The sequence below is a fragment of the Roseomonas elaeocarpi genome, from assembly GCF_042433915.1.
In the GTDB taxonomy this organism is placed as follows: domain Bacteria; phylum Pseudomonadota; class Alphaproteobacteria; order Acetobacterales; family Acetobacteraceae; genus Roseomonas; species Roseomonas elaeocarpi.
Genome location: NZ_JBHLUN010000006.1, coordinates 278,281 through 335,695, shown reverse-complemented (window position 1 = coordinate 335,695; position 57,415 = coordinate 278,281). Strand labels below are relative to the sequence as shown.

Sequence of the window (57,415 nt, the reverse complement as noted above, 5' to 3'; positions counted from 1 at the left end):
GACCGTTGGCGCCCCGCCCGACATCTTCTCGCCGCTGGGCCAGAGCTGGGGCATCACCGCCTTCTCGCCGCTGGGGCTGAAGGGCGGCGGCTACGGCGCCTTCCTGGAAATGCTGCGCGCCTCCATGCGCCACGCCGGCGGCATCCGCATCGACCACGCCATGGGCCTCCAGCGCCTCTGGGTCGTGCCCGACGGGGCGGAGGCCAAGGACGGCGCCTACGTGCAGTTCCCCTCCGACGACATGTTCCGCCTCGTGGCGCTGGAATCCCAGCGGCACGAGGCCGTGGTGGTGGGCGAGGACCTCGGCACCGTGCCGGAAGGCTTCCGCGACCGGCTGGACAACATCAGCATGCTGGGCATGCGCGTCCTCTGGTTCGAGCAGGACGAGGACAAGAACTTCACCCCGCCCGCCAGCTGGTCCGCCAACGCCGCCGCGATGACCACGACGCACGACCTTCCCACCGCCGCCGGCTGGTGGTGCGGCAACGACATCGACTGGCGCGCCAAGCTGCACCTGCTGGGCAAAGGCAACGACGGCTCCGAGCAGCGCGAGGAGCGCGAGCACGACCGCGAGAACCTGTGGCGGAGCCTCCTGTCGAGCGGCGCGGCCGACGGTCCGATGCCGGCACCCGACGACGCCGCCACCATCGCCGACGCCGCGGTGGCGCATGTGGGCCTCGCCGCCTGCGACCTGGCGCTGCTGCCGATGGAGGACGCGCTGGGGCTGGTGGAACAGCCCAACCTGCCCGGCACCACCGACGAACACCCCAACTGGCGCCGCCGCCTGCCCGCCGTGGCGGCCGAAGTGCTCGACCTTCCCGATTGTGACCGACGCCTGGGCCGCTTCGCCGCCGGGCGCCATGGAGAAAACCGGACGTGATCCCCGAGACCCCCCGCGCCACGGCCCGGCTGCAGTTCCACAAGGACTTCACGCTCGACCACGCGGTGCCGCTCGTGCCCTACTACAAGGCGCTCGGCATCAGCCATCTCTACGCCTCGCCGCTGCTCAAGGCCCGTCCCGGCTCGACGCACGGCTACGACATCGTCGATCCCACCGTGATCAATCCGGAACTCGGTGGCGAGGAAGCGCTGAACCGGCTGGTGGAAGCCCTCCATGCCGAGGATATGGGCCTGATCCTGGACATCGTGCCCAACCACATGGGCGTCGGCGGCGCCGACAACCGCTGGTGGCTCGATGTCCTTGAGTGGGGCCGGCAGTCGCCCTACGCCGCCTTCTTCGACATCGACTGGAACCCGTCCGACAACACACTGCACAACAAGCTGCTGGCGCCCTTCCTTGGCGCGCCCTACGGCACGGTGCTGGATTCCGGCGACCTGACCCTGAAGTTCGAGCCCGAGACGGGCAAGTTCTTTGCCCACTACTTCGAGCACCGCTTCCCCATCGCGCCGCCGACCTACGACAACGTGCTGCGCGTCACCGGCGAGGATTCGCTTTCCGGCCTGGCGCAGCTCTTCGCCGGCGTCGGCACGCCCGGTCGCCAGGAAGCGGTGCGCGCCGCGGCCGACCTCGCCTGGGGCGCCCTGGCCCGCCACGCCGCGACGCCGGAAGGTCAGCGCAGCATCGAGGCCGTTCTCGCCGCCTTCGACCCCAAGACGCCCGCGGGACACGAGCGCCTGCACCGGTTGTTCGAGGCGCAGAACTACCGCCTCGCCTGGTGGCGCGCCGCGACGGATGAGATCAACTGGCGCCGCTTCTTCGACGTCACCAGCCTCGGCGGGCTCCGCCAGGAAGTGCCCGAGGTCTTCGACGCCACCCACGCGCTGATCCTCAAGCTTTATCGTGAGGGCAAGATCGACGGCGTGCGCGTGGACCACGTGGACGGCATGGCCGACCCGCGCGCCTATTGCCGCAAGCTGCGCCGCCGCCTGCGCAACGAAACGCCGCACCGCCCCGATGGCGCGCCCAAGGGCGAGCCGCTGCTGGTGATCGAAAAGATCCTGGCCCCGCGCGAGCACCTGCGCGGCGACTGGATGGTGGACGGCACCACCGGCTACAACTTCATGGACCAGGTGGCCGGCCTCCTCCACGACCCGGCCGGCGAGAAGCCGCTGACGGAGCTCTGGCACGACCTCACCGGCCGCCCCGCCCATTTCGAGGACGAGGCGCACGAGGCCCGCCGCCAGATCCTGCGCGAGAACCTGGCCAGCGAGCTGAACGGCACCGCCATCGCGCTGCATCGCGTGGGCGCGCGCGACCTCGCCACCCGCGACTTCACGCTGACCGCGCTGCGGCGCGCCGTCGCCGAGGTGCTGGTTCATTTCCCGGTGTACCGCCTCTACGTGAACTCGGCCGGCCGCAGCGAGGAAGACCGCCGCATCCTGGACCGCGCGCTGAGTGGCGCGCGCCGCACCATCGGCCGCGCCCAGCGCCCGCTGCTCGATCTGCTCGACAGCTGGCTGGGGGGTGAGCTGCCGCGCTCGCTGCCGATTGACCAGCGGCGCGAACGCTGGCGCGCCGCGGTGCGCTTCCAGCAGCTTTCCGCCCCGGTGGCGGCGAAGTCGGTGGAGGACACCTCCTTCTACCGCTATGGCCGGCTGATCTCGCGCAACGAGGTCGGCTCCGAGCCCAGCCACTTCACCGAGAGTCCCGCCGCCTTCCACGCCGCCTGCCGCGAGCGCCAGAAGCACTTCCCGCGCGAGATGATCACCACCGCCACGCACGACCACAAGCGCGGCGAGGACAACCGCATCCGCCTGGCCGTGATCTCGGAACTGCCCGAGGAATGGGCGGCGGCACTCGCCCGCTGGACCCGCCTGAACAACAGCCTCAAGCGCGAGGTCGAGGGCGGCCCGGCGCCGGACGCGACGGATGAGCTGATGCTCTACCAGACGCTTGTGGGCGCCTGGCCGCTGGACCTCGACCCGTCCGACGAGAAGGGCGTGGAGGCACTCATCACCCGCGTCGCCGCCTGGCAGGAAAAGGCGTTGCGCGAGGGCAAGCGCCGCTCCGAATGGGCCGTGCCGAACGAGGCCTACGAGAGTGCCTGCCAAGAGTTCCTGCGCAACATCCTGGCCCCAGGCCGCGCCAGCCGCATGCGCGAGGAGATCGCGGGCTTCGCCATGCGCCTCAGCCCCGCCGGCGCGCTGAACGGCCTGGCGCAGACGATCCTGCGCTGCACGACGCCGGGCATTCCCGACCTCTACCAGGGCACGGAGTTCTGGGACTTCTCGCTGGTGGACCCGGACAACCGCCGCCCGGTCGATTTCGAGGCCCGCCAGGCGGCCGAGCGCGAACATGCCGAGCCCGCCGCCCTTCTGGCGCACTGGCGCGACGGGCGGGTGAAGCAGGCGATCGTGTCGCGCGCCCTGAACCTGCGCGCCCGCCTGCCGGCACTCTTCGGCGAGGGCGAGTACATCCCCCTCGAGGTCACCGGCGCCCAGGCGGAGCACGTCCTCGCTTTCGCCCGGCGCCATGATGGCCAGACCGTGGTGGTGGCCGTCACCCGCCTCGCGGCCGGGCTGCTGGGGCCGGCGGAAACGCCGCTGGTGCCGGCCGACCGCTGGGGCGACACGGCGGTGCAGCTGCCGGATGAGCTGGGCGCCTCCTCGCTGAGCAGCACGCTGGGCGGCGAAACGGTGGAGGCGGGGCCCGCCATCCCGGCCGCGACCCTGTTCGCAACGCTGCCGGTGGCGCTGCTGGAAGCCGCCCGCTGACGCCGCGCGCCTGACGGGCCCGGGGCGCGCGCACCCTCCGCGCGCCCCGGAAACCGCCTGGCTAGCCCTTCCCGACCGGTCCTCCCCGCCTGGGTTCTTCCCGAGCAGGTTCTTCCCCCGGCAGGTTTTCTCCCTCAGGGCCGCAGGCGCAGCCCCTGCGGCCGGATCAGCCCGTCGATGTTGGGCACGAAGCCGTCCACCCGGTCGCTCATCCCCCACAGCCAGGTGTAGTGGTACAGGGTGATCTGCGGCATGTCGGTGCGGGCGAGTTCCGCCACCTGCCGGTACAGCGCCGCGCGCGCATCCGGCTCCGACAGGGCACGCGCCTCGGACAGCAGCGACTCCATGCGCGGATTGCAGTAGCGCCCGAAGTTGAACGGCCCGGCGCAGTTCAGCCAGATCGAGGCATTGGCATCCGGGTCCGCCCGGCCGCTCCAGGTCAGCAGCGCCGCATCGAATTCGCCCGCGAGGTTCTGCTGGTTGCCGGCATTGCTTTCGATCTGCTGCAGCGTGATGTCGAAGCCGGCCTCGCGCCCCATGGCCTGGATCACCTCGCCGATCTGCGCGTCGATCGGGCTCGTGCTCAGCGACAACGTGAAGCGCACCCGGTCCACCCCGGCCTCGCGCAGCAGCGCCTTGGCGGCCGCCAGGTCGGCACCCTTCACCGGCAGCGCCGGGTTCCAGTAGCGGCTGCCGGGCGCCTCGGTCTGGTTGCTCGGCACGAAGAGCCCGTCGAACACCACCTGGTTGATCGCTGCCCGGTCGATCGCGAGGTCCAGCGCCCTCCGCACCCGCGGATCGCGCCCGAGCGGCGTGTCGGCACGCGGCCCGTGCGCGGTGTTGAACTGCATGATCCGGTAGGCGGCCGCCACGTGCCTGGCCACGCGCAGGCGCGGATTCGCCTGCACCGCGGCCACGTCGTTGGGCGCCAGCTGGTCCGCGATCTGCAGCTGCCCGGACTGGAGGTTCAGCAGCCGCACGGTGGTGTCGGGGATCGGGCGGTACACGATGCGCCCGATCGTCACGGCGGCGGCGTTCCAGTAGCCGGGGAAGCGGTCCACCACGATGCGATCCTGCGCCACACGCTCCGTCAGCGTGTAAGGCCCGGCGCAGACCGGGCGCTGCGCCATGGCCTCGCCCTGCTCCTCGATGGCCTTGGGCGAGAGCATCATGCCCGAGCGGTCCGCCAGCACCGCCAGCAGCGGCGCGTAGGGCGCCGAAAGCCGCACCCGCACCGTCAGCGGGTCCACCACCTCGACCGCCGTGATCGGCGCCAGCTCCGCCCGGCGCAGGCTCTTGGGCATGGTGCGGGACCGTTCGAGGTTGCGGCGCACCGCCTCGGCATCCAGGCGCGTGCCATCCTGGAACTGCACGCCGTCGCGCAGGTGGATCGTCAGCGCCAGGCGGTCTTCCGACCATTCCCAGGAGGTCGCGAGCTGCGGCACCAGGTTCATCTCGGCATCGGTGTCGATCAGCTTGTCGCAGAGGGAGGCGAAGACGTTGCGGTCCACGTAGTTGCCGCTCTGCGCCGGGTCGAGCAGCCCGGGATCGCCGGCCAGCGCGATCGTGAGCACCGAGGCGCCCGCCGGGGCCGGCGTTCCACCCTGGACACCCTGGGCCGCGGCGGCCCCCAGCAGCGCGGCGGTGACCGCGAAGGTGGCGCCGAGGAGGCTCGAGGGGGATCGCACTGGCATTCTCCGTTCATCACGCACCGGCGCGCCCGGCGCCTCGCGGCGAGTGTTCCGCCAGCGATCCGGCTTGGCAATGGAGCGCGCGCCCTCCCGGGCCCCTTCTCCGCCACACCGATGCAGCGCCGCGGCGACTGGCGCGTTGTTGCGGTGATCCCCCACCCCCACTCCAGCGGTCGCACCCCATGGGCGCGCCGCCCGGTGGTTCAGGAAAGACCTGCGGCATGAGCATCCTCTCCACCCTCGGCATCACCTCCGGCCGGAAGGTCCGCTACGGCTTCGTGGCGCTGGGCGACATCGCGCAGGAAGCGATGCTGCCCGGCGTGTCCCATACCGGGAATTCCGAGATCACGGCGCTCGTCACCAGTGACCCGGAAAAGGCGCAGGGCGTCGGCAAGCAGTACGGCGTGGATCGCCACTACAGCTACGAGCAGTTCGACGAGATGCTCCGCTCCGGCACGGTGGACGCGATCTACCTGGCCACGCCGAACTGGCGCCACGCCGAGTTCGCGGTGCGCGCGCTCAAGGCCGGCATCCACGTGCTGCTCGAGAAGCCGATGGAGATCTCCACCGCCAAGTGCCGCGAGATCCTGGAGGCGCAGAAGGGTTCGAAGGCGAAGCTGATGATCGCCTACCGCCTGCACTTCGAGCCCGCGACGCTGAACCTGATCGAGAAGATCCGTGGCGGCGAACTGGGCGAGGTGACGACCTTCACCTCCACCTTCATCCAGATGGTGGACCCGCAGAACCACCGCGCGAAGAACGGCGTGGAAGCGGGCCCGATCTTCGACATGGGCCCCTACCCGGTGAACGCCGCGCGCTACGTCTTCGGGGCGGAACCGACCGAGGTCGTCTCGGCCGTCGGCACGCGCCATCCCGATGCGGGTCTGGGCGCCTTCGACGACACCGTGGCGGTGACGCTGCGCTTCCCCGGCAACCGCCTGGCGCAGTTCGTGCTCAGCTACTACGGCAACACGCTCGACAGCTACACGGTGGTCGGCACCAAGGGCAGCGTGCAGATGAACCCCGGCTACATGTACGGCAAGCCGCTGGAACAGAGCATCACCATCGGCCAGACCAAGTCGACCGAGAGCTTCAAGAACACCGACCATTTCGGCGGGGAGCTGAAGTACTTCTCCGACTGCATCCTGAACGACCGCGACCCCGAGCCCGATGGCGAGGAAGGCTACGCCGACGTGCGGGTGCTGGAGGGCATCGTGCGCGCCCTCGAGACCGGTGAGCGGCAGGTGCTGGAACCCTTCGCGCGAGAGCGGCGCATCGACACCGAGGCGCAGCTGGAAACGCTGCGGGCGCAGAGCTCGCCGGAGCTGGTGAACACCTCCAATCCCGGCAAGGGGCAGGAAAAGGTGCCGAAGAACTAGCACCCGCCGGGCCGCGTGATCCGGGTGTGGGCCGGGTCACGCGGGCGGGGCATGAACGGCGCCGCGCGCCGACGACCCGCCTGGCCCGCGCCGGACGCCGCGCCGCCTCGCCGGGGTTTCCGCCCCGGCCTGGAACCATCCGCGCGGCGGGCCGATATGCACTCGTCCCACCGCCCCCGGACCCGCCCGTGAACCAACCCCTCGCTCCCATGGCCAGGCTGTCGGCGGCGCCGCTCCCTCCGCTGGCGCTGCTGCGGGCGATCCTGCGCAATCCCATGGAGGCCATCCCGGCCGCCACGCTGCGCGAACCCATCCTGCTCCAGCCCTTTCTCGGCCGCGGCCGCGTCTTCGTCATGGCGCCCGACCTCGTGGGGCAGGTCCTCAACGCCGAGGCCGAAAGCTTCCACAAGGCCGAGGCGATGCAGCGCGCCCTCAAGCCCGCGCTGGGCGAGGGCCTCCTCACCGCCGAGGACGAGCACTGGCGCCGGCAGCGGCGCGCCGCCGCGCCGATCTTCCGGCACGACCGCCTCCTGGGCTTCCTGCCCGCCATGATCGCCGCGGCCGGGCGCACCCGCGCGCGCTGGGCGGCCCAGCCCAATGAGCAGCCGCTCGACCTCGGGCACGAGATGATGCGCACCACCTTCGATATCATCGTGGAAACCATGCTGTCGGGCCACAACGACATCGACGTGGACCGGGTGGAGCGCAGCATCACCGACTATCTCGGCGCCACCTCCTGGGCGATCGCGCTGGCGATGCTGCGCGCCCCGCTGGGCACCCCGCATCCCGGCCGCGGTCGTGCGGACCGGGCCCGGCACTACCTGCGGGGGGAGTTGCTGCGCCTGGTGGCCGCGCGGCGCGGCGCGGCGGAGCGCGACGACCTGATCTCCCTGCTGCTGCGCGCCGCCGACCCCGAGAGCGGCGAGGCAATGGACGACCGCGCGATCGCCGACAACCTGCTGACCTTCGTCACCGCCGGCCACGAGACCACGGCGCTGGCGCTGTGCTGGAGCCTCTACCTCCTCGCCACCCATCCCGAGGCCGAGGCGCGCGTGCTGGGCGAAATCGCCGCGGTCACCGGCGGCGCCCCCCTCGAGCCCGGGCACGTGCCGAAGCTGCACTACACCCGGCAGGTGTTCCAGGAAGCGCTGCGCCTTTACCCGCCCGCCCCCATCGTGGCCCGCAGCGCGCGGCGCGACGTCCAACTCGGCGGCCTCGCGGTGCGGGCCGGCACGCCGGTCTATATCCCGGTCTACTCGGTGCACCGCCACCGGAGCCTGTGGGAGGAGCCGGACCGCTTCGACCCCGACCGCTTCGCGCCGGAGGCGGTGAAGGCGCGCCACCGCTACAGCTTCCTGCCCTTCGGCGCGGGGCCGCGGATCTGCATCGGCGCCGCCTTCGCCACGCTGGAGGCCGTGGCCATCCTGGCCACGCTGCTGCCGGCCTTCCGCCTCGCCCCCGCCGGGAACGAGCGGCCGGAACTGCTGATGCGCATCACCCTGCGCCCGAGCCCGGCCATGCGGATGCTGGCCAGCCCGCGCGCGGCCTAGCCCCGCCGCGCCCGGATCGGCCGGGTGCCCTTACCCCTTCTTGCGCAGCGGCCGTTCCCGGTCACCGCGCAAGGTGCAGGCGGCGTGCACCAGTGCCAGGTGGCTCAGCCCCTGCGGCGTGTTGCCGAGGTAGTCGCCGCTCACCGGGTCCACCATTTCGCTCAGGATGCCGACCTCGCCGCGCAGGGCGCCCAGCGCGTCGGTGAACAGCGCTTCCGCCTCCTTCTGCCGGTTCAGGGTGGCCAGGGCCTCCACCAGCCAGAAGGTGCAGGCCAGGAAGGCGCCTTCCTCCTCCTGCGCGCCGGAATAGCGATACAGGAAGGGGCCGCGCCCCAGCTCGCTGCGGATCGCGTCCAGCGTGGAGGAGAGCCGCGCCTTGCCGTCGAAGCCGAAGCGCACCGCCAGCGCCAGCGAGGCGTCGAGGCGATCGGTGCCGGCGAAGAAGGTGTAGGCCTGCCGCGCCTCGCTCCAGCAGTTCTCGTTCACCCACTGCTCGATGCGGTCGCGCTCGCGCCGCCAGCGCGGCACGCAGGTGGAGGGCAGGTGGTCGTGCTCGGCCAGTTCCACCGCGCGGGCCAGCGCCTGCCAGGCGCTGATCTTGGACATGGTGTAGTGCTGCGGCTTCTCCAGCTCCCAGATGCCGGCATCCTTCTGGCGCCAGCGGTCGGCGCACTCGTCCGCCAGTTCCGAGAGCACCTTGGCGCTGCGCTGGTCCAGCACGTTGCCCAGGCCCACGAACAACGCCGCCGTTTCGAAGATGTCGCCGTAGATGCCGTGCTGGTGCTGCCGGGTGGCGACGTTGCCCACCACCACGGGGCGGGAGCCGCGATAGCCCGGCAGGTCCAGCTCGCACACGTCGGGCGCGTCCTGCCCCGACAGGGTGTAGAGGACGCTCGGCCCCCGCTCCGCCATGCGGTGCATCAGCCAGGTGAAGGCGGCCTTGCTTTCCGGCATGGCGCCGACGCGCAGGAAGGCGTTCACGGCATAGGCCGCGTCGCGGATCCAGGCGAAGCGGTAGTCGTAGTTCTTGCCGCCGCCGACCCGCTCCGGCAGCGACGTGGTCGCGGCCGCGGCGATGGCGCCGCTCGGCGAGTACAGCAGCAGCTTCAGCACCAGCGCGGAACGGCGCACCGCCTCGCGGTGCGGCCCGTCGAAGTGCAGCCCGTCCGCCCAGGCGCGCCAGGCCTCGTCGCTGGTGTCGATGCGCGCGTCGATCTCCTCGATCGGCGGGACGCCCAGCGGCTCGTCCTGCCCGGCCAGGATCGCCACCGTGGCGCGCTCGCCCTCACCCAGCACGACCTCGGCCGAGATGGTGCGGTCCTCCTCCTCGGTGATGCGGAGGTTGTCGGTGTAGCGGACCATCCCCAGCACCGGGCCGACGTGGAAGATGCAGCCGTTGGGATTGGGCTGCAGCCAGGGCGAGGCCGTGTCGCCGCGCGTGCCGAACACCACCCGCACCAGCATCCGCACGCGGCCCGAGACGCCCTCGATCCGCCGCGCCAGCTCCGACCACGGGAGGCGCCCGGCGAAGCTGCTGTTCAGCGCCTCGGTCATCCGCACCTCGCCGCCCTCGGCGTGGAACACCGTTTCCAGCACGTTGCTGTCGGCGCGGTAGCGTCGCGTCAGCGTGAACTCGCCCTCTGGCCGGACCTGGAAGAAGCCGCCCGCCTCCGGGCTCAGCAGCCGGTCGAACAGCGGCGGGCAATCCATGGCCGGCACGCACCACCAGGCGATGGCCCCGTCGGGCGCCACCAGCGCCACCGAGCGGCCGTCGCCCAGCGCGGCGTAGTCCTGGATGGGGAACTCGGCCCCTTCCGGCCCCGGACCCGGTTCCTGCCTGGACCCGGTCCGGGCCGTGGTGTGCTGCGAGAGTTCCATGGTGCTCCTGCGGTGTGTTGCCGCAGAGATAGCGGCGCGATCCGTGCTGGGAACCCCCCCGGGGATTCCTCCGAAAATCCCCAGGAAAGCCGCCTGCACACGATGTTGCGCGCCGCGGACGATGCCGCGACGACCGGCTTCCCGGGCGGAATGGACCGGGGCGGGCCGGGAAAGCCGTGGCTGAGCCCGACCTCGTGATCGCGTCGCCCGCTGGCATCCCGCCCGCGCCGACCGACATGGGGGTGGTGAATGATCTTCTCGACCTGCTGACTGCCCAGGCGCCCGGCGCGCCCTCAGCCGTTGGCGCGACCAGCGGCGGCGCGACCAGCGGCGGCACGACCAGCGGCGGGGCTGCCAATGGGACGGCAGCCCGCGGGTCGGCAACCATCGGCCCGGCACCCGCTGCGCCTGCGGCCGGTGCCGCCGCGGACGATGCCCCAGCCTCCGGTGCCGCCGCCCCGCGCCCCTGGGCGCCGTGGGTGCCGCGCCGCGTGCTGGTCACGCCCTCGGCGCTGGGCTGGGCGCACGGCGCCGCGGTCGTGGAGCGTGCGGCGGCGCTGGGCGCGGAGATCGTGCGGCTGAAGGCCGACCGCCTGACCGGCCTGCCCGACAGCTACCGCGACGCCAAGACCACCATGGCCGTGGTGGTGGCCTCGCCCTCGCGGCGGCGACCGCAGCCCATCCCGCCCTCGGCCGACTGGCGCTTCGACCTGGCCGAGGGCTGCCCGGCGCATTGCCAGTACTGCTACCTCGCGGGTTCACTCGCCGGGCCGCCGATCATCCGCACCTACGCCAACCTGCCCGAGATCCTGGCGGAGCTGCCGCCGCTGATCGGCCAGGGCAGCGTGACCTCGCGCGACCCGGCCCGCGCGGCGGAAGGCACGACCTTCGAGGCCTCCTGCTACACCGACCCGCTGGGAATCGAGCACCTCACCGGCGCCCTGGCCGAGGCCATCCGCTTCTTCGGCCGGACGGAAGCCTTCGGCGGCGCCCCGGCGCAGCTGCGCTTCACCACCAAGTTCGACGCCGTGGCGCCGCTGCTGACCTTGCCGCACGGGCGGCGGACCCGCATCCGCTTCTCGGTCAACGCCCGCGCGGCCGAGCGCTTCGAGGGCGGCGCGCCCCGCATGCCCGCCCGCCTCGCCGCGCTGCGCGCCGTGGCGCTGGCCGGCTACCGTGTCGGGCTGACCGTGGCGCCGATCATGCCGCTGCCGGACTGGCGGGCGGAATACGACGCCCTCCTGCGCGACGCCGCCGCGGCGCTGCAGGGCGTGCCCGACCCAGACCTGACGGTGGAACTGATCACCCACCGCTTCACGCCCGGCTCCAGGGAGGTGCTGCAGGGCTGGTACCCCGGCACGAAGCTGGAAATGGACGAAGCGCAGCGGGTGCGGAAGACCACCAAGTTCGGCTCCACCAAGTGGGTCTACCCGAAGCCGGTGATGGTGCAGATGCGCGAGGCGCTGGAAGACGGCGTGGCCCGGCACCTGCCCGGCGCGCGCATCCTGTACTGGACCTGACTGTCGCACCCTGGCGACCCCCGTGGCACACCCCCGGCGCCCCGGGGCACCCCGCCGGCGCCGCCCCGCCACCGCCTGCCCCGCGTTGCGCCGCCCCCGCGTTGCGCCGCGCGGCCGGAGCGGCGAAGAAGCCCGCCACCGAGCGCGAGACCCATCCATGACCGATGACGACGAGGCCCGCACGCCCCGCCTGCCGCAGGGCCGCTTCTACATGACCCCCGCCGGCCACGCCGCCCTGCGCGCCGAGCGCGAAGCCTTCCGGGCCGAGCGTCACCGCGTGGTGGAGATCGTGAGCTGGGCTGCCGGCAACGGCGACCGCAGCGAGAACGCCGACTACAAGGAAGGCAAGCGCCGCCTGCGCGAGATCGACCGCCGCCTGCGCTACCTGACGCAGCGCCTCGACGCGGCGGAGGTGGTGGACCCCGCCCGGCAGGCACGCCGCGACCAGGTCTTCTTCGGCGCCACCGTCACCTGCCTGAACGAGCGCGACGAGGAAGTCACCGTCACGGTCGTCGGCGTGGACGAGGCCGACATGGCGGCCGGCAAGATCAGCGTGGGCTCGCCCATGGCGCTGGCCCTGCTCGGCAAGCGCGTGGGCGACGAGGCAACGGTCCGCACGCCTGCCGGCCCGAGCACGGTCGAGGTCACCGCCATCCGCTATCCCGACGCCCCCGCGAACTGAGCTGCCGTCCCGCCCGGCCGCCGGCGAAAGCCGGCCTCGCAACGAAGTTCATCCTTAATTCACTACCATAGGTTGCAATTGCCGGCGCGCCGGGTGACCGTTCCGTTCGCTTCGCAAAGCCGCCATCATCGGCCGCGAGGATTGGTTCGCCGACTGACCACGAGGAATGTCCCAGCCATGACCACCGACGCAGCGACCGCCGGCCCGATGGCCGCAGACACCGCCGGGGCGGAGCTTCATCCGGGCGGCGCGACATCGCCGGAGGCGCACGGCTCCGCTCCCCACAGTGACCCTGCCGTGGAAGCCCTGCGGCAGCAGATCCTCGACCGGCTGATCTACGACGTCGGCGGCACCCCCAAGCGCGCCAGCCCGCGCGACTGGTTCGTGGCGCTCGCACTCGCGGTGCGCGACCGGGTGGTGGACCGCTGGCGCGCCGCCAACGCCGAAACCCAGCAGCGCGGCGACAAGTCCGTCTGCTACATGTCGCTCGAATTCCTGGTGGGCCGCCTGCTCGCCGACTCGCTCGGCAACATGGGGCTGCGGGACACGGCGCGCGACGCGCTGGCCGCACTCGGCGTGGACCTGGGCGAGATCCTGGAAGAAGAACCCGACGCCGCGCTGGGCAATGGCGGCCTGGGAAGGCTGGCGGCCTGCTTCATGGAAAGCATGGCCAGCATCGGCGTGCCCGCCTACGGCTACGGCATCCGCTACGAGAACGGGCTGTTCCGCCAGGTCATCACCGACGGTACCCAGCACGAGCTGCCCGAGGACTGGCTCCAGCTCGGCAACCCCTGGGAGTTCGAGCGCGCCAACCTCGTGTACCACGTGGGCTTCGGCGGCCACGTCGTGGCGGAAAACGGCGCGCTGGTCTGGCGCCCGGGCGAAACGGTGCGCGCCATCGCCTACGACACGCCCGCCGTCGGCTGGCAGGGCCACCGCGTCAACACGCTGCGCCTGTGGTCCGCGCGCGCCAGCGACCCGCTGCGTCTCGACGCCTTCAACCACGGCGACCACCTGGGTGCCCAGGCCGACCGCATGAAGGCCGAGGCCATCTCGCGCGTGCTCTACCCCGGCGACGAGACGGCGGCTGGCCAGGAGCTGCGGCTGCGGCAGGAATACTTCTTCGCCTCCGCCTCGCTGCAGGACATCCTGCGCCGCCACCTCAGCCAGTACGACGGCGTCGCCAACCTGCCCGAGAAGGTGGCCGTCCAGCTCAACGACACCCATCCCGCGATCGCGGTGTCGGAGCTGATGCGCCTGCTGATCGACCGTCACGGGCTGGAGTGGGATGAGGCCTGGCGCATCACCCGCGGCTGCTTCTCCTACACCAACCACACGCTGATGCCCGAGGCGCTGGAAAGCTGGGCGGTGCCGCTGATGGAGCGCCTGCTGCCGCGCAACATGCAGATCATCTACCTGATCAACGCGGCGCATCTCGACGCAGTGCGGCAGATGGGCGGCGACGACGCGCTGCTGCGCTCGGTGTCGCTGATCGACGAGGGCAACGGCCGCCGCGTGCGCATGGGTCACCTGGCCTTCGTCGGCTCGCACCACGTCAACGGCGTGTCGGCGCTGCACACCGGGCTGATGCGCGACACCGTCTTCGCCGACCTCAACCGCGTTTGCCCGAACCGCATCGTCAACAAGACCAACGGCATCACCTTCCGCCGCTGGCTGCTGCGCGCCAACCCGGCGCTGACCTCGCTGCTGGTGGACACGCTGGGCGAGGGCGTGCAGAGCGATCCGGAGCTGCTGCAGGGCCTCGTGCGCTTCGCCGACGACGCGGGCTTCCGCGACCGCTTCGCCGCCCAGCGCCGCACCGCCAAGGAGCGCCTGTCCCACGTGATCGCCGACCGCCTCGGCCTCGCGGTCAACCCGGCCGCGATGTTCGACGTGCAGGTCAAGCGCATCCACGAATACAAGCGCCAGCTGCTCAACATCCTGCAGACGGTGGCGCTCTACAACGACATGCGCGCCCAGCCGACCCGCGACTGGGCGCCGCGCGTCAAGATCTTCGCCGGCAAGGCCGCGGCCAGCTACCACGAGGCCAAGCTGATCATCCGCCTCGCGCATGACGTGGCGCGGGTGGTGAACAACGACCCCTCGCTGCGCGGGCAGCTGAAGGTGGCGTTCCTGCCCAACTACAACGTGTCGCTGGCCGAGGTCATCATGCCCGCGGCCGACCTGTCGGAGCAGATCTCCACCGCCGGCCTCGAGGCCTCGGGCACCGGCAACATGAAGCTGGCGCTCAACGGCGCGCTGACCATCGGCACGCTGGACGGCGCCAACGTCGAGATCCGCGAGCGCGTGGGCGACGAGAACATCTTCATCTTCGGCCTGACCGCGGCCGAGGTCGCGTCGCAGAAGCGCGACGGCTGGGACCCGCGCGCGGTGGTGGCGGCCTCGCCGGCACTGAGCCAGGTGCTCGACGCCGTGGCGAACGGCGTCTTCTCGCCGGAAGAGCCCGGACGCTACCGCGGCCTCGTGGACCGGCTGCTCAACCACGACAACTTCCTGGTGACCGCCGACTTCGACAGCTACTGCCGCAAGCAGGAAGAAGTCTCGGCCCGCTGGCACCAGCCCGACCGCTGGTGGCGCTCGGCGGTGCTCAACACCGCCAACGTCGCCTGGTTCTCCTCGGATCGCACGATCCGCGAATACGCCGAGGAAATCTGGAACGTCGCGCCGCGCTGAGAGTCGGCACCGCGTTTTGGGGGAGAGAAAGTATTCTCTCCCCCAAGCCCCCACTCATCTTTTTCTGAAACGCTGCCGCGGGGCGGTGGCGATGGGCGCCACGCGGGAGGATGCGGCGCAAGGGCGGCACCTCGCGGCTCAAAAAAATCAAGCTTGTTATCAGCCCTGGCTGAACCGTCCCTCGCTCCGGCTCCGTGAGCCGGAGCGCACGACGGCAACCACCCTCCCGCGGCAGCGTCCCGAAAAAAGATGAGGGTGGAGGGGTCCGGGGAGGAGGGAGAATTCCTTCTCCCTCCTCCCCGCGCGACGCCGGCCGGAACTAAGCCGCGATGGCCCGATACAGCGCGGCGTAGCGGCGCGCCGGGCGTTCCCAGCCGAGCGAGGCGGTCATGCCGTTACGCTGCGTTTGCGCCCAGGCCTGCCGGTCGTCCCACAGGCGCGCCAGGCGGTCGATCGCCGCTTCCAGAGCCGCGCGCGTGGTGGGGGCGAAGACCACGCCCGTGGCGGCGCTGCTGCTCAGCGCGATCTCGTTGGCATCCACCACCGTATCCGCGAGGCCGCCCACGCGCGACACGATCGGCACCGCGCCGTAGCGCTGGGCGCAGAGCTGCGTCAGGCCGCAGGGCTCGAAGCGCGACGGCACGATCAGCGCGTCGGAGCCGCCCTGCACGAGATGCGCCAGACCTTCGTCGTAGCCCAGGAATAACCCGACCTGCCCCGGGAACTGCCGTGCGGCCGCCTGAAACCCCTCCTCCAGCCCGCGGTCGCCGGCACCGAGCACCGCCAGCTGCATCCCGTGCGCCACGAAGCGCGGCAGCGCTTCCAGCACGAGGTCCATGCCCTTCTGCCAGGTCAGGCGGCTGACGATGCCCACCACCGGCGCGCCGTTCTGCGGCCGCAGCCCCAGGCGCGACTGCAGCGCCACCTTGTTCTCGCCCCGCGCGCCGATGCGGTCGGCGTCGAACGGCACCGGCAGATGCGGATCATTGGCCGGGTTCCACACCGCGGTGTCGATGCCGTTGAGGATGCCTTCCAGCGCCGCGCCGCGCCGGCGCAGCAGCCCGTCCATCCCCATGCCGCCCTCGGGCGTGCAGATCTCGGCGGCGTAGGAGGGCGACACGGTGGTCACCCGGTCCGCCAGCTGCAGCCCCGCCTTCAGGAAGCCGAGCGAGCCGTAATATTCCACCCCCTCCACCGACCAGGCCTGCGGCGGCAGTTCCAGTTCGCTCAGCAGCGAGGGCGGGAACTGACCCTGGAAGGCGAGGTTGTGGATCGTCATCACCGTGCCGGGGCGGCGGCCTTCGCCGTAGTGGAGGTAGGCCGGCATCAGCCCCGCCTGCCAGTCGTGGCCGTGCACGACCTCGGGCGCCCAGTTCGGCAGCGCGCCGCGCCCGATCCGCTCCGCCACCCGGGCCAGTGCCGCGAAGCGCTGGGCGTTGTCGCCCCAGTCCCCGTCCGGCCCGGCATAGGGGCCCCCGGCGCGGTCGTAGAGGTGCGGCGCCTCGATCACCAGCAGCCGCAGCCCGGCCATCTCGGCCGCCAGCAGCCTCGCCGGCCCGCCGAAGAGGTCAGGCGTTTCCCACACCACCTCGGTCGCGGTGTCCTGCAGCTTGCGCAGCACCGCCGGGTAGCCCGGCAGCAGCGTGCGCGTGTCCCAGCCCTCGGCCGCCAGCGCCGCCGGCAGGGCGCCGGCCACGTCCGCCAGCCCCCCGGTCTTGATCAGCGGATAGACCTCGGAGGCGACGGCCAGAACAGGACGCAAAGCTTACAGCTCCAAACGCTCGATCATCGGCTGGGTGATCAGGGTGACGCCGCGCGCGGTGCGACGGAAGCGTTTGGCGTCGAGCACCGGATCCTCGCCCACCACCAGTCCTTGCGGCAGGTGCACGCCGCTGTCCACCACCACGTTGCTGAGGCGAACGTCACGCGCGACATCCACGCCCGGCAGCAGCACCGCGTTCTCCACCGTGCAGAAGGAATGCACCCGCACGTTGGTGAACAGCACCGATCGCCGCACCAGCGAGCCCGACACGATGCAGCCGCCCGACACCATGGAGTCCATGGCCTGCCCGCGCCTGCCGTCGTCGTCATGGACGAACTTCGCCGGCGGCGTCAGCTCGCTATAGGTCCAGATCGGCCAGTCGCGGTCGTAAAGGTCGAGCGCCGGCACCACGTCGGTCAGGTCGATATTGGCCTGCCAATAGGCATCCACCGTGCCGACGTCGCGCCAGTAGGCCTCGGCCTCGCCGGCGGTGCGGACGCAGGACTGCGCGAAGCGGTGCGCCACCGCGGTGCCGCGCTCCACGATGCGCGGGATGATGTCCTTGCCGAAATCGTGCTCCGACGCCTCGTCCGCCGCGTCGCGGCGCAGTTCCTTGGCCAGGAACACCGTGTCGAAGACGTAGATGCCCATGCTGGCCAGCGCCACGTCCGGGTTGCCGGGCATGGCCGGCGGGTCCTTGGGCTTTTCCAGGAAGGACAGGATGCGGTCGCTCTCGTCGATATGCATCACCCCGAAGGCCGAGGCCTCCTCGAGCGGCACCTCGATGCAGCCCACCGTCACCTCGGCGCCGCTCTCGACGTGCTGGCGCAGCATCTTCTCGTAGTCCATCTTGTAGATGTGGTCGCCCGCCAGGATCACCATGAAGCGGGGGCCGTAGCTCTCGATGATGTCGAGGTTCTGGTACACCGCGTCCGCCGTGCCGGCGTACCAGGAATGCTCCGAGATGCGCTGGCTGGCGGGAAGGATGTCGAAGGTTTCGTTGCGCTCGGGGCGCATGAAGTTCCAGCCGCGCTGGAGGTGGCGGATCAGCGAGTGCGCCTTGTACTGCGTGGCCACGCCGATGCGGCGGATGCCGGAGTTGATGGCGTTGCTGAGCGCGAAGTCGATGATGCGCGACTTGGCACCGAAGAACACCGCCGGCTTGGCGCGCCGGTCCGTCAACTCCATCAGGCGGCTGCCTCGCCCACCGGCCAGGACGTAAGCCATCGCCGATCGAGCCAGCGGTGCCCCCGAATGCGGGCGGAGTGGCATGGCGACGTTCTCCCTGTGTGTGACCGCGGTTTTCCGCGCGTTGGCGGCAACCGTGTCCCCTGCGATACTCCCATGTCCAGCGTTGCAAGTCTGCGCCGCCCACCGCTTACATTTTCGTGCGCTGAACCTTTCGAAAACGGCGTTGCACAGGCCCGCCAACGCAACAAAACGCCGTATCGTCGCCTCTTCCGCAACCTCAGGTCGCACCCGCCGCGCATTTCCACGCGCAGCCTCCTGCGGTTCCATCGCCGCGGCGTGCGTCAGGCCTGAGCCCTGACAAACTCCGCGTGGATCGAGCCCAGCGCGCGCGCCAGCGCGTCGGGATCGATCGGCTTGCGCAGCAACAGGGTGGGGCCCTGCCGTTCCGCCTCGGCCGCCCGCGCCGCCGTGCGTTCATCGGCGTAGCCGGTCACCAGCAGCGCCCGCAGCCCGGGTCGCTCGCGCCGCGCCGCCTCGATCAGCGACAGCCCGTCGGCGCCGCCCGGCATGGCGAGGTCGGTCACCAGCAGGTCGAAACCTCCGCCCTCGGACCGCAGGCATCCCAGCGCCTCCGCGGGGGAGGCGGCGGTGGTGACCGCATGCCCCTGTTCCTCCAGCACGCCGGCCAGCACCGCGCGCACCGCGTCCTCGTCATCCACCAGCAGGATCCGCAGCGGCGGCGGCGTTTCCGGCCCCTCCCCGGAGGGCGCGGCGGGGCCGGCCTCGTCCAGCACCGGCGCCGCCGCCGTCTCGTGTGCGCAGGGCAGCCAGAGCGACACCATCGTGCCCCGGCCCGGCGCGCTGCGGACCGACAACGCGCCGTGCGACTGTTCCGCGAAGCCGCGCGCCATGGCCAGGCCGAGGCCGGTGCCCTGCCCCTGCGGCTTGGTGGTGAAGAAGGGCTCGGTGACGCGTGCCAGCACCTCGGGCGTCATGCCGCTGCCCTCGTCGCGCACCGTCAGGCGCAGGAAATTCCCCCGGCGCAGCTCCGCCGGACGCTCCGCCCCGCGCGGGATGGTTGCGGTCGGGGGCGCATCCGTCGGATCCGTGCCAACCGGGTTCGCCCCTGGCGAGCCGGTGCCGGCCGGGGCGGCGTCCGTTTCGGCAGCCTCGGTCAGCGCCACGCCGGTCGGGTTTGCTTCCGCCGGGACCGCGTCCACCGGGTTCGCCCCCACTGGATTCGCCCCCGCCGGGTTCGCCCCCACCGGGACCGCGCCGGGCCAGGCCGCGCCCGGCGGGTCGGTGCCGTCATCGGCCAGCAGCACCATCCGCCCGCCCTCCGGCATGGCGTCGCGCGCGTTGATCGCCAGGTTCACCAGCACCGTGTCCAGCTGCGCCCGGTCGGCCAGCACCGGCGGCAGCCCCGGCTGCACGTCGAGGTCGATCGTGACCCCGACGCCCAGCGTCGCCCCCAGCACCTCGCGCAGGTCGCGCAGCAGCGCTTCCGCCCCGATCGCCTCGGCCCGCAGTTCGCCGCGCCGGGCGAAGCCCAGCAGCCGGCGCGCCACCGCGGCGCCGCGCTCGGCCTGCTCGCCCACCAGCTGCGCCAGTCGTTGCACGCGGGCCGGGTCGTCGGAGCGGGTGCCGATCAGGCGGGCGCCGCCCAGCACCGCCTGCAGCACGTTGTTGACGTCGTGCGCCACGCCGCCCGCCAGCCGGCCCAGCGCCTCCATCTTCTGCGCCTGCGCCAGCCGGCGCTCGCTGTCGCGCAGCGCCGCGGTGCGCTCCTCCACCAGCCGCTCGAGCTCCGCCGCGCGGTTGGCGCGCAGTTCCCGGGCGGCGACGATCTCGGTGATGTCGGTGCAGGTGCCGAGCCAGCGCAGGATCCGCCCCGCCTCGTCGCGCAAGGGCAGCGCCTGCCCCAGGAAGGGATGGTAGATCCCGTCGGCGCCGCGGAAGCGGTACTCGATGCCGTAATCCGCGCCCGTCCGCAGCGAATGCCGCCAAGCGCTCATCATGCTCTCGCGGTCCTCGGGATGCACCAGGCGCACCCAGCTTTCGCCATCCGTTTCGCCCGGCAGCGCGCCGGTATAGCTGTACCAGCGGCGGTTGAAGTAGTCGTGGAACCCGTCCGGCCGGGCGGCCCAGACCATCTGCGGCATCGCGTCGGTCAGGGTGCGGAACTCTTCCTCGCTGCGGCGCAGGGCCTCGGCGGCGCGCACGCGGTCGGACATGTCGCGCAGCACGCCCACCATGCGCACCGCCCGCCCCTGCTCGTCGCGCAGGACGCGGGCGCGGCTTTCCAGCCAGGCGACGCCGCCCTCCCCCTCGCCCGCCTCCCCGGCCGCGGGGCGCACGACGCGGAAATCCGCCGCGAACCGGTCGCCGCCGCCCTCCGCCAGGGCCTTGACGGTGTTGCGCAGCAACGCGCGATCCTCGGGCGGGACGTGGATCATCCACTGGGCGTGCGGCAGGATGACCTGGCGGGGCGGCAGGCCCAGAAGCGCCGCGGCACTGGCCGAGAGCGTCGCGGTGCCGCCGAAATCCTGGCTCCAGGTGCCCAGGCCGCCGCCCTCCACCGCCAGCCTGAGGCGCGTTTCGCTTTCCGCCAGCGCCACCGCGGCGCGGCGGGCCTCGGTGATGTCGGACGACAGGCCGACCCATTCCTGGACCTCGCCCAGCGGGGTGATCAGCGGCACGGCCCGCACCGAGAGCCAGCGGTAGCCGACGGCCTCTTCACCCGGGGCAGCGGCGGCGACCGCGGTGGCGGGCGCGGCGTCGCCCGAAGCGTTGGGCGAGGTATCGCCCGGGGCGCCCTGCGCGCCGCGCAGGAAGCGCCATTCTCCTTCAAACCCCTGCCGCCGCGCCAGCGCCGCACGCCAGCGCGCGGTGGCCACCACGCGGTCCTCGGGATGCAGCGCCACCAGCCAGTTCTCGCGCAGCAGCACCGCCGCCGGCAGGCCGGTCAGGCGGGCCCAGGCGGCGCCGCTTTCCGGCAGCAGCCGCCCGCCGGCATCCGCCACCCAGACGATCTCGCTGCTGGCTTCCACCAGTGCGCGGTAGCGCGCTTCCTGCTGCCGCAGCGCGCCCGAGGCCTGATTGCGCTCCCGCGCCGTGGCGGCGATCGCGGCGGAAAGTTCCGTGATCTCGTGGATCCGGGCGGCCACAGGCTGGGTGGAACCGGCGCGCGCCTGATCCGCCACCCGCGCCAGCACCCGCCGCAGCCGCGCCGCCATGGCCGCCCCGGCCAGCAAGCTCGCCCCCAGCAGCAGCAGCGCCACCGTGGCTGCCGGCGCCACGTCCCGCATCAGCGCCGCGTCGAACGAGGTCTGCGCCACCGCCACCACCACGGTGAAGCCGCCGCCCTGCGCGAAGGCCAGGGTGGACAGCTCGTCATCCTGGTTGCGGATGTTCTGGATGATGCCGTCGCGCGACTGCCGCATGGCCGCCAGCGTCGGCGCCAGCGCCGGCGTGCCCACCACCGAATCCTGCCGGCGCGTGCGCCCGATCACCACGCCCTGTCGGTCGAGCACCGCGGCCACCCAGCCATCGGGCAGGTTCCAGTTCTGCAACGCGCGGCTGAACACTGCGGGCGGCAGCCAGCGCGCCAGCACCGCCACGGGCGCCCGGCCCTGCGATGCCGGGGCTTCCGGCACCGGGGGCACCGGGTCGGATGGGGCGCCGGCAGGCTTGGCATCCTCGGGGGCGGGCCGCGGCACCGCCGGCACCAGCACGCCCAGGCGCCATCCGCCCGGTCCGTTCACCAGCGCCGTCATGGTCGGCCGCCCGTCGGCCACCACGCCGCGCACCGCCTCGGCCAGCGCCGGTGCTTCGGGCACCGGCGCCGAGGCGCCCAGCAGCCCGCCTGCCGCGTCGTAGAAGGCGAGTTCGCCCTCGCTCCCACCCTTGTCCGGGGCGCCGTCCGCACGGCGCAGCAGCGCGGCGAAGCCTCCGGTCCCGCCCGGCGCGTCGCCGCCCGAAACGAGGATGCTGCCGCCGGCCTCGGCCAAGCCGCGCAGGCGCCCGGCCGCCACCGCCGTGACCTGGGTCGGCGCGGCGGACAGGGCCCGCACGGTGGTCAGCAGGTCGGCCGCCGCCCGGGCGTGGTCACGCCGGTACGCGTCGGCCAGCGCCCAGCAGGCGAACAGCACGAAGGGCAGCACCACGGTCGCGACCAGCAGCAGCAGCCGCGTCCGCAGCGTCGTGCCGCGCTGCCCCGCGGGGGCGTTGCGGGGCACGGCGGAACCGGATGGCTGGGACCCGGCGCTCAAGCGCCGCCCTCCGACGCCGCGACAACGCGCCCGCGGGCCGCCGGGCATGGCGGCGGGGCCAAGGGAAGGGTCCGGGGAAAAGCCCGGGCACGGGAAAGGGCTGGGGGCGGCGAAACCGGAGCCGGCCGTGGGCGCGCGGGACGCGGCGGCAACGGCAAGGTCCCGGCCGCGCCGGAAACACGCAGCATGGTTCCTCCCAGCCGGTGTGCCCGGCTTGCCGCAACCTCGCGGAACTGTCCAGCGCCGCAGCGTGAACATAGCCGTAACGGTCTGTTCACGCCGCCCCGGCGATGCAACCTTGCGGAACCATGCCGCTACCCCGCTGTGACATTCTCCTCCTGCCGGCCGAGGGGCTGCGCCGTCGCTTCATCCTGTCCATTCCCGCCGAAGGCTTCGAGGCAGCGGTGAGGGAAAAGCTGGAAGCGCTGCGCACCAGCCTCGCCCCGGTCAGCCCCACCCCGGCCAGCCCCACCCCGGCCAACCTCGTTCCGGCCGCCGCCGCGCCCGAGCTGCCGAGCCCCGAGGACACCGCCCGCCGCTTCGGCCGCGGCGTGCGCGACGGCCTCGCGCGCGACATCGCCAACGAAGCCGCCGCCCAGCTGATCCGGCGCGACGCGCTGCGCCCGGCCGAGCCGCCGCGCTTCGATCCGCTGGCGCCCGGCCCGGCGGGCGAGGTGCGCGTCGCCGTGAGCTTCGAGGTGATGCCGCGCGTCACCCCGCCCGACCTCGCCGGCATCACCCTGCCGGAGGAGGCCGCGGAACCCGGCGCGACCGAGGTGGACCACGCCTGCGCCGCGCTGGGGCTGAGCCGCGGCCGGGGCGAGGACGCGCCGCCCGGCCACGTCGCGGCGGCCGGCGAGGTGGCGCTGGTGCGGATCCGCGCGCGCCGCCTCACCATGGCGCCCGACCTCCTGCCCAACCCGCGGGCCGAGGGCGCCTCGGTCACCGACGGCCGACCGCCGCGCGGCTGGGGGCTCGCCTGGCGCAAGGAAGGCATCGCCGCCGTGGTCGGGCAGAACGAGGAGGACGGCCGCCCTTCCCTCGACATCCGCGTGAACGGCGTGGTGTCGCCCCGCGTCACGCCCACGGTCGCCTTCGGCTGGGCCGGGGGCGCCGCGCTGCTGCCGCCGCTGCGGGTCGGCGAGGAGGTGGTGCTGGCCGGCCGCTGGCGCCTCCTGGCCGGCGCGCTGCCGCCCGGGATGCGCGCCTCGGCACTGATCGAGGAAGGCGACGCGAGCGAGAAGGTGCTGGCCCGCGCGGCGGGCGACGTCGCGGCGCCGCAACTGGCCCCCCTGGCCGGGCAACTGTTCACGGCGCGCTTCACGGTCACCCAGGCCGACACCGTCGCGCTGCGCCCGGCGCTTCGCCTGCGCCCGACCACGGAATGCGAGGCGAGCTTCATCCTGCGCCTGTCCGGCGTGCGGCTGATGCGCCTGCCCGCCGCGTCGGACACCGGCGCCGGGGCCGGAACTGCCCCGGGGATCGTTGCCATGATGGCTGCCGGGGCCACCGCAGGGGTGGCCGTCGAGACTGCCGCCGGAACGGCCGCAGGGGCGGTCGCTGGGGCTGTTCCCGGCGCGGTCGCCTTGGCTGCCGCGGGAACAGCCCCAGGCGCGCCAGTCGGGGCGGTTTCCGGGACCGCTCCCGCAGCCTCCCCTGGGGCCACCCCCGCAGCCCCCCCCGAGGCCATCTCGGAAGCCGAGGCCCTGCCGGCGCTGGAGCACGACCTCCTCGCCCTGCCGGTGGGCGGGGCGGATGCGCCCGGCCTGCCGCCCGGCCTCGCCGCGCGGCTCGGTGGCTGCCGGGTCGGCGACACGCTGGTCCACGACCTCGCCCTGCCCTTCGCCACGCTGCCCGGCCCCGGCGAGGCCCGGCTGCACGTCACCGTCCAGAGGCTGCTCCAGCCGCCCAAGGTGGACGAGGCCCTGGCCGCCCACCTGGGGGAGCGCGACCTCGCCGCGCTACGGGCCCGCGTCGCGGCGGCGCTGCGGGAGCGGCGACGCGACGCCGCCGCGCTGAGGCGCCGCCGGGCCCTGGTGGACGCCATCCTGGCGCGCAGCGACGTCCTCGCCCCGCAGATCCTGGTGGACCAAGTGCAGGCGCCGCGGCAGGCCACGCTGCGCGAGCGCATCGCCGCCGGCCGCCTCAGCCAGGAGGAACACGCGGCGGGCATGGACGCCCTCCTCGCCGCGCTGCGCCGGGACTGCGAGCGCGCGGTGCGGGCGGAGCTGCTGTTGAACGCCCTGCGCCGGCCGGGGGAGCCCGCGCCCGATCCTGCCTCGGCCGTGCCGGAGCAGCGCCACCAGCTGTTGCTGGACCGGCTGATCGCCGGCCTCGCGCCGGCCGGCACCCCGGCGGAACGGAGCGCGCCGCGGGCAGAGGCGGTGCCGGCCGGGGCAGCGGAGGGTGCCCCCGGCGCCGCGCGGTAACGATCCGGCAGGAAATCCGGCGCATGCTTTCGCCATGCGTGACCTTCTCCGCCGCCTGATCGACAGCCTGTCGGAGCTGACCCACTGGCTGGGCGACCAGCAGGAACGGCAGCTCAGCCTCGGCGCCGTGGTGGCCGAGGTCCACGCGGTGGCGAGCGCCCTGGCCAGGGTGAACGACCCCGCCGACCTGCCCGCCCTGACCCAGCGCCTGCGCGTCGCCGCCGCCGCGACCGAGAGCGAGATGGAGCGCACGGTCCACGACCTCGACCAGGCGCGGCACGCCGCCTTTCGCGCCACCGTGCTGGCGGCGGAACTCACGGTCCGCACGGTGCGGCCGGACGAAGCGGCGCAGTTCGTGTCCGCCGCGCAGCCCCCGCAGCAGGCCCTCGACACGGCATCTGAGCCAGCACCCGTCGCGGCGCCCGCGGCCCCGTCGATCCCCACCGCGCCCGCGCCGCGCAACGGCCGGCCAACCAAAGCGATGGCGCCGGAGCCCGCCGAACAGTCGCAGCGCGGCCTGCGCTGGATCTTCGGCAACCGCCGGCCGGAGGTCGCGCCGAACTGAGGCGCCCCCGCGCCGCGGTCGACCCGGCGCGCCAGCGTCCCGCCACGCCGGCCGGTGCGGGCGGATAGCCCATGTCAGGGGGCGGGCGCGGACACGTCGCCCGCTTCAGGGTCGCCAGCGCGGGCGTGCTGCCCGTGTCGGCGCAGCCGGTACGGGCGCGCCGCCCGCGTCAGGCCAGCCCGCGTCAGGCCAGCCCGCGTCAGGGCAGCCGCTTCCAGGCCAGGTGGTCAAGGCAGGATGTGGATCACCGCCTCGATCTCCACCGGCACGTCGGAAGGCAGCGATCCCATGCCCACTGCCGAGCGCGCGTGGCGCCCGCGCTCGCCCAGCACCGCCTGCAACAGGTCGGAGCAGGCGTCGATCACCCGCGGCTGCTCGCCGTAGCCCGGCACGGCGTTGACCATGCCGAAGACCTTCAGGAACTCCACCTTTTCCAGGCTGCCCGCCGCTTCGCGCGCCACGGCCAGCAGGTGCAGCCCGCACAGCACCGCCGCCGCCCGCGCTTCTTCCAGCCCCAGCGCGTCGCCGACCTGCCCGATGATCAGCGAGCCATCCGCGAGGCGAGGCACCTGGCCCGAGATATAGGCAATCTCGCCCACGCGCCGGTACGGCACGTAGGAGAAGAGCGGCTTGCCCACCGCCGGCAGGGTGTGGCCGAGCTCCCGCAGCTTCGCTTCCGGATCCATGTGCGTCTTGCTCCCTTCCCGCTTCCGCCCGGGCCGCCGCGAAGGCAGCCCGGTCAGGGATGGCTTAGGGGTCCGGGCCCCGCCGCTCAACGGTGATCCGCACCGCCCAAGCGCGACGCCGCACCGGCGCGGCGCTTTCCCGCCTCGCCCGCAGAGCGTCTGCCAAGGCTGGCACGGGGCCTGCATGGCCCGGCAGGCTGGAAACCACGCCCATGGGGCGGTGCGGTTCTTGCGCAGGGAAACGGCGCCGTTCGCGGCCCCGGCACGACGGCCGGCAGGCTCCCCGGGCAGGGCGGCCCCGTCGGGTGCCGGAACAGGAACAGGGGAAGCGGAACAATGGATATCGGCGTCTTCATTCCCATCGGCAACAACGGCTGGCTGATCTCCGAGACCGCGCCGCAATACCGGCCGAGCTACGACCTCAACCTCGCCGTGGTGCAGGCGGCCGAGCGCCACGGCCTCGACTTCGCCCTGTCGATGATCAAGCTGCGCGGCTTCGGCGGCAAGACCGAGTTCTGGGACCACAACCTCGAATCCTTCACGCTGATGGCCGGGCTGGCCGCCGCCACCTCGCGCATCAAGCTGTTCGCCACCGCCGCGACCCTGTGCATGCCGCCCGCCATCGTGGCGCGCATGGCGGCCACGATCGACAGCATCTCGCACGGGCGCTTCGGGGTGAACCTGATCACCGGCTGGCAGAAGCCGGAATACACGCAGATGGGGATGTGGCCGGGCGACGATTTCTTCAGCACCCGCTACGAGTACCTGGCCGAGTACGCGCAGATCCTGCGCGAGCTGTGGGACACCGGCCGCTCCGACCTCAAGGGTCGCTTCTTCCAGATGGAGGACTGCCGCCTGTCGCCGCAGCCGCAGGTGCCGATGAAGCTGATCTGCGCCGGGCAGAGCGGGGCGGGCATGAGTTTCACCGCGCGCTTCGCCGACTACAACTTCTGCTTCGGCAAGGGCGTCAACACGCCCAAGGCCTTCGCCCCGACCTGCGAGCGGCTGCAGGAGCAGACGGCGCTCACGGGGCGCGACGTCAGCTCCTACGCCCTGTTCATGGTGATCGCCGACGAGACCGACGCGGCCGCGGAAGCAAAGTGGGCGCATTACCGCGCCGGCGCCGATACGGAGGCGCTGCGATGGCTCACCCAGCAGACCGGCGCCGACACGCGTTCGGGCGCCGACACCAACGTCCGTCACATGGCGCAGGCGGAATCGGCGGTGAACCTGAACATGGGCACTCTGGTCGGCTCCTACGAGACCGTGGCCCGCCTGCTCGACGAGGTGGCCGAGGTGCCCGGCGCCGGCGGCGTGATGCTGACCTTCGACGACTTCATCGCCGGCGTGGAGAATTTCGGCACGCGCATCCAGCCGCTGATGCGCTCGCGCCGCCACGTCAATGCGCAGCCCGTGGCGGAGATGGCCTGAGATGAGCGACGCGAACCTGATCCCCGGCCACGCCCCGGCCCGCCCCACGCGCGGTGCGGTGATGTTGCCGGCCCGGCCGGAGCCGCTGCGCCTCGACCCCTCCGAGACGGCGATGATCGTGGTGGACATGCAGAACGCCTACGCCTCGCCGGGCGGCTACCTCGACCTGGCGGGCTTCCCGATCGACGGTGCGGCCGCCGCGATCGAGGGCGTGGCCGTGGCGGCCGAGGCCGCGCGCGCCGCCGGCATCCCGGTGATCTTCTTCCAGAACGGCTGGGACCCGGAATACCACGAGGCCGGCGGCCCGGGCTCGCCCAACTGGTACAAGAGCAACGCGCTGAAGACGATGCGCGCCCGGCCGGAACTGCAGGGCAAGCTGTTGAGCAAGGGCGGCTGGGACTACGCGCTGGTGGACCGCCTCAAGCCGCAGCCCGGCGACCTCGTGGTGCCCAAGACGCGCTACAGCGGCTTCTTCAACACCAACATCGACAGCCTGCTGCGCGCGCGCGGCATCCGCAACATCGTGTTCACCGGCATCGCCACCAATGTTTGCGTGGAATCCTCGCTGCGCGACGCCTTCCACCTGGAATATTTCGGCGTGGTGCTGTCGGACGCGACGCACCAGGCCGGGCCGGACTTCGCGCAGAAGGCTGCGCTCTACAACATCGAGACCTTCTTCGGCTGGGTCTCCACGGTGGCCGACTTCTGCGGCGCCGTGGGCCAGGCCGCGCCCGCCAACGACTGAGCAGGAGCCAAGCGATGCCCATGACCCCCATCGTCCCGCCCGGCTCGGGGGTGCCGATCGCGCCCTTCTCGCCCGGCGTGCGGGCCGACAACACCGTCTACGTCTCGGGCACCCTGCCCTTCGACGCGGAGAACAACGTCGTCCACCTGGGCGACGCGGCGGCGCAGACGCGGCACGTTCTCCAAACCATCCAGCGCGTGATCGAGACCGCCGGCGGCAGCATGGCGGACGTCACCTTCAACGCGATCTTCCTGACCGACTGGGCGAACTACGCCGCCATCAACGGCGTCTATGCCGAGTTCTTCCCGGGCGACAAGCCGGCGCGCTACTGCATCCAGTGCGGGCTGGTGAAGCCGGGTGCGCTGGTGGAGATCGCCACCACCGCGCACCTCGCCCGCTGATGCGCTTCGAGACCCACGGTCGCACCGACGCGGCCGCCGAAACGGTGATCCTGAGCGCCGGCCTCGGCGGCGCCGCGGCCTACTGGCGCCCGCAGATGGCGGCGCTGGCGGAGCGTTTCCGCGTCCTCACCTACGACCAGCGCGGCACTGGCCAGAACGCCGAGCCCTTGCCCGACCCCTACGCCATCGGCAGCATGGCCGACGACCTGCTGGAAATCGCCGAGGCCGCCGGCGCCGGGCGCGTGCACCTCGTGGGCCACGCGCTGGGCGGCCTGGCCGCGCTCGACTTCGCCCACCGCTTTCCCGAGCGCACCGGCCGCGTGGCGGTGGTGAACGGCTGGGCCCGCGCCGACGCGCACACGCGCCGCTGCTTCACCGCGCGCACCACGCTGCTGCGCCACGCGGGGCCCGAAGCCTACGTCGCCGCGCAGCCGATCTTCCTGTATCCCGCCGCCTGGCTTTCCGCCAACGCCGCGGCGGTGGAGGCCGAGGTCGCGCACGGCCTCGCGCATTTCCAGGGCGAGGCCAACCTGCTGCGCCGCATCGACGCGCTGCTGCGCTTCGACGCCACCGAGGCACTCCCCTCGATCCACGCCCCGGCGCTTCTCGTGGCGGCGCACGACGACGTGCTGGTGCCCTGGACCGCCTCGCGCGCACTGGCGGAGGCCCTGCCCGACGCGCGCCTCGCCGCGATGGACACGGGCGCGCATGCCTGCAACGTGGTGGAACCCGACCGCTTCAACGCCCTGCTGCTGCCTTTCCTCGAGGGCAGCGAGCCGGCATGATCGCCCCGGCATCGGGAACACCGCGGGCATGAACCACCTCCAGGCCGCCTCCCTCACTGGGCAGGTGGCCCTCGTCACCGGCGCGCAGCAGGGCATCGGCCGCGCCGCCGCCCTGGCGCTCGGCACGGCCGGGGCCGACGTCGCGGTGAACTTCCTCGACGACCCCGCGACCGCCGAGGCCGTCTGCCAGGAACTGCGCGCCCTCGGCCGCCGCGCCGTGGCGGTGCGGGCCGACGTGTCGCGCACCGACGAGGTCGCGCGCATGGTGGCGGACGCGGAGGCCGCGCTCGGTACCGTCACGGTGCTGGTCAACAACGCCGGCATCTTCCCGCGCGTGAACTTCCTGGACATGACGGAAGCGCAGTGGGACGCGGTGCTTTCGGTGAACCTGAAGGGCACCGCCTTCACGGCGCAGGCCGTGGCGCGCCGCCTGGTGGCCACCGGGCAGCCCGGCGCGATCGTGAACCTCAGTTCCGCCGCCGTGCGCGGCGCGCCGCTCGGGCCGCACTACAGCGCCACCAAGGCCGGGATCATCGGCCTGACGCGCTCGCTGTCGCAGTCGCTGGCGCCGCACCGCATCCGCGTCAACGCCGTGGCCCCGGGCCTCACCGACACGGCGCAGCCGCGCTACGGCAATGACGAGGCGGAACTCGCCGAGATGGCGCGCGCCATCCCGCTCGGCCGCATGGGACAGCCTGAGGAGATCGCGAACCTGATCGCCTTCCTGTGCTCGCCGGGGGCGGCGTGGGTCACCGGCCAGTGCTGGCATATCAACGGCGGCGCCTACCTGCAGTGATGGAGGGCATTCCTCCCAAGGCCCTGCCCTTCCCGGACCAGCCGGCGGAAACGGCCGCCCTGGCGTGACAGTGGCGGACAAGGCGGCAGAAGGGCCGCGGAAGCGTCGCTGGACCATCCGGCTCGGCGCGATCGCCCTCGTGGCGGTCGCCCTCGCGCTGATGCACTGGGCCGACGTGACCAAAGCCATCCTCTACAACGCCCACTGCCAGCCCTACGCCACCGGCTACCCGGTTTGGCGGCTTTCCCCGATGACCGTGGCGGAGTTCCTCCTGCCCGCCATACCCATTCTCTTCCTGCGACCGGGAAAGCGCCTCTACGTCCCGTTGTGCCTGCTCCTGCCGTTGCTGCCCGCCGCTTTCTCCTACGTGCAGGAGGCGCAGATCCCCACGGACTGCTTCTCGGGCCAGCGCGACGGGAACGAGCATTACGAACTGATGGGGATGGGGGCCGAGTTCCTTTACCTCCTGCTGTCGCTGTCGCTCTGGTGCAGCTTCCTCTTGGACCTGCTGTTCCGCGCCCTGCCCCTGCCGGGCGCGACGACGCCCCGCTGACCCGGCCGGGCCGCGGGGCGAAGCAGGACAGGTTCAGCCCGTGGCGTATTCCAGCTGCGGCTCCAGCACCCGCTCGCCCTCGGAATGCACCGTCACCGGGATGGTCTTGGCCGCCGGCGTCTTGCTGCCTTCCGCGTAGTGCCAGATCGGCAGCAGCACGTTGCATTCCGGGTAGTAGCCGCCGATGCAGCCGATCGGTACGTCGTAGGCCACCACCAGCATCCCGCCCAGCTGCCGGTCCACCCCGTCATGCGCCACGGTGCGCAGCGTCACCGCCTGCCCGATCTTCAGGCCCAGCCGGTCGATGTCGGACCGGTTCATCAGCACCACCTTGCGGGTGTTGTTGATGCCGCGGAACCGATCGTCGTAGCCGTAGACGGTGGTGTTAAACTGGTCGTTGGAGCGCAGGGTCATCAGTCGCAGGCTGTCATGCCCCACGTCGGGCATGTCCTTGTCCTCGTCGAGGCCGCGCGGCGTCACGATATTGGCCCGCTTCGTGTCGGTGTGCCATTCGCGCCGCTTCGCCGGCAGGTCGCGCTGGAAACCGCCCGGCTCCCACATGCGGCGCTCGTAGTCCCAGAAGGAGTCCGGCAGGGTGTGGCTGATCTCCCGGCGGATCTCGGCATAATCGCGCTGGTAGTCGTCCCAGCGCACGCGCGGGTTGGGCTCGAAAACCTTCTTGGCCAGCTCGCAGATCAGCCGGATCTCGCTGATCAGGTGCGGCGAGGCCGGCTTGCGCAAACCGCGGTTGCCGTGGACGCAGGCCGAGGTGTCCTCCATCGACAGCACCTGCTGCCCGTTCTCGGTCACGTCGATCTCCAGCCGGCCGATCACCGGCAGGATGTAGCTGATCTCGCCCGGCAGCAGCGCGGAACGGTTCAGCTTGGTGATCACGTTCACCGTCAGGCGCAGCTTGCGCCAGGCCGGCTCCATCTGCCCATGATCGGGAATGGCACGGACGAAGTTGCCGCCCAGCATGAAGAAAGCCTTCACCTCGTCCCGCAGGACTGCCTCGCAGGCCTCGACCGTGTTGTAGCCGGGCTCACGCGGCGGTTCGAAGCCGAACTGCTCACCCAGCCGGTCCAGCGGAAACAGCTCGGGCTTCTCGGTCACGCCCATCGTGCGCTGCCCCTGCACGTTGGAATGTCCGCGCACCGGGCAGATGCCGGCACCCTGGCGGCCGATATTGCCGCGCATCAGCAGCAGGTTGATCAGCATCCGGATCGTCTCGACGCCCGCTTGGTGCTGCGTCAGGCCCATGCCGTACACGGCGACCGCGGCCTTCGCCTGCCCGTAGACCAGGGCCGTGGCCTCCATGTCGGCCCGGTGCAGGCCCGAGCGGCGCTCCAGCTCATCCCAGCTCTGCAGGCGCAGCCAGTCGACGAAACTTTCGAAACCGTGCGTGTGGTCGCGGATGAACTCCTCGTCCAGCACGGCCGCCCCACCATTGGCCTTCGCCTCGTCGTGCATGGCCAGCACGGCCTTGCAGATCCCGGCGATCGCCGCGAGGTCGCCGCCCGCCTTGACCTGATGGTACTGCGAGGAGATGCGCGTCGCCTTGCCCGTCAGCATCTCGGTGGGCGACTGCGGGTTCAGGAACCGCTCCAGCCCGCGCTCGCGCAGGGGGTTGTAGGTGATGATCGGCACACCGCGCTGGCTCGCCTCCTGCAGCGGATGCAGCATGCGCGGCGCGTTGCTGCCGGGGTTCTGTCCGAAGAACATGATGCAGTCGGAATGGGCGAAGTCGTCCAGCGACACGGTGCCGACGGCCTGCCCGATGCTGGCCGGCAGCGCCACCGAGGTCGTCTCGTGGCACATGTTGGAACTGTCGGGCAGGTTGTTGTTGCCGTAGAGCCGGGCAAAGAGCTGGTACAGGTAGCTCGCCTCATTGCTCAGCCGGCCGGAGCTATAGAACACCGTGCCCTTCTGCCGGTCCTCCACCGCGCGCAGCTCGCGCGCGATCTCCTCCACCGCGTGGCCCCAGCTCACCGGCACGTACTTGTCCGTTTCGGCGTCGTAGCGCAGCGGATGGGTCAGCCGCCCGGGCTGCTCCAGGTGGTAGTCGTCCCAGTTCCGCAGTTCCGTCACCGTGTGCTCGGCGAAGAACTCCGGCGTGCACCGATGCGCCGTCAGTTCCCACGCCACGGCCTTCACGCCGTTCTCGCAGTATTCGAAGGGCAGCGGGCTCGCCGGCTTCACCCAGGCACAGCTGTTGCACTGATAGCCGTCGACCTTGTTGTGCCGGCTCAGCGCCAGGGGGGCGCTCGCCAGCACGCCCTCGCGGCGCAGGATGTTGCCGACGGACTTGGCGGAGCCCCAGCCGCCGGCGGGAAGGCGGTAGGGCTTGAAGCTGGGCTTGTTCAACGACTGTACTCCGGCCGGGTATTGCCTGTGGAGAAACACCTGCCGCGCCGCCGCGTTGCCCATGAAACCGGCGCACGCATGCTTTTGTGCGTGGCGGTACCATCGGGTCCCCGGGGGCGGCATGATCATCGGACGCGACTACCTGTTGCGGAAGCCTGCGGGCCCTTCCGCGCCCAAGCTGTTCCTGGACACGCGCGTCGTTCCGGCGGCGGTGAACGTGGCGGGCGCCGTGGAAGTGGCGCTGGACCGCGCCTCGGCGCGGACGGGCGTGCGGCCCGCGGTGATCGTGGCCGGCGCCACCGCGGCGCTCGCCCTCGTGGTGCTGGGCCTGCTGCGCAACCGCGGAGGCGACGCCTACGACTACTAGGCTCGGGCCCCATCAGCGCGTCGGGACGGTGGAAGCCGGCGAAACCATCCTTGCTGAGAACGGACACGGGTCCGGCCATGCGGCTGCGACCTTGTTGCTCCGTTCAGCGGGATGACCGTCACTGGCCGACAGGGAGGACCACGGAGGACTGTTCAGCGTCCTCCTGCGGAGCCGACCCGGAACGATCCCTTCCCTGACGCTTCAGCCGTCGCCGATGCTTAATTCCGGCTCCTCGGCGCAGATCGCCGCCAGAAAATCGATGAACTGCCGCACGCGGGACGGCATGCGCCGTCCCGCGGCGGTCACCGCGCTGATCGGAAAGGGTGGCGGCGCATGCTGGTCCAGGATTCGCACAACCTCGCCGGAGGCCAGCACATCCGTGAACAGCCAGCTGGCATGATGGGCGATGCCGAGACCCGCCAGCACGGCGCCGCGAACATGCTCGGCGTCGTTCGTGCGGAATGCTCCCCCACCGTCGACCGTGACCTGCCGGCCATCCACGTGGAAGCCCCATCCGACGATGTCCCCCTGGTGGACATAGCCGATGCGCTGGTGGCCGCGCAGCTCGTCCAGGGTTTGCGGCGTGCCGTGCTGGGCGAGGTAGCCGGCGGAAGCCAGGGTTATCATCCGCATGTCGCCGATGCGCCGGGCAACAAGTGCCGAATTCGAGAGCCGGCCGATACGGATCGCGACGTCCATCCCCTCCTCGATCAGGTCGACGTGTCGCGCGGAAACCTCCATCTCGATCGTGACGTCGGGAAAGCGGCTCCTGAAATCCGATAAGCGGGGGATGACGAACATCCTCCCGAAGGCTGGCGAAAGGGTCACGCGGACCAATCCCGAAGGCGCAGACTGCCCCCCGAGCACTTTTTCTTCGGCCAGATCGAGATCCTGAAGAATACGGAGCGTGGCCTCGTAATAGTCCTGCCCTGCCGGCGTCGCGGCAAGAGCACGGGAATTTCTCGCAAGCAGTTGCGTTCCGAGCCGCGTTTCGAGCGCGGCGACGTGTTTGCTGACCGTTGGCTGGCTGACGTTCAGGTCACGCGCCGCCTGCGAAAAGCTTCCACTTTCGACGACGCGCACGAACATCCGCATCGTATCCAGCTTATCCATCACGTTTATCCCGAACAGCGAGAGAAGGCTCGGCCGCGCCCAATCCTGCCTGATGACCAAGCCACGGCCCGCCGCGCGTACAGGTCTCATCCATTCCGAAACGCAATAGATTCTATTCCCCGCACGTCAATTCCATTCGCAGCACGAATATGAGACGTGGCGCTCAGTCGCTCGATCGCGGGCTCCGAAACCCGAAGGAAGAATTATGGCAATCAGGATCTATGGTGACGCGGGCTCGGGCAGCTTGCGTCGCGTGACCACGGCCGCGAAGCTCATGGGCATCGAAGTCGAACGCGTCAACGTCGACCTGTTCAAAGGCGAAAGCCAAACCGACGAGTTCAAGTCACGGCTCAATCCCCACGGTCTGACGCCGGTTCTGGAGGATGGAGATACCATTCTTTGGGAAGCTTCGGCGATCAACCTGTACCTCGCCAACAAGGTGAATTCACCGCTGGTCGGCATCACCCAGGAGGAGCGTTTCCAGGTTCTTCAATGGATGTTCTGGTCGGGCGAGCAGTGGCGCACCTTCACCACCACCATGTTCGATGAACGCGTCGGCAAGACGGTCATGGGGATGGCGAAGAACGATTCCCTTATCGAGTTTGCCGAGGGCAAGATCCGCGCCGCGGCGAAAGTGCTCGACCAGCATCTCAAAGGCCGCAAGTTCATGGTCGGCGATGCCCTGACCCTTGCTGACATCGATATTGCGGCACCCTTCTCCCAGATCGACCGCGCGAGGTTCCCCTTCGGGGAATACCCGAACCTGATGGCCTGGCATGACAATCTTCTCCGGTCGTTCCCGGCCTGGGCGGAGACCAAGGCAGAACTCGACAACCGCATGGAACGCTTCCTCGCGAGCGTCGGCGTCAAACTGTGATCTCTGAACCTTCCGCCTGACCGGCGCGCATGTTGATGGTGCGCGCCGGCAAAGATCGCGAAACGCCGATCGGTGCCGTGGCAGGCGGCCTTGTGGCCACCGGCCATCTCCCGAAAACTCAGGCCTGATCGACGGGTTCAGGCGGAACGGCTTTCCTGACCCGTGGTGAAGCTGGATCACGGCGGTGTCGGAATGGCGCTGCTCTGGTTGTCGGGCGAGGCATGGCTCGCGATCGAACCACGCCGGCCGAGGAACCCGCCCGGAGGAAACCTCCACCCGGCCGGGGCGCCACCGCGTCGCGCCGGGCAAGGCCCTGGCGCTCCCGCCCCACCCGGCCCATAGGGTGGGGTCTGCAGGAAGGACCCGCCCGATGGACAAGACCCATGGACAAGGATGAGCTGACCGCCTGGGCGCTGCGCAACGGCTGGCAGGTCCTGGCCGGCGCGCCCTCGCTAACCAAGCCTTCGGCGCCCAAGGAAGCCATCGTGCGCATGGTGTTCAAGGCGACGGTGGTGAACGTCGAGGTCAAGAAACCCGCCGGCAAGTGGGAGAAGGTGTCCGGCGAAAGCTACGGCAAGATCCAGCCCGATCCCGATACCGGCGTGCCCCAGGGGCTGGGCTTCGAGAAGATCCCGAGCTTCTCGATGCTGATGCAGGACAACAAGGATCGTCAGGTCTTCAGCAGCATGGGCGGCCCGCCGAAGCGCCGCTGACCGGCGCGCGCAGCGCCGCGCACCCCGCGCCCGTCACGGAAGCTTCACCGAAACGCAATCCCTGCGTCACCGCCGGCGCCTAGCAGGCGCCCCGCAACGCAGGGACCACCGTGACCCCCATCGAACTTCAACACGTCGGCAAGCGCTTCGGCGCGACCACGACGCTGCGCGACCTGTCGCTTTCCGTCGCTGCCGGCGAGTTCGTGGTGCTGGTCGGCCCCTCCGGCTGCGGCAAGTCCACCCTGCTGCGCATCATCGCGGGCATCGAACACGCCGACACCGGCACCGTTTCCATCGGCGGCCGCGACGTCACCGCCCTGCCGGCCGCCAAGCGCAACGTCGCCATGGTGTTCCAGAGCTACGCGCTCTACCCGCACCTGTCGGTGGCGGCCAACATCGCCGTGCCGCTGGCGCAGTCGCGCCTGTCCGCCGCGCAGCGCCTGCCGATCCTCGGCGGCGTCCTGCCCGGCACCCGCAGCCTCCGCGAGGGCATCACCCGCGACGTGCGCGCGGCGGCCGAATCCCTGGGCCTGACGCCGCTGCTCGACCGCCGGCCGGCGCAGCTTTCGGGCGGTCAGCGGCAGCGCGTGGCGCTGGCCCGCGCCATGGTGCGCCGCCCCGCCGCCTTCCTGATGGATGAGCCGCTGAGCAACCTCGACGCCTCGCTCAGGACGCAGGCACGGCGCGAGATCGTGGAGATCCACCGCCGCGTCGGCGCCCCCACCGTCTACGTCACCCACGACCAGGAAGAGGCCCTGACCATGGCCGACCGCGTGGCGGTGATGCAGGGAGGCGAGATCCTGCAGTTCGCCCCGCCCGAGGTCGTCTACAACCAGCCCGCCGACCTGCGCGTGGCCTCCTTTATCGGCTCGCCCCGCATCAACCTCCTGGCGGCCGAGGCCGACGGCGACGGCATCGTGCGGGTGGCGGGCCAGGCGGTGGGCCTGCGCTCCACCGTGCACGGCAAGCTGACGCTGGGCCTGCGCCCCGAAACGCTGGTGCTGTCCGGCACCGGCCTCGCCGCCACGGCCGAGGCGGTGGAGTTCCTGGGCGACGGCCTCCTCCTCCATGCCCGGCTGCGCGACACCGCCGCGCCGGTGATCCTGCGCCTCGGCCCTGAATCGCGCGGCGAGGTACTGCCCGGGCAACCGCTGCACTTCCGCTTCGACGCCGCCCGCGCCCTGCTCTTCGACACGCTGGGCCGCCGCGTGCCCGCCTCGACGCTGACGGAGCCGCTGCTCCTTGTCTGACGCCGCCCTTCTCGACCGCCCGCACGGCATCGCGCCCGCCGCGCCGGAGCGCGTCGCCGGCAGCCGTGCCGAGACCGCCTCCGCCTGGCTGCTGAGCGCCCCCGCCATCGCCGCCTTCACCGCGGTGATCCTCTTGCCCACGCTGGCCGCCGTGGCGCTGGCCTTCACCGACTACGAGCTCGGCGCCGGCAGCATCAACTGGATCGGCTTCGACAACTTCCGGGAACTGTTCTCCGACCGCGGCTTCGGGCAATCGGTGCGCAACACCCTGCTCTACGTCGCGATCGTGACGCCGGCCTCGCTGTTCGGCGGCCTCCTGCTCGCGCTGCTGATCGAGGGCGGCGCGCGCGGCCGCGCCTTCTTCCGCGCCGTGTTCTTCCTGCCGGTGGTGTCGCTGACCGTCGCCATGGCCTCGGCCTGGCAGTACCTGCTGCACCCTACCATCGGCCCGCTCAACGCCGCGCTGCGGTCGCTCGGCATCGAGGGCCCGGCCTGGCTCTCCTCCTCCGACACGGTGCTGCTCTCGCTCGCCGCGATCAACACCTGGGAGAACCTGGGCTTCAACATGGTGCTGTTCCTGGCCGGCCTCACCGCCATCCCGCGCGAGCTCTACGCCGCGGCCGGCGTGGACGGCGTCGGCTCCGCCTGGGAACGCTTCCGCCTCGTCACCTGGCCGCTGCTGGGGCCGACCACGCTCTTCGTCCTCACGGTCACCATGATCCGGGCGCTGAGCCATTCCTTCGACCTCGCGGCGGTGCTGACGCAGGGCGGGCCGAACAAGGCGTCGGAGGTGCTGCTCTTCACGCTCTACCAGGAAGGCTTCACCTATTTCCGCCTGGGCTATGCCGCGGCGATCACGCTGGTCTTCCTGGTCGCGGTGGTCACGGTGATGACGCTCCAGACGCGCTTCCTCGACAAGCGGGTGCACTATGTCTGAGCGCTCGCTGCTCCGGGACCTGCCGCGCCTCCTGCTGCTGGGCATCCTCGCGGTGCTGATGCTGATGCCCTACCTCTGGATGGTCTCGGCCAGCACCAAGCCGCTGGACGAGATCTTCCGCGCCTCGCTCTCGATCCTTCCCGAGCACTTCGCGGGATGGGACAACTACGGCAAGGTCTTCGCGCGCATCCCCGTGTTCCGCTACCTCGCGAACGGCGTGGTGGTGTGCGGCGGCATCCTGTTCTTCCAGCTGCTCTTCGCCGTGCCCGCCGGCTACGCGCTGGCCAAGCTGCGCTTCCGGGGCCGCGAGTGGATCTTCGGCGCGGTGATGCTGGGGCTGCTGGTGCCGGTGCAGGTCACCGCCCTGCCGCTCTACGCCGCCTTCAGCGCCACGGGGCTGCTCAACAGCTACACCGCGCTGATCGCGCCCTTCACCGCCTCAGCCTTCGCGGTGTTCATGTTCCGGCAGTTCTTCCGCACCCTGCCCGACGACCTGCTCCACGCCGCCCGCCTCGACGGCATGGGGGAGCTGCAGGTGGTCTGGCGCGTGGTGCTTCCCAACGCCTGGCCCGCCGCCACCGCCTTCGCGATCTTCTCGGTGGTGGCGCACTGGAACGACCTGTTCTGGCCCCTCATCGCCATCAGCGACCAGGCGCACGCCACGCCTGCGCTGGGCGTGCTGTTCTTCCGCTCCGTCGATGCCGGCGACGACTACGGCGCGCTGATGGCGACCGCCGTGGTGATGACGCTGCCCCTCGTGCTCGCCTTCCTCGTGGCCCAGCGCCGCTTCGTGGAAGGCATCGCCACCACCGGACTCAAGGGCTGACCCCAGCCCTTCCGCTCCCCAGGAGACACTACCATGACGACCCCGATCAGCCGCCGCGCCGCGCTGAGCCTGCCGCTCGCGGCGATGGCCGCCCCGCTGGCCGCCCGCACCGCCCGCGCGCAGGGCACCACCGAGATCACCGTCCACTACGCGCAGCCCTTCATCTACAAGGAAAGCTACGACGCCATCGCGGCGGAGTTCGCCAAGCGCGAGCCGAACATCCGGCTGAACTTCGTCACCACGCCGAACTACGAGGACGGCGCGCAGCTGATCCTGCGCCAGGCCGCCTCGAACCAGCTGCCGGACCTCAGCTACCAGGGCTTCAACCGCCTGCGCGTCTTCGCCGAGCGTGGCATCGCCCAGGACGTGGCGCCGATGCTCAAGGCCGAGGGAGACCCGGCCAAGCTCGGCTACACGCCGAACTTCCTGGCGCTGGCGCAGTTCGGCGGCATCCAGGCCGGCCTCGCCTACGCCGCCTCGAACCCGGTCTGCTACTTCAACGCCGACCTGGTGAAGCGCGCCGGCGGCGACCCGGACAACTTCCCCCGCGACTGGGACGGCGTGCTCAAGCTGTCCGCTGCCATCCGGAAGCTCGGCGACGGCGTCGAGGGCATGTGGTTCACCTGGAACGGCGACGACTGGATGTTCTCGGCGCTGCTGTTCGGCGCCGGCGGTCAGATGCTCACCGCCGATGAGCGCGACGTCGCCTTCGCCGGCCCTGAGGGCATGCAGGCCCTCACCCTGATCGACCGGATGGTCAAGGAAGGCGGCATGCCCAACCTGTCCGCCGCCGCCGCGCGCCAGGCCTTCGCCGCCGGCAAGCTCGGCATGATCTTCCAGACCACCGCCCTGGTGCGCGGCACCGCCGCCGGCGTGGGCAACAACTTCACGCTGCGCACCACCGGCATGCCGGTGATCGACGCGCAGAAGGGCCGCCTGCCGACCGGCGGCGCCGCCGGCATGATGCTGGCCAAGGACCCCGCCAAGCGCGATGCCGCCTGGAAGTTCCTGCGCTTCTCCACCGGGCCCGAGGGCCAGGCGCTGATGACGCGCAACACCGGCTACCTGCCCTGCAACCAGATCGCGATCGACGATCCGCGCTACCTGGCCGACTTCTACCGTGACAATCCGCTCTTCGTGCCGGCCGTCAGGCAGATCCCGATCTCGGTGCCCTGGTACGCCTTTCCCGGCACCAACAGCGTGCGCGTGACGCAGACCATGGTGGACAACATCGCCCGCATCGTGGAAGGCAAGGCCACGCCGGGGCAGGTCCTGCCCGAGATGGCCGACGAGGTCCGCCGCCTCCTGCCGCGCCGGGGCTGAGCCATGACGTTCCGCATCGCCCAGATCAGCGACACCCACCTGTCGCCGGCGCATCCCGCCTTCACGGCGAACTTCGACGCGCTGACCACCCACCTGCGCGCCACCCGCCCGGACCTCGTCGTCAACACCGGCGACGTGTCCGCGCATGGTGAGCTCGGCGGCGAGGAAGCGGAGCGCGACCTGCGCTTCGCCCGTGACCGCCACGCCGCACTGGGCCTCGACTGGCTCGCCCTGCCCGGCAACCATGACGTCGGCAACGACCCCGCCGTGACCGAGCGCAACGGCGCCGACCGCGACCGCGTGGCGCGCTGGAACAGCGTCTTCGGCGCCGACCGCTTCCTGCGCGACGTCCCCGGCTGGCGCCTGATCGGCCTCGACAGCCTGATCACCGCCACCGACATGGCGGAAGAGCAGTTCGGCTTCCTGGCCGACGCCCTCGCCGGCGCCGGGCCCCGCCGGGTCGCCCTGTTCCTCCACAAGCCGCTCTGCGAGGAAGCCATGAGCGAGGCAGCGCTGACCTACTGGGCCGTGCTGCCCGAGGCGCGCCACCGGATGCTCTCGCTGCTGGAGCGCACGCCCCCCGCCTTCGTCGCCTCCGGCCACGTCCACCAGTGGCGCGACCGCGGCGTCAGCCAGGGCCTGTGCCAGATCTGGGCCCCCTCGGTCGCCTTCCACGTCGGCGACACCTGGCAGCACCGGGTGGGCGAGAAGTGCCAGGGCTACGTCGAGCACACCCTCCACCCCGACGGCCGCCACGACTACCGGCTGGTCGAGCCCGAGGGCCTCATCCGCAACGACATCGGCCTGATGCCCGAGGTCTACGGCCCGCAGACCCCGGTCACGGACTGAACCCCGACGCGGCCCGGCACCCGCCGGGCCGAAGGCACCATCACGGGGCGGCCCAGCGAGGCACCCCGTGAACGAAACCCGGCGGTGCAGCCCGTGGGGAGCGGTCCCGGGCGGAACGCGCCTGTACGGCGGTCCCTTGCCACTGACGCAGCCCGCCCATCGCGGCAACCCGGCGCTACGACCCCGCGCTCACCGGCTTCGCCCCGGCCGGCATCAGCAGCGCCGTGACGGTGTCGAGGTCCGCCGCCCCCGGCTGCCCATCCAGCCTTTCCCGCGCCCGGCCCATCTCGCCCGATCCCGCCAGCGCCAGCGCCAGCGTGCTGCGCAGCCGCGGCGGCGCGTCGGGCCGGTCGAAGCCGCCCAGCACCGCCACGGCTTCCGCCGGGCGCCCGTCCAGGATCAGCGACAGGGCCAGGTTGTTGGCCACCGCCGCGTTCTCGGGCGCGAGCCGCGTCGCGGCACGGTAGCTCGCCTGCGCCGCCGCGTGCTGCCCCTGGAGGTCCAGCGCCACGCCCCGCCCGTCCAGCGCCGCCACGTCGCGCGGCGCCGCGGCCAGGATCTGCTCGCAGGTGGCCGCCGCCTCCGCCGCCTTGCCCTGCAACAGCAGCAGCTGCGCCCGGGTGCGAAGCAGCGGCAGGCTGTCACCGTGGCGGCTCAGCGCCTCGTTCACCACCGCCTCGCCGCGCGGGAGGTTACCGCTGCGCACCAGCGCCGCGGCGTAGCGCGCCTGGACCTCGGGCCTGTTCGGCTCCGCTTCCGCCATGGACTGCAGCAGCGACAGCGCCATCTCGTTCTGCCCGCTCGCCTCCGCCGCCTGGGCGAGGTTCAGCCGCGTGTCGAGGCTGGGCGAGCGCAGCCCCGAGGCCTCCCGCCCCACGCCGCCGCAGGCCGCCAGGGCCAGCACCGGCAGCAGCGCCGCAGCGCGCCGCATGCCGCGCAGCCGGCACGTTGCAGACAGGAAAAGGAAACGCGTCATGGGCCACCTCCGAACTGCGCCACGAGTTGCAGGATCGATGGCCCCAGTAGAACAATGAAAAGACAAGGCATGATGAACAGGATCAGCGGCAGCACCAGCAGCGCCGGCAGCTTCGCCGCCCGCTCCTCCAGCCGTGTCATCCGCTCGCCCCGCATCTCGGCCGACAGCACGCGCAGCGCCTGGCTCAGCGGCGTGCCGTATTGCAGCGTTTGCGCCATGGTGACGGCGAGGCGCTGAAAGCTTTCCATCCCCGTGCGCTCCCCCATGCGGGCCAGCGCCTGACGGCGGTCGGGCAGGAGGCGCAGCTCCTGCGCCAGCGCGGTGAACTCGATCGAGATGGCGCGGTTCGACAGCGCCATCTCGCGTGCCATGCGTTCCACCGCCGTGTCCATGCCCAAGCCCGCCTCGGCGCAAACCACCAGCAGGTCCAGCGCGTCCGGCAAGCCGCGCCGCAGCGCCGCCTGGAACGGGCGGCGCATGAAGGCCACCACCCAGTTCGGCACCATCACGCCCGCCACCAGCGCCGCCGCCACCGACAAGGCGATCGTCTGGAAGCCGCTGCCGCTCCAGGCCGTGACGCCGCCCGCCAGCGCCACCGCCCCCACCAGCAGCAGCACCTTGGCGCCGATAAAGGTGGAGACCACCCGCCGGGGGTCGTAGCCCGCCGCCGCCACCGCGCGCTCCAGATCCGCCAGGTCGCGCTCCGAGAACAGCGCGCGCCGGCGCAGCGCCTCGCCCACCGCGCTCAGCAGCCCCGTCGCCAGCGAGGCCGCGCTCCGCCGCTCCGACTGCCAGCCGAGCGGCGCGCCCGTCACCGCCGCGCGGATGCGGCCCGACAACAGGCGCCGCCGCCCTTCCCGCGCCAGCAGCAGCACCGCCAGCATCGCCAGCGACAGCGCGCCGACGCCGGCCGCGAGCATGGTGAGCATCGCCGCCTCGCTCATGCGCGCTGCCCTTCGTGGTTGCCGTGGCGCTGCCAGGAGGGAGAAGGAATTCTCCCTCCTGGACCTCCCTCATCTTTTTTCGGGACGCTGCCGCGGGATAGGGGAACCGTGGCGCGCCGGAGGTCATGGACCTCCAGCGAACCGGGAGACGGCGCTGCCTGCCCAAGATGCATGGCCTGCGGCGCCGCCCGCCGATCACCCCGCCCGCGGCAGCACCGTGCAGGTTCAGGAGGCTCAGCCTCCTGGCGGAGGGTGCAGGGAGGCAGCGCCTCCCTGCGGCACCACGCACCGGAAGAAGCGCCCCGCATCAGTCCGCCGTGCTCCGGCGGATCAGCCAGCGGATCGTCATCACTCCCGCCCCCACCAGCGACAGGCCCAGCACCAGCAGCTTCGATCCCAAGTCGGTGGTGAAGAACACGTTCATGTAGCCCGGCCGCAGGAGGCTCAGCGCCAGCCCTGCCACGAAGGGCAGCGCGATCAGGATGGTGGCCGAGGCGCGTGCCTCGCCGGCCACGGCGCGCGCCTTGGCGGCCATGGCGATGCGCTTGCGCACCATGTCGCCGAGGTTGTCCAGCGTTTCCGCCAGGCTGCCGCCGGTCTGCGATTGCAAGCCCAGCGTCACCGCCAGGAAGGCGTATTCCGTCAGCCGCGTGCGGTGATAAAGCTGCCACAGCCCCGCCTCCACCGGCTGCCCCAGCGCCATCACGCCCACCACGCCGGCGAACTCGTCGCGCGTCGGCTGCGGCATCTCGCGCGCCAGCGAGCGCACCGCCTCGCCCATCGGCAACCCGGCGCGCAGCGCGCGCAGCATCAGCCCCACCGCGTCGGGGATCTGCAGGAACAGCGCGTCGCAGTAGCGCCGGTGCTGCCAGCGAAAGAAGCTCCGCGCCGCCCAGCCCGCGCTGAGCATCCCCGCCAGCATCCCCAACCCGTCGCCCAGCAGCACGCGCCCCCGCCACCAGCCGAAGGCCGCCAGCACCAGCGCCGCCGCCAGCACCGCCGGCCAGGGCAGGATCTGCTCGCGCGCATTGGCGGGATCGTACAGGAACAGCTTCGTTGCCAGCCGCGACAGCGCGCCGCGCCGCGCCATCTCGCGCCGGATGTTCAGCGCGCGCGCTTCCGGCGCCGCCTCGCGCGCGCGTACGCCCACCGCCAGCACGCGGTTGCGCAGCCGCTGCCGCAGGCCCGAGCGCAGGATCACCGCGGCCCAGAGCAGCATCGCCAGGCTCAGCACCGCCAGCAGGGCTGGAAGGAACAGGCGCTCCACGGCCGCTCAACCCTCCTGCAGCACCTGCATCCAGGCGCGGTCGAGGCCGAAGGCGCGCAGCCGCTCGGTGAAGCCCGGGCGGATCGCCGGGCTCATCCAGTCGCCCTGGATGCGGCCCGTGGCGTCCTCGCCGTGGAACTCGAAGGTGAAGACCTCGTTCATGGTGATCACCTCGCCATCCATGCCGCAGACCTCACTCACCTGCGTCACGCGGCGCACGCCGTCGCGCATGCGCTCCACCTGGATGATCAGGTCCACGGCACCCGCGATCTGCGTACGGATGGCCCGAACGGGCAGCGCCATGCTGCCCATCTGCACCATGTTCTCGATACGCGTCAGCGCGTCGCGCGTGGTGTTGGCGTGCACCGTGCAGATCGAACCGTCATGGCCGGTGTTCATGGCCTGGAGCATGTCGAAGGCTTCCTGCCCGCGCACCTCGCCCACGATGATACGGTCGGGCCGCATGCGCAGCGCGTTCTTGATCAGGTCGCGCTGCGTCACCTCGCCGCGCCCCTCGAGGTTGGGCGGCCGCGTTTCGAGGCGCACCACGTGCGGCTGCTGCAATCGCAGCTCGGCCGTGTCCTCGATCGTCACCACGCGCTCGTCATGCTCGATCAGCTGGCTCATCGCGTTCATCAGCGTGGTCTTGCCCGAGCCCGTGCCGCCCGAGATCACCACGTTCAGCCGGCAGCGCGACGCGATCTCGAGAATGCGCGCCAGCCTTGGCGACATGGAGCCGTTGCCCACCATCGCCGCAAAATCGACCTTGCGCTTGCCGAACTTGCGGATGGTGATGCAGGCGCCGTCCAGCGCCAGCGGCGGCAGCACCACGTTGACGCGGCTGCCATCCAGCAGGCGGCAGTCCACCAGCGGACTCGACTCATCGACGCGCCGCCCGACGCTGGCCGCCATCTTCTGCGCGATCGAGGCCACCTGCGCGTTGTCGCGGAAGCGAACGCCCGACAGGTGCAGCTTGCCCGCCGTCTCGATGAAGACACGATTCGGGCCGTTCACCATGATCTCGTTGATGCCCTCGTCGCGCAGCAGGGCTTCCAGCGGGCCGTAGCCCACCATGTCGTTGGCCATCTGCTCGGCCATGCGTGCCTGCTCGCGCGCCGTCAGCTCCAGCCGCTCGCGCTCCGCGATCTCGTGCACCAGACCCTCGAGCTGCGCCTGCAACTCGTGCGGCTGAAGCTCCGCCGCCACGGCGGAGTCCACCCGTTCCATCACCTGCGCGCGCAGCCGGGTCAGGGCCTCGTCCATGGCGCCGCGCGTTTCGGGCCGCAGTGCCGACGGAGCCTCGCGGACCGAGGCGGGCACGGGGGCCAGCACGGGGGCCGGCACGGGTGCGGGCGCCGGCTCGGGCGGCAGGCGCCGGCCGAAGCCGGTCACGACACCGCCGCCACCGCGGCCTCCCCCCTGGCCCGGCGGCGCCAGAAGCCGAGCAGGCGCTTGGGCTCAACGGCGCGCTTGCCACCGAAGAGTTCCGCCGCCACCGGCTGCAGCGCGCGGCGGAAGGCCGGGCACTCGTTCAGCGCCAGCTTGCCCAGGTTGGCCGCGGCCGGGATCTGCGCCGGCAGGTCGGGGATACGCAGGTCGAAGCCGGTGCCCAGCCCTTCCTCGATCAGCGCCGTGCGCAGCCCGCCTCGCCAGCCCTCGCGGTTCAGCGCCAGGATCGGCGGCGTCGCCACGCCCAGCCCCGAGACCAGCTTCCGCGCGGCCTCGGCATCGCGCACCGAGGCGAGGTCCGGCCCCAGCACGAAGATCCGGTGCCGCGCCATGGACAGCGCCATGCGCTCGGCGGCCGTGGGCGGCATCGGCAGGTCCACCACGATGACGTTGAAGCGCGCGCGCAGGAGGTCGAGCACGTTGCGCACGCCCTCGGGCGTGGGCGCCGGGTCGATGTCGAAGGGCTCCTCCGCCGCGATCACGCGCAGCCGCTCGCTCACCGGGATGGCCACGCGGTCGAGCAGCAGCGCGTCGGCACGCTCCGGCTCCTCCAGTGCCACGCGCAGCCCGCTGCCGGGCTTGCCGCCCAGCATCAGCGCCGCGCTGCCGCCGCGAAGATGCAGGTCGAGCAGCGCGACGTGGCCCTTGGTGCTTTCGGCCACCAGCGCCGCGAGGTTCACCGCCAGCGTGGTCGCGCCCACGCCGCCGCGCATCCCGCAGACGGTCACGATGCGCCCGCCGCGGCCGGGCAGGGTCTCGGCTACACCGGCTTCCTGGGCGATCCGCGCGCCCACCAGCATCGCGATGTTGTCGCGCGTCAGCGGCTTGAAGATGTATTCGTCGGCGCCGAGCTCGTGCACGATGCTCCGGTAGAAGCCGATATCCGCGCGTTCCCCCACCACGAAGACGCGCGCGTCGGGCGTGCAGACCCCGGCCAGCTTTTCCAGCGCCCCCAGCGCGTCGTCCACGCCGGACACGTCCACCACCAGCACCTGCGGCGTCGCCTCGCGCTCCAGCGCACGCACCGCGTGGCGGATATCGCCGCGCCGCACCTGCACCGTGCCGCCGAGCTCGGCCAAGCCGGTGCGCAGCGCCGCCTCGCTCGCCTCGTCGGTCAGGTAGGCCAGCAGCGGCAGGCGGTCCGCCTGGGGTGAGGCGGCCTCCGCCTTGCCTTCGCGCGCGCGGATCATGGCGCCGCCGCGGCGCCGGCGCCCGCCCCCTCGCTGCCGCCGACCTTGGAGGTCCGGACCTCCAGCAGCGGCCGCACCTTGCCGTTCAGCAGCCGGTTCACCGCCGCGGCACCCATGCCGCCATTCGCGGTGGAGGTGCCGACGCCGCCACGCTCCAGCTGCCCCGGATCCACCAGCATCGCCCGCAGGTTGCGGTCGTTGACGCCGCTGGCCTGCCAGGTTCCGGGACGCTCCATAGGGTCGGTGTCGCAGGCGCCGAGCGCCAGCACCGGCAGCAGCAGCGCCATCACCTTCCAGGGACGCATCGCTCTCACTCCACCATGAAGCCGGCGTCGAGCGTCAGGCGCGGCGGCACCGGCGCACCGGCCGCGATCTGGCGCCCGCGCAGCACGCGCTCGAGGTCGGTCGCCGGCCGGAACCCGTCCACCGGCGTTTGCAGCACGCCCGGCGAGGACACCGGCCGCACGAGGTAGGGCGTCACCAGGATCACCAGCTCGCTCTCGTTGCGGCGGAAGCTGTCGGAACGGAACAGCGGGCCCAACACCGGCACGTCCTGCAAGGCGGCGATGCCCTGCGCCACCTGCGTCGTGCTCCGCTGCAGCAACCCGCCGATCGCGAAGCTCTGCCCGCTGCCGAGCTCCAGCGTGGTTTCCGCCCGTCGCACCGCCAGCGCCGGGATGGTCACCGTGCCGCTCGACAGCGGCACGCTGATCGCGCCGTTGGAACTCAGCTCGCTCACCTCCGGCCGCACGCGCAGGCTGATCCGCTCGGGCGAAAGCACCGTCGGCACGAAGGACAGGCTGACGCCGAACTGCTTGAACTCGATGCTGACCTGCCCGGTGACGTTGGCCGAAACCGGCACCGGGAACTCGCCGCCCGCCAGGAAGCTCGCGGTTTCGCCTGACTGCGCCGTCAGGTTCGGCTCGGCCAGGATCGTCACCAGCTGGTCCGCCGCCAGCGCGTCCACGATGGCGTTCACGTCGTATCGGCGGCCGCTCAGCCCGAGGCCCAGCCGCCCCGGCCCGACCGTGCCGTTGTTCAGCGCCCCGCCCGAGGTCAATGTCGAGAAGACCCGCCCCGCCGAAACGCCGCTCTGCAGCCCCAGCGCGAACTCGCCGACTTGTCCGATAGCCTGCCAATTGAACCCCAGGTCGCGCGTGACCTGGCGCGAGATCTCGGCCACGCGCACTCGCACGTTGACCTGTAGGCTCGACAGCACCTCCAACCCGTTGCGGACCTTGCGCCCCTCGCCCGCGAAACCCTGCGCAATAGACAGGATACGCTGCGCCTCGCCCGCGGTGCGGACCGCGCCGCTGATCACCACGTCGTTGCCGGCGTCGCGCACCCGCACGGTGTCGGCCTGCCCCAGGATCTGCCGCAGGGCCGCCTCGATCCCGGCGGCGATCGGGCCGGCACGCTCGGGCTTCGGCTCCGCCGGCGCGATGCCCATGCCCGGCCCGACCTGCGCCTCGCGCACCGGCCGGACGGTGACGGCGTATTCCGCGATCGGCGTGCCGTTCTCGGCCGTGGCCACGATGTTGGTGCGCCCGCCCGACACGCCCATGATGAACAGGCTGGTGGGCGAGGCCGGCTGCACCCGCGCGATGCGCGGGTCCGCCGCCAGCACGGTCGCGGCGGCCGAGGGCAGCCCCACCAGCCGCCCCGCCCCGGCATCCAGCGACAGCGCCTGCGGCACCACCGGCGGCGCCTGCGGCACGCCCACCGGCACCACTGGCAAGGCCTGCAGCAGCATGGCACCCGGCGCCGGGGCCACCGGCCCGCCCGCCGCCTGAGCCCGCTGCGTGGCGCCCGGCGCGGCAGTTGCCCCCGACGCCGCCGCCGCGGGCACTGGCACGACCTGCGGCACCTGCGCCACCGCCCCGCGACCGAGACCCGCCGCCAGCAGCAGCGCCAGCAGCGATGACCCCTTCCCCGTCCTCATTGAAACGTCACCTCCTGTGACTGTCCGCCCTCGATCACCCGCACCCGGCTGCCGGGAACCGGCGTGTTGCGCTGCAGGGCCATCGACACGTCGGCGCCCGACAGCGCCGCGTCGCGCGGCGCGTCCTCGCCCCCGGCCGGCGTTTCCATCGCCCGCACCGCCAGGGTGAGGCGTCCCAGACGCTCGGCCACCGCCAGCCGCTCCGCCTCGGCCGCTGAAACCTCCAGCGTCACGGTGCGGGCCACCGGGCGCGCGGCCCCGTCGCCGGTGGCGCCCTGCACGATCTGCTGGTCCACCGCGATCACCCGCAGCGCCGTCAGCACGGTTTCCGCCACCACGCGGCGGCTGACCGGCGCCAGCGCGGCGTCGAGCTCCTGCACCAGGATCACGTCCACCAGGTCGCCCGGCCAGATCAGGCCCGAGGCACCCGTCACCGCGTCCACCCCGATCGACACCGCCTTGCGTCCGGGCTGCAGCACCGCCGCCAGGAAGCCGCGGTCGCGCGGCCGCAGCACGTCACCGCGCAGGATCGGCGCCCCGGCCTCGCGGTACTGGCGCAGCAGCGTGCCGCGCATCGTGGCGCCTTCCCCAGCCACGCCCGCGGACACCGCACCGGCCGGCACCGCCTCCGGCGCCATCTCGGCCTCGCGCAGGTCCTCGTCCTTGAGCAGCGTTCCGGCCGGGATGGCGCGCGCGGCCACCAGGATCTTTGCCTGCGGCGGGGGCGGGGGCGGCGGTGGCGGCGGCGGCGCGGCCTCGGCCACCGGGGCCGGCTGCGCGGCGCGGAATGCCACCACGCCTAGCCCCACGGCGGTCAGCAGCAGCATCACGACGGCGACCAGGCGAAGCACCACGGCTCAGCCCTCCCCGGCCTGGAGCACGGCGGCACACCAGCCGAGCCCGATGGCGACGCCGTAGGGCAACGGGCCATGGCGGCGGATTCGCCAACCCTCGGCCCGCAACACGCGGCGGACTGCGGTGCCACCGGCACCCGCAGGCCGCTCCGGCAGGAGGCGCGACAGTGCCAGGTAGAGTAGCGCCAGCAACCCGCCGGCCAGCGCGGTGGCCACCACGAAGCGGTAGCCCGCGAGTGGCGACAGCCCGACCAGCAGCGCGGCGGCAAGCTTTACATCACCGCCGCCAATCATCCCGCGCGCGTGCAGCGGCAGCATCAGCAGCACCAGCCCAGCCGCGAGCGTCAGCGACAGTGCCGCGGCGCCGATCCCCTCGCTCAGCCGCGCCGCGAGGCCCAGGATCGCCACCAGCAGCCCGGCCGTGTCGGGAATGGTGCGCGTGGCGACGTCGCGCCACGCGGCACATAGGAGCAGCATGCCCAGCAAGGCAGCGGCGAGAATCGGCATCGTGAAAAGCCCCGGCGTTTTGGCGAAGGCAGTTGCGACGATCTTCCCGCGCCGCGGCGGTCCTTTTCCGGCCGCCGCGGCGCGGCGTGGAACTCAGAGGGCGCCGCTGAGGCTGCTGAAGATCGTCGTCAGCTTCGGGCCGATCGCCGCGGCACCGGCCGAGATCGCCACAACCGTCGCAGCGGCGATCACGCCGTACTCCATCGCCGTCACGCCCTTGCGGTCACCGGCCAGCGACTGGAGCGAAGCCTTGGTGGCTACCATCATCTCACGAATACGCAGCATCATCCGTTCTCCTTGTTTGACCCGCGCACCCGCCTCCCGCCTCGCAGGGTCGCGTCGCGGGCACGGGTGGTCAGAGGTGCGAAACATTCGTTCTTCCGATGCGCGGTCGCCTGTGCTTCCACGCGAAGCCGAAAATACGGGGCACTCCTTAACAAGGCGTAACCGCCGCGCCCCACGAAGCCGTGCGCCCGCACTGTTACAAGGCGCGCGACTGGGTCTCGCTGACGGTGCGGTCGCCCGCGCCGAGCAGGCCCGTCACCATGCTGAAGCGGTAGCTCGTGCTCACGGTGATCGTCAGCACGCCGGTCTTGCTGTCGCGCACGCAGCCGGCCTTGGCGGGCGTGAGCCGCGCCTCGTCGAGTCCCGGCGAGGGCGTGAGCGACAGCGGCAGCGTGCCGACGCAGCGGTTCGCCGTGTCGTTGCCGACGTAGACCAGCGCCGCGCGCGCCGCCTGCGCGGCGTAGCTGCGCACGGCCTGGACCGTGTAGGCGTAGCGCGCGAACTCCATGCCGCCCAGCAGCAGCATCAGGAACGGCAGCCCGATCAGCGCGAACTCCACCGAGGTCGCGCCACGCCGGTCCCGCCAGCGACCCGCCCTCCTGCCTCCGCCCGGTGCGCAGCGGCACAACACCTGCCGGCAGCCGAAGCACAAGCCGATCCGCAGACCGACGACGCGGCCTCCGGTCCTATGGCGAGGTTCAGCGCAGGCGCATCTGAACACGGCCGCTCACCTGCGTCAGGGATGGGAAGAGCCGCGCCGTCAGCGGCGAGCTGGCGGTGAAGGGCCGCGTCGCCGTGATCGTCAGGTAGAGCACCGGCAGGGCCGTGCCGCTCGCGCAGCTGCCACCGGAACAGTTCACGGTGCCGCCGTTGTCACAGACGCAGCTGCGCACCGGGTTGTTCACCGTGACGTTGCTCCACCCCGCGAGGTTGGCGCGCACCGCCGCCACGATGTCGCTGTCGGCCGTGGGATAGGCGGCGGCGTACTGCGCGCCTGCCTGCGCCGCCGATTGCAGCCGCATCGACTGCGCGAAGGCATTGGCCAGGTCGAAGCCGCCCAGCAGCAGCAGGATCATCACCGGCGCCACCAGCGCGAACTCCACCGCCGCGATCCCGCGCCGGCCGATCCGACGGCGCCACGGCATCGTCCCGCACCGGCCGACGTCGCACCGGCGCGCGCTCATTCCACCAGCCTCGCCACCACCACCTGCCCGGTGCCGGTGTTAAAGGTGCTGCATCCCGACACGTCGAAGCGGAAGCCCGACAGCTGCCCGATCTCCAGCGTGCCGCCCACCAGCGGCAGGCAGGAGCTGGGCGAGGCCGAGCTGACATTGCCCACGCGCACGTAGGCGTTGGGGAAGTAGATCCCGCCCGACAGGTTGAAGGACGACACGCTCTGCAGGTTCAGCGTCGGGCTGGAGGAACTGCCGGCGGCGCTTGCCGTCGCGGCGCGGTAGAACAGCATTCCGTTGTAGTCACTGTCGTACTTGTTGAGCGCCGGCGCGGTCATGGTGACGGAGGAGGTGTTGCTGATGCTCAGCGAACCCGCATTGTCGCCGAGGAACAGGAAGGTGCAGCCGCTGCAGCTGACGCTGCTGAGGCTGCCGATCGTCAGCGACGCGTTGTAGAAAACATAGGTGCCGGACGGAAACGGGATGGAACTGGCATTGCCGATGCTCAGGTTCCCGCAATAGGCCTTGCCGCTGGTCTCGATCGGTACCGGCGAGGTGCTGATGCTCGTCGCCTTGTTGTTCTGGCACTGCGCCGTTCCGCTGAAGCTCGGCTTCAGCTTCGCATCCAGCCCGGCGTAAGGATTGGTGATCGGCGCCGCGTTGGCGCGATATCCCTCGGTCAGCGTGTAGCGCGTGTTGTCGCAGCCGGAGCAGGTGCCCACCGTGCTGACCATGCGCGTGACGATGCTGCTGTTGGACTGCGCCAGCGTCACCGCCCCCGCGATCGCGGCGTTGGAGCCGATGGCGCAGCCGGAGGAATTGAAGCTGCTGCTGTTGCTGATCGTCAGCGCGCCGCTCAGCGCCACGAGGCAGGCGGGCGCGCTACTTTGCAACGTCGCCACCGCGCGCGCGCGCACCGTGACCTCGCGCAGGCCCAGCACCGCGCCGGCGAGCGCGGTTTCCGTCTTGCGGGTCAGCACCACCTCGAAGGCCTGGCTGTTGCCGCTCTGCGCGCCGGTGGCGGGCGGGCTGTTGACGGCCAGGGTGGTGCGCGCGTCGGCGGCGAAGCCGTTCAGCCCCGCGACCTCGCGTCCGGCACTGAAGGCCACCGTGCGGCCGCGCACGTTCAGCGCCGTGACCGCGGCCAGCGCCGCGGCGTCGGCGGTGCTCTGCGCCCGCCGCTGCACGAGGTAGAGCATCCCGCCCTCGGCCGAGAGCGCCGCGAAGCCGCACAGCACCACCGCCGAGGCCGCGAAGGCCAGCGCCACGGAGCCGCGGCGGTCACCTGCCCAACGCGCTCGCCTCCGGGCCAGATCCTGCCAGCGCCGCAGCAGGCCCAGCGCCGCGCCCGCCACCCGGCGGACGGGCTGCGGCGGCTCCGGTTCGGCCGGAAGCTGGGTCATCGGCGCGCGCTGGGCTCCTGCGGAAGGATTCGGCCACGCAGCCTGCGACGCGGGGGCTTACCGAAGCGTTAGCGCGGCGTCGTTTCCCGCCGGTCCCGCGCAACGCCGCGCATCAAGGAAGCACCGCCGACCGCTCCCGCGCCGGGAAACACCCACCGGGCGCCGCTCCCGCCGCGCGCGGGACGGCTGGGCTCAGGGCGCCGTTTCGAGGCGCTTGCGCAGGAAGGCGTCGTAGCTCTGCTGGATTTCCAGCGCCCGCGCCGGGTCGGACACCGGCGCGTCGGGGGCGGAACTGTCCACCACCACCAGCTTGTCACCCGCCAGCGGCGTGGGCGTCGCATCCTTGGGCAGCAGCGCCGCCAGCGCCCGGCTGTCGGCCGCGGCCGCGCGCTGCTGGGCGTCGATCAGGCCCATGCGGTCCACGAAGCTGTTGAAGCGCGTGGGGATGCGGATGCAGCCGGCGGAATCCCAGCGGCCGAGCCGCGGCTCCAGCGCATCCGGGTCGGTGGCGTGCATCTGCATCCGCACCGCGGTCACGGCGCCGCTCTTGCGCCAGTCCTCGGTGGTCTGCCAGCCGAAGTCCCAGACACGCATGCCCTTGATGCCGATGCCGCGGATGTGATTCTCGTTGAAGGTACCCTGGGCACGGTAGCCCAGCACGTCGGTGCCGTTGGTGAAGACGCCCAGCGGCGTGCGAAAATGCTCCGCCCGGCCGGGCTTGCCGGTGCTGACCTTTACCGCCCCCACCACGTCCCAGACCTTGGCATCCGGGTAGGCCACGGCGACCCAGAGGCGCTGCACCGCCTCGGCCCGGTCCACCACCAGCACCACCTGCGGCACCGTGATTTCGGTGTTGCTGGCAGCCAGCATCCGGCTCGCCAGTGCCACGGCGCGGTGCCGCGCGCGGGCATCGTCGGCCACCAGCACGCCGCCCAGGTCCCGGCGCATCTGCGCGGCCAGCGCGGCAACGTCGGCCGCGGTGCCGCGCGTGGCGACGTTGGGCATCGCGCCGGTCGCCGGCGGCGCGGGCACGCGCACCGGCGGCGGGAGCGGCGCGATCGCGGCGCCCACCGGCCGCAGCTGCGGCGGGGCGGTGTCGCTTTGCGCCGAGGCCGATCCGGCGGGCACCATCGCCGCCAGCGTTGTTGCCCCGAGGAGCAGCACCGGGAGGGTGAGACGTTGTCCGGACATGATCGGGCCCATCCTCCGACGCGACTCGGCGCGTGCGTTACCGCCGCGCAGCATGGCAAGGTTTCTTTACGGCGTCGCCTCGCGAAACGCGGCGCTGCCGTCCAGGAAACGCATCGCGTCGGAACCGTCCCGGTTGCGTGGTAGCCCGCTCAGGCGTGGTTCCCATGCATCGTCCGGTTGGCAGAGGCGGGCCGGGTCCGCCCCACCGCAGTTTGGCGAGGCGGCGGAGTTCCCGCAGGGAAGCAGGCGTGGCCCAAAGGCGAGGCAGGGCCAAGATGTAGGTATGTTTTCCTCACAAGCCAGGCTAAGTTACCGCCATCAACGCCTGACCCGTCCCCGGCTTCCCCCCCGCGTCACGCCTGTCCGGCAAGGACGCCGGTAAAGAAGTAAGATGGTAAGATAGTAAGGAAGTAAGGCGCTGGGGCCGCGCGTCCCGCTACCGCGTGGGCAGCGTGCCCGGCAGCGCCTGCTCGCGGGCGAAGGCCGTGGCCATGGCGGGGCGCAGCACCTCCTGCCGGAAGGCGGCCGCCGCGAGCGGGCGGCCCAGAAGGAAGCCCTGCCCCTCGTCGCAGCCTTCGCGCGCCAGCAGCCGGGCCTGCACCTCGTTTTCCAGCCCTTCCGCCAGCACGGGGATGCCGAGGCTCTGCGCCAGCGCCACCACGGCGCGCAGGATCGCCAGTTCCCGCTGCCCCTGCGGCAGCCCGGCCGCGATGGAGCGGTCCAGCTTCAGCCGGTCCACCGGCAGGCGCACGAGGTGCACCAGCGAGGACATGCCGCCGCCGAAATCGTCCAGTGCCAGCCGCACGCCCAGGGCCTGGAGGCGTTCCAGGACCGGCACCATGGCGTCCAGCTCGGCCGCGGCCACTTCCTCGGGGATCTCGATCTCGAGGCAGGGCGGCGGGACACCGTGCCGCCGCAGCGCCGCCTCCACGGTGGCCGGAAAGCCGAGGTCGCGCAGCGTGGCGGCGGAAATGTTGATCGCCACCGTCAACCCGCCCAGGAACACCTCGTCCTGCCAGCGCCCTTCCCCGTGCCAGGCCGCCACCTGCGCCAGCGCCGTGTCGAGGACCCAAAGGTCGATGGCGGGCAGCAGCGCCGCAGCCTTGGCCTCGGGCAGGAACTCGTCGGGGCGCGCTTCGCGGCCGAGCGGCGAGGCCGGCCAGCGCAGCAGCGCTTCCACGCCCCGCAGCGCCCCGCCGTTCAGCGCGAACTGCGGCTGCCAGGCGAGCGCGAGGCCGTCGCCGGCCAGGGCGCCGGGCAGCGCGGCACGCAGCCGGTGGCGCTGCTGGGCGGCCGCCAGCATCTCCGGCGCGTAGCCCGCCACGCCGCCGCGCCCACCCCGCTTGACGCTGTAGAGCGCGAGGTCGGCCGCGTGCAGCAGTTGCTCCGGCGTCGCCCCGTCGCGCGGCGCGCAGGCATAGCCGATGCTGGCCGAGAGCGGCAGCTCGGCGCCGTTCTCCTGCACCGGGGCGGCGAAGGCCCTCGACAGCCGCGCCGCCAGCGCCGGGGCGGCCTCGGCCGGCGCCCGCACCAGCACCGCGAACTCGTCGCCGCCGATCCGGAAGGCGTGGCTGTCCGGCACGACGCCCATGCGCCCCGCCGCGGCGCGCAGCAGCCCGTCGCCGGCGCGGTGGCCGAAGCGGTCGTTGGTTTCCTTGAAGTGGTCGAGGTCGAGCAGCAGCAGCACGGTGCTGTCCCCGACGTTTCCCGACGTTTCATTCCCGCGCTCCACCGCCGCGCCCTCGCCGAGCCGGCGGGCCAATCCCCCGAGCGCGTGCTCGAAGGCGGCGCGGTTGTGCAGGCCGGTGAGGACGTCGTGCCAGGCCAGGTGCTCCGCCCGCGCCTGCGCCGACTTGAGCGCCGAGATGTCGATCAGCGTCAGCACCGCGGCACGCCGGGACAGCCGCCGGCTGTCACCGGGCACCGGCTGGTCCAGCAGCGGCTCCCAGGGGGAGGAGGCAACCAGCACCGTCACCTCCGTGCCCGCACGCAGGATCACCGCCTCCTCCTCATGGCCCAGGGGGAAGCCGAAGGGTCCGTCGCCCGGGCCCTCGGCCCGGCATTGCCGCCGCAGGCGGGCCGCCTCGAAGCTGGCCGGCACGCCGCCCTCGAACAGGGCCGCGAGGCGCGCATTGGCGAACAGGGTGCGCCCGTCCTCGTCCAGCTGCCAGATCGCCACCGAGGCGGTTTCCACCAGCCCGCGGTAGCGGGCCTCGCTGGCGGCGGTGGCGATCTCGCGCGCCTTGAGCTCGGTGATGTCGAGCGCGAAGCCCGCGACGTAGCCGCCCGGCAGCAGGCGCTTGCTGACGCGCATCCAGCGGCCGTTGTCGTAAAGGCGGTCAAAGGTGTGCGGGTCGCCGGCCTCGTGCGCCGTGACTCGCCGGCGCAGCTCGGCCTCCTCGTCGGCCTCGGGCATGTTGGCCCGGATGGCGAGTCGCATCAGGTCGTCGTAGCGCAGCGGCTGCGGCAGGGTGGCGAAGGCCCGCTCGTGCAGCGCCTCGTAGGAGCGGCTGTGGTCCACCAGCACCCGGTCGCGGTTGAAGATGGCGTAGTTGCAGGACACCGCCTCGATCGCCAGGTCGAGCAGGCGGTCGGACCGGGCCGACCGGCGGCGGAACATCCTGGGCCATTTCATAAAACTCGGTTGCTCCCCGGCCCACTGGCAGACGCTTCTTGCACGGGCCCAGTCCCGCCGGCACCGACGGTACAGTGCAACTCTTGGTTCTTCCTGAAGAAACGCAAGAGTGTCGACCAATGTTCCGCAGCGCACAATCGACCGGCTTTGCCCAGGCGGGTGGCAGCCATTGGCGGCGCGCCGGGCGGATCGGGACTGGTGACGGCGGGAATCCGCGCGCAGGCGGCTGACATGTCTTGCACGAAACGGTTTCCCCCCGCAGCGTGCCACGGAAGATTTACGCGAAGATGTACGCGA

47 protein-coding genes (2 of these 47 running past the window's edge) are annotated in these 57,415 nt (G+C 71.9%); 24 read left to right on the top strand and 23 right to left on the bottom strand.

What is annotated here, in order from left to right:
- Both malQ and treY read left to right on the top strand, forming a co-directional pair.
- On the top strand, positions 1 to 880 hold the end of the coding sequence (gene malQ / locus ACFFGY_RS10050; protein ID WP_377044344.1) for a 4-alpha-glucanotransferase. Its footprint begins 1,223 nt before the window's first position; only the last 880 of its 2,103 coding nucleotides appear in the window; its start codon lies off the left edge, out of view; the stop codon is at positions 878 to 880.
- Complete coding sequence (gene treY / locus ACFFGY_RS10045; protein WP_377044343.1) at positions 877 to 3,675, top strand: malto-oligosyltrehalose synthase; 2,799 nt, start codon at positions 877 to 879, stop codon at positions 3,673 to 3,675. The genes malQ and treY overlap by 4 nt, the downstream gene beginning before the upstream one ends.
- A 134-nt stretch (positions 3,676 to 3,809) precedes the next feature.
- Here the strand turns inward: treY and ACFFGY_RS10040 are convergent, their stop codons facing one another.
- The gene (locus tag ACFFGY_RS10040) at positions 3,810 to 5,369 is read right to left on the bottom strand and encodes an ABC transporter substrate-binding protein (protein ID WP_377044342.1); all 1,560 of its coding nucleotides are present in this window, start codon (positions 5,367 to 5,369) and stop codon (positions 3,810 to 3,812) included.
- 218 nt (positions 5,370 to 5,587) lie between these two features.
- Here ACFFGY_RS10040 and ACFFGY_RS10035 point away from each other — a divergent pair, with 218 nt between their 5' ends.
- Positions 5,588 to 6,745 (top strand): Gfo/Idh/MocA family protein, encoded by a 1,158-nt coding sequence (locus ACFFGY_RS10035; protein ID WP_377044341.1) that lies wholly within the window; start codon positions 5,588 to 5,590, stop codon positions 6,743 to 6,745.
- Positions 6,746 to 6,933: 188 nt separating this feature from the next.
- The gene (locus ACFFGY_RS10030; RefSeq protein ID WP_377044340.1) at positions 6,934 to 8,295 is read left to right on the top strand and encodes a cytochrome P450; all 1,362 of its coding nucleotides are present in this window, start codon (positions 6,934 to 6,936) and stop codon (positions 8,293 to 8,295) included.
- Between the two features lie 30 nt (positions 8,296 to 8,325).
- Here ACFFGY_RS10030 and ACFFGY_RS10025 read toward each other — a convergent pair whose 3' ends face one another.
- A complete protein-coding gene (locus ACFFGY_RS10025) occupies positions 8,326 to 10,173 on the bottom strand; it encodes a glycoside hydrolase family 15 protein (protein ID WP_377044339.1) in 1,848 nt (615 codons plus the stop codon).
- A gap of 176 nt (positions 10,174 to 10,349) precedes the next feature.
- Between ACFFGY_RS10025 and ACFFGY_RS10020 the strand changes: the two genes are divergently transcribed.
- The 3 genes from ACFFGY_RS10020 (at position 10,350) to ACFFGY_RS10010 (ending at position 15,069) form a co-directional block, all read left to right on the top strand.
- Positions 10,350 to 11,693: an SPL family radical SAM protein gene (locus ACFFGY_RS10020; RefSeq protein WP_377044338.1), complete on the top strand. Its 1,344-nt coding sequence runs from the start codon at positions 10,350 to 10,352 to the stop codon at positions 11,691 to 11,693.
- A 157-nt stretch (positions 11,694 to 11,850) separates the two neighbouring features.
- Entirely contained in the window at positions 11,851 to 12,375 is a 525-nt protein-coding gene (gene greB, locus ACFFGY_RS10015) for a transcription elongation factor GreB (protein ID WP_377044337.1), read from the top strand.
- 177 nt (positions 12,376 to 12,552) lie between these two features.
- Complete coding sequence (locus ACFFGY_RS10010; RefSeq protein ID WP_377044336.1) at positions 12,553 to 15,069, top strand: glycogen/starch/alpha-glucan phosphorylase; 2,517 nt, start codon at positions 12,553 to 12,555, stop codon at positions 15,067 to 15,069.
- Between the two features lie 319 nt (positions 15,070 to 15,388).
- Here the strand turns inward: ACFFGY_RS10010 and glgA are convergent, their stop codons facing one another.
- From glgA to ACFFGY_RS09995, 3 genes are all read right to left on the bottom strand, one after another.
- Positions 15,389 to 16,831, bottom strand: a complete 1,443-nt coding sequence (gene glgA / locus ACFFGY_RS10005; RefSeq protein ID WP_377044335.1) for a glycogen synthase GlgA — start codon at positions 16,829 to 16,831, stop codon at positions 15,389 to 15,391.
- A gap of 3 nt (positions 16,832 to 16,834) precedes the next feature.
- Positions 16,835 to 18,103: a glucose-1-phosphate adenylyltransferase gene (glgC, locus tag ACFFGY_RS10000; protein ID WP_377044334.1), complete on the bottom strand. Its 1,269-nt coding sequence runs from the start codon at positions 18,101 to 18,103 to the stop codon at positions 16,835 to 16,837.
- A gap of 260 nt (positions 18,104 to 18,363) precedes the next feature.
- Positions 18,364 to 22,293: a PAS domain-containing protein gene (locus ACFFGY_RS09995; protein WP_377044333.1), complete on the bottom strand. Its 3,930-nt coding sequence runs from the start codon at positions 22,291 to 22,293 to the stop codon at positions 18,364 to 18,366.
- 308 nt (positions 22,294 to 22,601) lie between these two features.
- Here ACFFGY_RS09995 and ACFFGY_RS09990 point away from each other — a divergent pair, with 308 nt between their 5' ends.
- Together ACFFGY_RS09990 and ACFFGY_RS09985 are read left to right on the top strand one after the other, a co-directional pair.
- Entirely contained in the window at positions 22,602 to 24,722 is a 2,121-nt protein-coding gene (locus ACFFGY_RS09990) for a trigger factor (protein ID WP_377044332.1), read from the top strand.
- Between the two features lie 34 nt (positions 24,723 to 24,756).
- Positions 24,757 to 25,287, top strand: a complete 531-nt coding sequence (locus ACFFGY_RS09985) for a hypothetical protein (protein WP_377044331.1) — start codon at positions 24,757 to 24,759, stop codon at positions 25,285 to 25,287.
- A gap of 227 nt (positions 25,288 to 25,514) precedes the next feature.
- On the opposite strand, the gene ACFFGY_RS09980 is transcribed toward ACFFGY_RS09985, so the two are convergent.
- Entirely contained in the window at positions 25,515 to 25,973 is a 459-nt protein-coding gene (locus ACFFGY_RS09980; RefSeq protein WP_377044330.1) for a RidA family protein, read from the bottom strand.
- A gap of 336 nt (positions 25,974 to 26,309) precedes the next feature.
- Between ACFFGY_RS09980 and rutA the strand changes: the two genes are divergently transcribed.
- The 6 genes from rutA to ACFFGY_RS09950 all read left to right on the top strand — a co-directional run bounded on the left by rutA (position 26,310) and on the right by ACFFGY_RS09950 (position 30,684).
- On the top strand, positions 26,310 to 27,404 hold the full coding sequence (rutA, locus tag ACFFGY_RS09975) for a pyrimidine utilization protein A (protein ID WP_377044329.1): 1,095 nt from the start codon (positions 26,310 to 26,312) through the stop codon (positions 27,402 to 27,404).
- 1 nt (position 27,405) lies between these two features.
- Positions 27,406 to 28,149 (top strand): pyrimidine utilization protein B, encoded by a 744-nt coding sequence (gene rutB / locus ACFFGY_RS09970; RefSeq protein ID WP_377044328.1) that lies wholly within the window; start codon positions 27,406 to 27,408, stop codon positions 28,147 to 28,149.
- Positions 28,150 to 28,163: 14 nt separating this feature from the next.
- Positions 28,164 to 28,550 (top strand): pyrimidine utilization protein C, encoded by a 387-nt coding sequence (rutC, locus tag ACFFGY_RS09965; protein ID WP_377044327.1) that lies wholly within the window; start codon positions 28,164 to 28,166, stop codon positions 28,548 to 28,550.
- Entirely contained in the window at positions 28,550 to 29,335 is a 786-nt protein-coding gene (rutD, locus tag ACFFGY_RS09960; RefSeq protein WP_377044326.1) for a pyrimidine utilization protein D, read from the top strand. The genes rutC and rutD overlap by 1 nt, the downstream gene beginning before the upstream one ends.
- Positions 29,336 to 29,363: 28 nt before the next feature.
- Positions 29,364 to 30,131, top strand: coding sequence for an SDR family NAD(P)-dependent oxidoreductase (locus ACFFGY_RS09955; RefSeq protein ID WP_377044325.1), 768 nt, complete (start codon positions 29,364 to 29,366; stop codon positions 30,129 to 30,131).
- 64 nt (positions 30,132 to 30,195) lie between these two features.
- Positions 30,196 to 30,684 carry a hypothetical protein gene (locus ACFFGY_RS09950; RefSeq protein WP_377044324.1) on the top strand — a complete coding sequence of 163 codons (489 nt, stop codon included), beginning with the start codon at positions 30,196 to 30,198 and terminating at the stop codon, positions 30,682 to 30,684.
- A 33-nt stretch (positions 30,685 to 30,717) separates the two neighbouring features.
- Here the strand turns inward: ACFFGY_RS09950 and ACFFGY_RS09945 are convergent, their stop codons facing one another.
- The gene (locus ACFFGY_RS09945; protein WP_377044323.1) at positions 30,718 to 33,048 is read right to left on the bottom strand and encodes an FdhF/YdeP family oxidoreductase; all 2,331 of its coding nucleotides are present in this window, start codon (positions 33,046 to 33,048) and stop codon (positions 30,718 to 30,720) included.
- Between the two features lie 121 nt (positions 33,049 to 33,169).
- Here ACFFGY_RS09945 and ACFFGY_RS09940 point away from each other — a divergent pair, with 121 nt between their 5' ends.
- Positions 33,170 to 33,415: a hypothetical protein gene (locus tag ACFFGY_RS09940; RefSeq protein WP_377044322.1), complete on the top strand. Its 246-nt coding sequence runs from the start codon at positions 33,170 to 33,172 to the stop codon at positions 33,413 to 33,415.
- 201 nt (positions 33,416 to 33,616) lie between these two features.
- Here ACFFGY_RS09940 and ACFFGY_RS09935 read toward each other — a convergent pair whose 3' ends face one another.
- Positions 33,617 to 34,528: a LysR family transcriptional regulator gene (locus tag ACFFGY_RS09935; RefSeq protein WP_377044321.1), complete on the bottom strand. Its 912-nt coding sequence runs from the start codon at positions 34,526 to 34,528 to the stop codon at positions 33,617 to 33,619.
- A gap of 205 nt (positions 34,529 to 34,733) precedes the next feature.
- On the opposite strand from ACFFGY_RS09935, the gene ACFFGY_RS09930 reads away from it, so the two are divergent.
- From ACFFGY_RS09930 to ACFFGY_RS09900, 7 genes are all read left to right on the top strand, one after another.
- Positions 34,734 to 35,405: a glutathione S-transferase family protein gene (locus tag ACFFGY_RS09930; RefSeq protein WP_377044320.1), complete on the top strand. Its 672-nt coding sequence runs from the start codon at positions 34,734 to 34,736 to the stop codon at positions 35,403 to 35,405.
- 383 nt (positions 35,406 to 35,788) lie between these two features.
- Positions 35,789 to 36,118, top strand: a complete 330-nt coding sequence (locus ACFFGY_RS09925; protein ID WP_377044319.1) for a hypothetical protein — start codon at positions 35,789 to 35,791, stop codon at positions 36,116 to 36,118.
- A 110-nt stretch (positions 36,119 to 36,228) separates the two neighbouring features.
- The gene (locus ACFFGY_RS09920; protein WP_377044318.1) at positions 36,229 to 37,368 is read left to right on the top strand and encodes an ABC transporter ATP-binding protein; all 1,140 of its coding nucleotides are present in this window, start codon (positions 36,229 to 36,231) and stop codon (positions 37,366 to 37,368) included.
- On the top strand, positions 37,361 to 38,305 hold the full coding sequence (locus ACFFGY_RS09915; RefSeq protein WP_377044317.1) for a carbohydrate ABC transporter permease: 945 nt from the start codon (positions 37,361 to 37,363) through the stop codon (positions 38,303 to 38,305). The genes ACFFGY_RS09920 and ACFFGY_RS09915 overlap by 8 nt, the downstream gene beginning before the upstream one ends.
- On the top strand, positions 38,298 to 39,131 hold the full coding sequence (locus tag ACFFGY_RS09910) for a carbohydrate ABC transporter permease (protein ID WP_377044316.1): 834 nt from the start codon (positions 38,298 to 38,300) through the stop codon (positions 39,129 to 39,131). The genes ACFFGY_RS09915 and ACFFGY_RS09910 overlap by 8 nt, the downstream gene beginning before the upstream one ends.
- A 33-nt stretch (positions 39,132 to 39,164) precedes the next feature.
- On the top strand, positions 39,165 to 40,454 hold the full coding sequence (locus ACFFGY_RS09905; RefSeq protein WP_377044315.1) for an ABC transporter substrate-binding protein: 1,290 nt from the start codon (positions 39,165 to 39,167) through the stop codon (positions 40,452 to 40,454).
- 3 nt (positions 40,455 to 40,457) lie between these two features.
- Positions 40,458 to 41,303, top strand: a complete 846-nt coding sequence (locus ACFFGY_RS09900) for a metallophosphoesterase family protein (protein ID WP_377044314.1) — start codon at positions 40,458 to 40,460, stop codon at positions 41,301 to 41,303.
- Positions 41,304 to 41,478: 175 nt separating this feature from the next.
- Here the strand turns inward: ACFFGY_RS09900 and ACFFGY_RS09895 are convergent, their stop codons facing one another.
- The 15 genes from ACFFGY_RS09895 to ACFFGY_RS09825 form a co-directional block, all read right to left on the bottom strand.
- Entirely contained in the window at positions 41,479 to 42,279 is an 801-nt protein-coding gene (locus ACFFGY_RS09895; RefSeq protein WP_377044313.1) for a tetratricopeptide repeat protein, read from the bottom strand.
- Positions 42,276 to 43,223 carry a type II secretion system F family protein gene (locus ACFFGY_RS09890; protein WP_377044312.1) on the bottom strand — a complete coding sequence of 316 codons (948 nt, stop codon included), beginning with the start codon at positions 43,221 to 43,223 and terminating at the stop codon, positions 42,276 to 42,278. The genes ACFFGY_RS09895 and ACFFGY_RS09890 overlap by 4 nt, the downstream gene beginning before the upstream one ends.
- Before the next feature lie 307 nt (positions 43,224 to 43,530).
- Complete coding sequence (locus ACFFGY_RS09885) at positions 43,531 to 44,490, bottom strand: type II secretion system F family protein (RefSeq protein WP_377044311.1); 960 nt, start codon at positions 44,488 to 44,490, stop codon at positions 43,531 to 43,533.
- Positions 44,491 to 44,496: 6 nt separating this feature from the next.
- A complete protein-coding gene (locus ACFFGY_RS09880; protein ID WP_377044310.1) occupies positions 44,497 to 45,882 on the bottom strand; it encodes a CpaF family protein in 1,386 nt (461 codons plus the stop codon).
- On the bottom strand, positions 45,879 to 47,129 hold the full coding sequence (locus tag ACFFGY_RS09875; RefSeq protein WP_377044309.1) for an AAA family ATPase: 1,251 nt from the start codon (positions 47,127 to 47,129) through the stop codon (positions 45,879 to 45,881). The genes ACFFGY_RS09880 and ACFFGY_RS09875 overlap by 4 nt, the downstream gene beginning before the upstream one ends.
- Complete coding sequence (locus ACFFGY_RS09870) at positions 47,126 to 47,434, bottom strand: hypothetical protein (protein WP_377044308.1); 309 nt, start codon at positions 47,432 to 47,434, stop codon at positions 47,126 to 47,128. Before ACFFGY_RS09870 ends, ACFFGY_RS09875 begins: the two co-directional genes overlap by 4 nt.
- 5 nt (positions 47,435 to 47,439) lie before the next feature.
- Entirely contained in the window at positions 47,440 to 49,071 is a 1,632-nt protein-coding gene (locus ACFFGY_RS09865; protein ID WP_377044307.1) for a type II and III secretion system protein family protein, read from the bottom strand.
- Positions 49,068 to 49,925, bottom strand: coding sequence for a Flp pilus assembly protein CpaB (gene cpaB / locus ACFFGY_RS09860; RefSeq protein WP_377044306.1), 858 nt, complete (start codon positions 49,923 to 49,925; stop codon positions 49,068 to 49,070). Before cpaB ends, ACFFGY_RS09865 begins: the two co-directional genes overlap by 4 nt.
- A 3-nt stretch (positions 49,926 to 49,928) precedes the next feature.
- Positions 49,929 to 50,432, bottom strand: a complete 504-nt coding sequence (locus ACFFGY_RS09855; protein WP_377044305.1) for a prepilin peptidase — start codon at positions 50,430 to 50,432, stop codon at positions 49,929 to 49,931.
- 93 nt (positions 50,433 to 50,525) lie between these two features.
- Positions 50,526 to 50,720, bottom strand: coding sequence for a Flp family type IVb pilin (locus tag ACFFGY_RS09850; RefSeq protein WP_377044304.1), 195 nt, complete (start codon positions 50,718 to 50,720; stop codon positions 50,526 to 50,528).
- 193 nt (positions 50,721 to 50,913) lie between these two features.
- The gene (locus ACFFGY_RS09845; protein WP_377044303.1) at positions 50,914 to 51,276 is read right to left on the bottom strand and encodes a TadE family protein; all 363 of its coding nucleotides are present in this window, start codon (positions 51,274 to 51,276) and stop codon (positions 50,914 to 50,916) included.
- Positions 51,277 to 51,415: 139 nt separating this feature from the next.
- Positions 51,416 to 51,862: a TadE/TadG family type IV pilus assembly protein gene (locus tag ACFFGY_RS09840; RefSeq protein ID WP_377044302.1), complete on the bottom strand. Its 447-nt coding sequence runs from the start codon at positions 51,860 to 51,862 to the stop codon at positions 51,416 to 51,418.
- Positions 51,863 to 51,897: 35 nt separating this feature from the next.
- The gene (locus tag ACFFGY_RS09835; RefSeq protein ID WP_377044301.1) at positions 51,898 to 53,292 is read right to left on the bottom strand and encodes a TadE/TadG family type IV pilus assembly protein; all 1,395 of its coding nucleotides are present in this window, start codon (positions 53,290 to 53,292) and stop codon (positions 51,898 to 51,900) included.
- Positions 53,293 to 53,484: 192 nt separating this feature from the next.
- Positions 53,485 to 54,483, bottom strand: a complete 999-nt coding sequence (locus ACFFGY_RS09830; protein ID WP_377044300.1) for a L,D-transpeptidase — start codon at positions 54,481 to 54,483, stop codon at positions 53,485 to 53,487.
- Between the two features lie 436 nt (positions 54,484 to 54,919).
- A complete protein-coding gene (locus ACFFGY_RS09825) occupies positions 54,920 to 57,103 on the bottom strand; it encodes a putative bifunctional diguanylate cyclase/phosphodiesterase (RefSeq protein WP_377044299.1) in 2,184 nt (727 codons plus the stop codon).
- 302 nt (positions 57,104 to 57,405) lie between these two features.
- On the opposite strand from ACFFGY_RS09825, the gene ACFFGY_RS09820 reads away from it, so the two are divergent.
- Positions 57,406 to 57,415, top strand: partial view of an ABC transporter ATP-binding protein gene (locus ACFFGY_RS09820; RefSeq protein WP_377044298.1) — the 5' portion only. 1,034 nt of this gene lie beyond the right edge of the window; the window shows 10 of its 1,044 coding nt (coding positions 1-10); it begins with the start codon at positions 57,406 to 57,408; the stop codon falls past the right edge of the window.

Excerpts from the sequence above, each read along its gene's own strand:
- ACFFGY_RS10040 (WP_377044342.1), bottom strand. The coding sequence starts at position 5,369 with ATGCCAGTGCGATCCCCCTCGAGCCTCCTCGGCGCCACCTTCGCGGTC.
- ACFFGY_RS10035 (WP_377044341.1), top strand. The coding sequence starts at position 5,588 with ATGAGCATCCTCTCCACCCTCGGCATCACCTCCGGCCGGAAGGTCCGC.
- ACFFGY_RS10025 (WP_377044339.1), bottom strand. The coding sequence starts at position 10,173 with ATGGAACTCTCGCAGCACACCACGGCCCGGACCGGGTCCAGGCAGGAA.
- greB (WP_377044337.1), top strand. The coding sequence starts at position 11,851 with ATGACCGATGACGACGAGGCCCGCACGCCCCGCCTGCCGCAGGGCCGC.
- ACFFGY_RS10010 (WP_377044336.1), top strand. The coding sequence starts at position 12,553 with ATGACCACCGACGCAGCGACCGCCGGCCCGATGGCCGCAGACACCGCC.
- glgC (WP_377044334.1), bottom strand. The coding sequence starts at position 18,103 with ATGCCACTCCGCCCGCATTCGGGGGCACCGCTGGCTCGATCGGCGATG.
- ACFFGY_RS09990 (WP_377044332.1), top strand. The coding sequence starts at position 22,602 with ATGCCGCTACCCCGCTGTGACATTCTCCTCCTGCCGGCCGAGGGGCTG.
- ACFFGY_RS09985 (WP_377044331.1), top strand. The coding sequence starts at position 24,757 with ATGCGTGACCTTCTCCGCCGCCTGATCGACAGCCTGTCGGAGCTGACC.
- ACFFGY_RS09980 (WP_377044330.1), bottom strand. The coding sequence starts at position 25,973 with ATGGATCCGGAAGCGAAGCTGCGGGAGCTCGGCCACACCCTGCCGGCG.
- rutA (WP_377044329.1), top strand. The coding sequence starts at position 26,310 with ATGGATATCGGCGTCTTCATTCCCATCGGCAACAACGGCTGGCTGATC.
- rutB (WP_377044328.1), top strand. The coding sequence starts at position 27,406 with ATGAGCGACGCGAACCTGATCCCCGGCCACGCCCCGGCCCGCCCCACG.
- rutC (WP_377044327.1), top strand. The coding sequence starts at position 28,164 with ATGCCCATGACCCCCATCGTCCCGCCCGGCTCGGGGGTGCCGATCGCG.
- rutD (WP_377044326.1), top strand. The coding sequence starts at position 28,550 with ATGCGCTTCGAGACCCACGGTCGCACCGACGCGGCCGCCGAAACGGTG.
- ACFFGY_RS09955 (WP_377044325.1), top strand. The coding sequence starts at position 29,364 with ATGAACCACCTCCAGGCCGCCTCCCTCACTGGGCAGGTGGCCCTCGTC.
- ACFFGY_RS09940 (WP_377044322.1), top strand. The coding sequence starts at position 33,170 with ATGATCATCGGACGCGACTACCTGTTGCGGAAGCCTGCGGGCCCTTCC.
- ACFFGY_RS09935 (WP_377044321.1), bottom strand. The coding sequence starts at position 34,528 with ATGGATAAGCTGGATACGATGCGGATGTTCGTGCGCGTCGTCGAAAGT.
- ACFFGY_RS09930 (WP_377044320.1), top strand. The coding sequence starts at position 34,734 with ATGGCAATCAGGATCTATGGTGACGCGGGCTCGGGCAGCTTGCGTCGC.
- ACFFGY_RS09925 (WP_377044319.1), top strand. The coding sequence starts at position 35,789 with ATGGACAAGGATGAGCTGACCGCCTGGGCGCTGCGCAACGGCTGGCAG.
- ACFFGY_RS09910 (WP_377044316.1), top strand. The coding sequence starts at position 38,298 with ATGTCTGAGCGCTCGCTGCTCCGGGACCTGCCGCGCCTCCTGCTGCTG.
- ACFFGY_RS09905 (WP_377044315.1), top strand. The coding sequence starts at position 39,165 with ATGACGACCCCGATCAGCCGCCGCGCCGCGCTGAGCCTGCCGCTCGCG.
- ACFFGY_RS09900 (WP_377044314.1), top strand. The coding sequence starts at position 40,458 with ATGACGTTCCGCATCGCCCAGATCAGCGACACCCACCTGTCGCCGGCG.
- ACFFGY_RS09895 (WP_377044313.1), bottom strand. The coding sequence starts at position 42,279 with ATGACGCGTTTCCTTTTCCTGTCTGCAACGTGCCGGCTGCGCGGCATG.
- ACFFGY_RS09890 (WP_377044312.1), bottom strand. The coding sequence starts at position 43,223 with ATGAGCGAGGCGGCGATGCTCACCATGCTCGCGGCCGGCGTCGGCGCG.
- ACFFGY_RS09875 (WP_377044309.1), bottom strand. The coding sequence starts at position 47,129 with ATGATCCGCGCGCGCGAAGGCAAGGCGGAGGCCGCCTCACCCCAGGCG.
- ACFFGY_RS09870 (WP_377044308.1), bottom strand. The coding sequence starts at position 47,434 with ATGCGTCCCTGGAAGGTGATGGCGCTGCTGCTGCCGGTGCTGGCGCTC.
- ACFFGY_RS09865 (WP_377044307.1), bottom strand. The coding sequence starts at position 49,071 with ATGAGGACGGGGAAGGGGTCATCGCTGCTGGCGCTGCTGCTGGCGGCG.
- ACFFGY_RS09855 (WP_377044305.1), bottom strand. The coding sequence starts at position 50,432 with ATGCCGATTCTCGCCGCTGCCTTGCTGGGCATGCTGCTCCTATGTGCC.
- ACFFGY_RS09850 (WP_377044304.1), bottom strand. The coding sequence starts at position 50,720 with ATGATGCTGCGTATTCGTGAGATGATGGTAGCCACCAAGGCTTCGCTC.
- ACFFGY_RS09840 (WP_377044302.1), bottom strand. The coding sequence starts at position 51,862 with ATGCCGTGGCGCCGTCGGATCGGCCGGCGCGGGATCGCGGCGGTGGAG.
- ACFFGY_RS09835 (WP_377044301.1), bottom strand. The coding sequence starts at position 53,292 with ATGACCCAGCTTCCGGCCGAACCGGAGCCGCCGCAGCCCGTCCGCCGG.
- ACFFGY_RS09830 (WP_377044300.1), bottom strand. The coding sequence starts at position 54,483 with ATGTCCGGACAACGTCTCACCCTCCCGGTGCTGCTCCTCGGGGCAACA.
- ACFFGY_RS09825 (WP_377044299.1), bottom strand. The coding sequence starts at position 57,103 with ATGTTCCGCCGCCGGTCGGCCCGGTCCGACCGCCTGCTCGACCTGGCG.